The organism is Helicobacter bilis ATCC 51630 (genome assembly GCF_000686565.1).
GTDB classification, from domain to species: Bacteria; Campylobacterota; Campylobacteria; order Campylobacterales; family Helicobacteraceae; genus Helicobacter_A; species Helicobacter_A bilis.
The window spans coordinates 1-48,443 of record NZ_JMKW01000016.1 but is presented as its reverse complement, the minus strand read 5'-3'; the positions used below and the strand labels follow the sequence as shown (position 1 = coordinate 48,443).

At 34.7% G+C, this 48,443-nt stretch carries 41 protein-coding genes and 2 pseudogenes; 18 read left to right on the top strand and 25 right to left on the bottom strand.

The features are described from left to right. From T368_RS0104410 to T368_RS0104395, 4 genes are all read left to right on the top strand, one after another. The coding region (locus T368_RS0104410; RefSeq protein WP_051591320.1) for an ATP-binding cassette domain-containing protein at nucleotides 1–1,658 on the top strand (1,658 nt) is incomplete at its 5' end. A 20-nt stretch (nucleotides 1,659–1,678) separates the two neighbouring features. Further along, nucleotides 1,679–2,296: an NYN domain-containing protein gene (locus T368_RS0104405; RefSeq protein ID WP_004088553.1), complete on the top strand. Its 618-nt coding sequence runs from the start codon at nucleotides 1,679–1,681 to the stop codon at nucleotides 2,294–2,296. Nucleotides 2,297–2,419: 123 nt separating this feature from the next. Further along, nucleotides 2,420–2,980 (top strand): L,D-transpeptidase family protein, encoded by a 561-nt coding sequence (locus T368_RS0104400; RefSeq protein ID WP_004088554.1) that lies wholly within the window; start codon nucleotides 2,420–2,422, stop codon nucleotides 2,978–2,980. 144 nt (nucleotides 2,981–3,124) lie between these two features. Further along, nucleotides 3,125–4,882, top strand: a complete 1,758-nt coding sequence (locus tag T368_RS0104395) for a methyl-accepting chemotaxis protein (RefSeq protein WP_004088555.1) — start codon at nucleotides 3,125–3,127, stop codon at nucleotides 4,880–4,882. Between the two features lie 243 nt (nucleotides 4,883–5,125). Here T368_RS0104395 and T368_RS0104390 read toward each other — a convergent pair whose 3' ends face one another. The 5 genes from T368_RS0104390 to T368_RS0104370 all read right to left on the bottom strand — a co-directional run bounded on the left by T368_RS0104390 (nucleotide 5,126) and on the right by T368_RS0104370 (nucleotide 11,701). Continuing rightward, nucleotides 5,126–7,132, bottom strand: coding sequence for a hypothetical protein (locus T368_RS0104390; protein ID WP_004088557.1), 2,007 nt, complete (start codon nucleotides 7,130–7,132; stop codon nucleotides 5,126–5,128). Next, on the bottom strand, nucleotides 7,129–9,444 hold the full coding sequence (locus T368_RS0104385; RefSeq protein WP_004088559.1) for a hypothetical protein: 2,316 nt from the start codon (nucleotides 9,442–9,444) through the stop codon (nucleotides 7,129–7,131). The genes T368_RS0104390 and T368_RS0104385 overlap by 4 nt, the downstream gene beginning before the upstream one ends. A gap of 71 nt (nucleotides 9,445–9,515) precedes the next feature. Then, a complete protein-coding gene (locus tag T368_RS0104380) occupies nucleotides 9,516–9,863 on the bottom strand; it encodes a hypothetical protein (protein ID WP_004088561.1) in 348 nt (115 codons plus the stop codon). Nucleotides 9,864–9,877: 14 nt separating this feature from the next. After that, complete coding sequence (locus tag T368_RS0104375) at nucleotides 9,878–10,558, bottom strand: F0F1 ATP synthase subunit A (protein WP_004088563.1); 681 nt, start codon at nucleotides 10,556–10,558, stop codon at nucleotides 9,878–9,880. A 312-nt stretch (nucleotides 10,559–10,870) separates the two neighbouring features. After that, nucleotides 10,871–11,701, bottom strand: coding sequence for a DUF5718 family protein (locus T368_RS0104370; protein ID WP_005217245.1), 831 nt, complete (start codon nucleotides 11,699–11,701; stop codon nucleotides 10,871–10,873). Nucleotides 11,702–11,998: 297 nt separating this feature from the next. On the opposite strand from T368_RS0104370, the gene T368_RS0104365 reads away from it, so the two are divergent. The 4 genes from T368_RS0104365 (at nucleotide 11,999) to T368_RS0104350 (ending at nucleotide 17,624) form a co-directional block, all read left to right on the top strand. Continuing rightward, a complete protein-coding gene (locus T368_RS0104365; RefSeq protein ID WP_004088565.1) occupies nucleotides 11,999–13,246 on the top strand; it encodes a hypothetical protein in 1,248 nt (415 codons plus the stop codon). A 29-nt stretch (nucleotides 13,247–13,275) separates the two neighbouring features. After that, nucleotides 13,276–14,049 (top strand): lysophospholipid acyltransferase family protein, encoded by a 774-nt coding sequence (locus T368_RS0104360; protein WP_004088566.1) that lies wholly within the window; start codon nucleotides 13,276–13,278, stop codon nucleotides 14,047–14,049. Nucleotides 14,050–14,213: 164 nt separating this feature from the next. Continuing rightward, nucleotides 14,214–16,247 (top strand): ATP-dependent helicase, encoded by a 2,034-nt coding sequence (locus tag T368_RS0104355; RefSeq protein WP_004088567.1) that lies wholly within the window; start codon nucleotides 14,214–14,216, stop codon nucleotides 16,245–16,247. 357 nt (nucleotides 16,248–16,604) lie between these two features. Beyond that, on the top strand, nucleotides 16,605–17,624 hold the full coding sequence (locus T368_RS0104350; protein WP_004088568.1) for a YeiH family protein: 1,020 nt from the start codon (nucleotides 16,605–16,607) through the stop codon (nucleotides 17,622–17,624). Nucleotides 17,625–17,905: 281 nt separating this feature from the next. Here T368_RS0104350 and T368_RS0104345 read toward each other — a convergent pair whose 3' ends face one another. From T368_RS0104345 to fliW, 4 genes are all read right to left on the bottom strand, one after another. Continuing rightward, the gene (locus T368_RS0104345; RefSeq protein ID WP_004088569.1) at nucleotides 17,906–18,862 is read right to left on the bottom strand and encodes an NAD(P)-binding domain-containing protein; all 957 of its coding nucleotides are present in this window, start codon (nucleotides 18,860–18,862) and stop codon (nucleotides 17,906–17,908) included. Beyond that, nucleotides 18,849–19,052 (bottom strand): cbb3-type cytochrome oxidase assembly protein CcoS, encoded by a 204-nt coding sequence (gene ccoS, locus T368_RS0104340; RefSeq protein ID WP_004088570.1) that lies wholly within the window; start codon nucleotides 19,050–19,052, stop codon nucleotides 18,849–18,851. Before ccoS ends, T368_RS0104345 begins: the two co-directional genes overlap by 14 nt. Before the next feature lie 244 nt (nucleotides 19,053–19,296). Next, nucleotides 19,297–20,493, bottom strand: a complete 1,197-nt coding sequence (locus T368_RS0104335; protein ID WP_004088571.1) for an HD domain-containing protein — start codon at nucleotides 20,491–20,493, stop codon at nucleotides 19,297–19,299. A gap of 9 nt (nucleotides 20,494–20,502) precedes the next feature. After that, nucleotides 20,503–21,312, bottom strand: a complete 810-nt coding sequence (gene fliW / locus T368_RS14840; protein WP_004088574.1) for a flagellar assembly protein FliW — start codon at nucleotides 21,310–21,312, stop codon at nucleotides 20,503–20,505. A 136-nt stretch (nucleotides 21,313–21,448) separates the two neighbouring features. Here fliW and T368_RS15870 point away from each other — a divergent pair, with 136 nt between their 5' ends. Next, nucleotides 21,449–21,622, top strand: a complete 174-nt coding sequence (locus T368_RS15870; protein WP_004088576.1) for a hypothetical protein — start codon at nucleotides 21,449–21,451, stop codon at nucleotides 21,620–21,622. A 125-nt stretch (nucleotides 21,623–21,747) separates the two neighbouring features. Here T368_RS15870 and T368_RS0104315 read toward each other — a convergent pair whose 3' ends face one another. The 7 genes and pseudogenes from T368_RS0104315 to T368_RS0104290 all read right to left on the bottom strand — a co-directional run bounded on the left by T368_RS0104315 (nucleotide 21,748) and on the right by T368_RS0104290 (nucleotide 27,589). Further along, nucleotides 21,748–21,987: a cell division topological specificity factor MinE gene (locus tag T368_RS0104315; protein ID WP_004088578.1), complete on the bottom strand. Its 240-nt coding sequence runs from the start codon at nucleotides 21,985–21,987 to the stop codon at nucleotides 21,748–21,750. A gap of 9 nt (nucleotides 21,988–21,996) precedes the next feature. Next, the gene (gene minD, locus T368_RS0104310; protein ID WP_004088580.1) at nucleotides 21,997–22,818 is read right to left on the bottom strand and encodes a septum site-determining protein MinD; all 822 of its coding nucleotides are present in this window, start codon (nucleotides 22,816–22,818) and stop codon (nucleotides 21,997–21,999) included. 208 nt (nucleotides 22,819–23,026) lie between these two features. Continuing rightward, nucleotides 23,027–23,530: a hypothetical protein gene (locus tag T368_RS0104305; RefSeq protein WP_004088582.1), complete on the bottom strand. Its 504-nt coding sequence runs from the start codon at nucleotides 23,528–23,530 to the stop codon at nucleotides 23,027–23,029. Nucleotides 23,531–23,594: 64 nt separating this feature from the next. Then, a pseudogene (locus tag T368_RS17290) lies at nucleotides 23,595–24,395 on the bottom strand (sodium:solute symporter family transporter); the annotation flags it as partial. Nucleotides 24,396–24,716: 321 nt separating this feature from the next. Then, a pseudogene (locus T368_RS17285) lies at nucleotides 24,717–25,403 on the bottom strand (sodium:solute symporter family transporter); the annotation flags it as partial. Nucleotides 25,404–25,660: 257 nt separating this feature from the next. Further along, entirely contained in the window at nucleotides 25,661–26,347 is a 687-nt protein-coding gene (locus T368_RS13230) for a methionine ABC transporter permease (protein ID WP_051053870.1), read from the bottom strand. Between the two features lie 165 nt (nucleotides 26,348–26,512). Then, the gene (locus tag T368_RS0104290) at nucleotides 26,513–27,589 is read right to left on the bottom strand and encodes a methionine ABC transporter ATP-binding protein (protein ID WP_004088588.1); all 1,077 of its coding nucleotides are present in this window, start codon (nucleotides 27,587–27,589) and stop codon (nucleotides 26,513–26,515) included. A 301-nt stretch (nucleotides 27,590–27,890) separates the two neighbouring features. Here T368_RS0104290 and T368_RS0104285 point away from each other — a divergent pair, with 301 nt between their 5' ends. Beyond that, on the top strand, nucleotides 27,891–28,601 hold the full coding sequence (locus T368_RS0104285) for a porin family protein (protein ID WP_004088589.1): 711 nt from the start codon (nucleotides 27,891–27,893) through the stop codon (nucleotides 28,599–28,601). 150 nt (nucleotides 28,602–28,751) lie between these two features. Here the strand turns inward: T368_RS0104285 and T368_RS14500 are convergent, their stop codons facing one another. Together T368_RS14500 and murI are read right to left on the bottom strand one after the other, a co-directional pair. Then, nucleotides 28,752–29,888: a tRNA1(Val) (adenine(37)-N6)-methyltransferase gene (locus T368_RS14500; RefSeq protein WP_004088590.1), complete on the bottom strand. Its 1,137-nt coding sequence runs from the start codon at nucleotides 29,886–29,888 to the stop codon at nucleotides 28,752–28,754. Next, a complete protein-coding gene (gene murI / locus T368_RS0104275; protein WP_004088591.1) occupies nucleotides 29,878–30,654 on the bottom strand; it encodes a glutamate racemase in 777 nt (258 codons plus the stop codon). The genes T368_RS14500 and murI overlap by 11 nt, the downstream gene beginning before the upstream one ends. Nucleotides 30,655–30,707: 53 nt before the next feature. Here murI and T368_RS17070 point away from each other — a divergent pair, with 53 nt between their 5' ends. Together T368_RS17070 and T368_RS0104265 are read left to right on the top strand one after the other, a co-directional pair. Then, nucleotides 30,708–31,229 carry a methylated-DNA--[protein]-cysteine S-methyltransferase gene (locus T368_RS17070; RefSeq protein ID WP_004088592.1) on the top strand — a complete coding sequence of 174 codons (522 nt, stop codon included), beginning with the start codon at nucleotides 30,708–30,710 and terminating at the stop codon, nucleotides 31,227–31,229. Nucleotides 31,230–31,418: 189 nt separating this feature from the next. Next, nucleotides 31,419–33,146 (top strand): proline--tRNA ligase, encoded by a 1,728-nt coding sequence (locus T368_RS0104265; protein ID WP_004088594.1) that lies wholly within the window; start codon nucleotides 31,419–31,421, stop codon nucleotides 33,144–33,146. 243 nt (nucleotides 33,147–33,389) lie between these two features. On the opposite strand, the gene pstB is transcribed toward T368_RS0104265, so the two are convergent. After that, nucleotides 33,390–34,148 carry a phosphate ABC transporter ATP-binding protein PstB gene (gene pstB, locus T368_RS0104260; RefSeq protein WP_004088596.1) on the bottom strand — a complete coding sequence of 253 codons (759 nt, stop codon included), beginning with the start codon at nucleotides 34,146–34,148 and terminating at the stop codon, nucleotides 33,390–33,392. A gap of 1 nt (nucleotide 34,149) precedes the next feature. Further along, entirely contained in the window at nucleotides 34,150–34,968 is an 819-nt protein-coding gene (pstA, locus tag T368_RS0104255) for a phosphate ABC transporter permease PstA (RefSeq protein ID WP_004088598.1), read from the bottom strand. A 328-nt stretch (nucleotides 34,969–35,296) separates the two neighbouring features. On the opposite strand from pstA, the gene T368_RS0104250 reads away from it, so the two are divergent. Genes T368_RS0104250 through rplS form a run of 3 tightly spaced genes read left to right on the top strand, consistent with a single transcriptional unit; the run spans nucleotide 35,297 to nucleotide 37,678 of the window. Further along, nucleotides 35,297–36,622 carry an outer membrane family protein gene (locus T368_RS0104250; RefSeq protein WP_004088600.1) on the top strand — a complete coding sequence of 442 codons (1,326 nt, stop codon included), beginning with the start codon at nucleotides 35,297–35,299 and terminating at the stop codon, nucleotides 36,620–36,622. After that, a complete protein-coding gene (gene trmD / locus T368_RS0104245) occupies nucleotides 36,612–37,289 on the top strand; it encodes a tRNA (guanosine(37)-N1)-methyltransferase TrmD (RefSeq protein ID WP_004088602.1) in 678 nt (225 codons plus the stop codon). The genes T368_RS0104250 and trmD overlap by 11 nt, the downstream gene beginning before the upstream one ends. 11 nt (nucleotides 37,290–37,300) lie before the next feature. After that, on the top strand, nucleotides 37,301–37,678 hold the full coding sequence (gene rplS / locus T368_RS0104240; RefSeq protein WP_004088603.1) for a 50S ribosomal protein L19: 378 nt from the start codon (nucleotides 37,301–37,303) through the stop codon (nucleotides 37,676–37,678). Between the two features lie 107 nt (nucleotides 37,679–37,785). Here the strand turns inward: rplS and serB are convergent, their stop codons facing one another. Then, entirely contained in the window at nucleotides 37,786–38,409 is a 624-nt protein-coding gene (serB, locus tag T368_RS0104235; RefSeq protein ID WP_004088604.1) for a phosphoserine phosphatase SerB, read from the bottom strand. 18 nt (nucleotides 38,410–38,427) lie between these two features. Next, nucleotides 38,428–40,401, bottom strand: a complete 1,974-nt coding sequence (locus tag T368_RS0104230) for a M3 family oligoendopeptidase (RefSeq protein ID WP_004088605.1) — start codon at nucleotides 40,399–40,401, stop codon at nucleotides 38,428–38,430. Nucleotides 40,402–40,482: 81 nt separating this feature from the next. On the opposite strand from T368_RS0104230, the gene T368_RS0104225 reads away from it, so the two are divergent. Genes T368_RS0104225 through T368_RS0104215 form a run of 3 tightly spaced genes read left to right on the top strand, consistent with a single transcriptional unit; the run spans nucleotide 40,483 to nucleotide 43,518 of the window. Further along, the gene (locus T368_RS0104225) at nucleotides 40,483–42,063 is read left to right on the top strand and encodes a sensor histidine kinase (RefSeq protein ID WP_004088606.1); all 1,581 of its coding nucleotides are present in this window, start codon (nucleotides 40,483–40,485) and stop codon (nucleotides 42,061–42,063) included. After that, nucleotides 42,038–42,748 carry a response regulator gene (locus tag T368_RS0104220; RefSeq protein ID WP_004088607.1) on the top strand — a complete coding sequence of 237 codons (711 nt, stop codon included), beginning with the start codon at nucleotides 42,038–42,040 and terminating at the stop codon, nucleotides 42,746–42,748. The genes T368_RS0104225 and T368_RS0104220 overlap by 26 nt, the downstream gene beginning before the upstream one ends. Further along, nucleotides 42,745–43,518, top strand: a complete 774-nt coding sequence (locus T368_RS0104215) for a hypothetical protein (RefSeq protein WP_004088609.1) — start codon at nucleotides 42,745–42,747, stop codon at nucleotides 43,516–43,518. The genes T368_RS0104220 and T368_RS0104215 overlap by 4 nt, the downstream gene beginning before the upstream one ends. Nucleotides 43,519–43,676: 158 nt before the next feature. On the opposite strand, the gene T368_RS0104210 is transcribed toward T368_RS0104215, so the two are convergent. From T368_RS0104210 to T368_RS13220, 3 genes are all read right to left on the bottom strand, one after another. After that, nucleotides 43,677–44,561: a menaquinone biosynthesis family protein gene (locus T368_RS0104210; RefSeq protein WP_004088611.1), complete on the bottom strand. Its 885-nt coding sequence runs from the start codon at nucleotides 44,559–44,561 to the stop codon at nucleotides 43,677–43,679. 155 nt (nucleotides 44,562–44,716) lie between these two features. Continuing rightward, on the bottom strand, nucleotides 44,717–45,445 hold the full coding sequence (locus tag T368_RS0104205) for a carbonic anhydrase family protein (RefSeq protein WP_004088613.1): 729 nt from the start codon (nucleotides 45,443–45,445) through the stop codon (nucleotides 44,717–44,719). A gap of 124 nt (nucleotides 45,446–45,569) precedes the next feature. Next, a partial coding sequence (locus T368_RS13220; RefSeq protein ID WP_034567599.1) for an autotransporter outer membrane beta-barrel domain-containing protein occupies nucleotides 45,570–48,443 on the bottom strand: 2,874 nt, incomplete at its 5' end.

The window sequence follows — 48,443 nt, the reverse complement described above, 5'->3', positions numbered from 1 at the left end:
CCGCTTGTCATACTGAGGCGTTAGCCGAAGTATCTAATGTAAAAACTAAACAAGATTTTTCGCCTATGGCTCAAAATGACAAGATTCTAGAATCTACACGCAATCACTTTTGCTTACAAAATATCAATATAGAAATAAAGCAAGGGCAGATTCTAGGACTTGCGGGTGAGAGTGGAAGCGGTAAAAGCCTGCTTGCAAGAATTATAATGGGACTTGAACCAAATATCAACATACACAAAGGTGAGATAAGATTCTGCAATTATGATTTATTGCAATTACAAAAAGAGAGAAAATCTAAAACCATAACAACGCAAAATCTCTCAATGCAAAATATTTTGGGCAAAGAAATCTCATACATACCACAAGACCCGCTAAGCTCACTCAACCCACTCCATAAAATATATAAACAGATTGAAGAAACGCTTATCATACATAATCTTATGAGAGATTCTAAACAAAGAAAAGCACATATAGAATCTATTTGCAATGAAGTCGGGCTTGATTGCAGCTTACTTACTCGCTATCCACATGAGCTAAGTGGCGGTCAAAGGCAAAGGGTGGCAATCTCTCTAGCCCTTGTTGCAAATCCAAAGCTAATCATCTGTGATGAGCCTACCACAGCCCTTGATATGTCTTTAAGTATGCAGGTGATAAACTTGCTGAAACAAATTGCAAAAAAACACCGCGTTGCAATGCTTTTTATCACACATGATTTAGGTATTTTACGCGCTCTTTGTGATACCTATATCATTATGCAAAACGGACACATTATAGAAACCCTTACACTTCATTCCACGCCAAAACACAGCTACACGCAAAAGCTTTTTCAAGCAAACTTTCTTGAAACAAAACAATACAACACCACACAAACACCAACTATAATGCAGCTAAAAGATTTTAGTGTAGGCGTTAAAAAAAGTAAATACTTTCGCAAAAAACTATCTATAATCACAAAAAATGTTAATCTCACCTTGCAAGAAGGTAAAACTTTGGGTATTATAGGGGAAAGCGGTAGCGGTAAAAGTTCCTTAGCAAAAGGTATATTACATCTCATGGATACACAAGGCATAGATTCATATTTTAATCAGACTTTATCTTACAATGGAAAAGTTGATAAAAGGTATTTAAAAGAAATGCGAAAAAACATGCAAGTCGTTTTTCAAGATTCTATGAGTTCTCTTAATCCAAGATTTCGTGTAAAAGATTTAGTGAGCGAGGGGCTGAAATTGCAAAAAAAGAGTGATGAATCTATTATGCAGGAGATTGAAAAAATCTTTAATGTGCTAGATTTGGATAGAAGTTTGCTTACTCGTTATCCAAGTGAGCTAAGTGGCGGTCAAAGGCAAAGAGTAGCCATTGCGCGTTCTATGGTGCTAAATCCAAAGATTCTAATCCTTGATGAGCCTACAAGCGCACTTGACAAATTCGTGCAGAAAAATACGCTAAAACTCTTGCATGATGTGCAAAAAGCTTATAATGTGAGCTATATACTCATCACGCATGATTTAGGCGTTGTTGCAAATTTATGCGATAATGTAGCAGTCATATTTCAAGGTAAAATTGTCGAATATGGACATACACAAGCTATAATGTCAAATCCAAAACATGACTACACAAAAAAGATGGTATCTGTATACCAAGATTTTTATATCGCTTAAATCTATTTAAAGGAGATAGTATGGCAAAGAATTTAGCATTGTTTATTGATTGTGATAGACTCGAAGCGGCGTTTATGACACTTATTTTTGATTATTTGCAAAATGAGGGTTACAATATTTGTGTAAAACGCGCATATATCACAAAAGACAATCTTGACTTATGGTATAGTCAGCTTGATAGGCATTATTTTAGAATCTCAATAGGCAATAGTCAAGCAAACAATAATATGCGTTTAAGTGTAGATGTGTCAAAAGCACTTTATTCTGGCAACTACGATAGCATTGCAATCGCGTCAAACTATCGTGAGTTTGGCGTTTTGGCAAGTGAAGTGAGAACGAAGGGATTAGAAGCTTTATGCTTTTATCAGTTTTCAAAAGGTAATGAAGCATTTTTGAAACGAGCCTATAATATCATCTACAACCTAGAGCCAAAAAATGTGAGTGAGCAAAGTAGCGAAATGACCTCAACAGGTGATATGCTTGATATATTCGCATCAGCACTTGAGGGCTTAGACACTCAAACACTTGGAGAAAAAATAGGCGATCAAACCACTTCAGCAAAAACCACTACAAGAAAGCCCAGAATGATCAAAAGCACAAAGGCTACAAGCACAAAAGCAACCGCAAAGAAGAAGTAATTACAAAATAAAATAACCATAATGTGCTTAGTGTATATAAAGGAACGACTTTATATACAAAGTGTTTTTATGTAAGACAAGGCATGTATTAGGCAGATAGATTTAGATTTTTAGAGTAAAGCAATGAAACAAAGTCTTACCAAAACTGCTATTATAGTTTTTGCTACTTTTTGTATCCTAACCTTACTTTATCAAATAAGCATTGCGACAGAAAGGGGACAAGAATATCCCATAGACTTAAGCTTAAAAGGTAGGGTAGCAAAGATTGTCGTGCATAAACAAAAAAGAATATTAGAACTCTACGATGATAAAAATAAGCTATTAAAAAGTTATCCGCATATCGCATTGGGTAAAAATCCGCAAGGACACAAAGAGTTTGAAGGTGATAGTAAAACGCCTGAGGGCTTGTATTATATTGATTCTAAAAACCCAAAATCACGCTATTTTCTAAATCTTGGCATTAGTTATCCAAATAAGCTAGATATTGCCAATGCTAAAAAACACAATAAAAATGCGGGTGGCGATATCAAGATTCACGGATTACCAAATGGCATGAATATTGCAAAAGAACTTTTTAAACAATATGGCGATTGGACTGATGGCTGCATAGCCCTTGATAATGCAAGCATGAAAGAATTATATGAAGTGATTAGTATCAACACACCCATTTATATATTGCCTTGAAGATAAAAACAGCAAAATATACCCACCTAGTTTTTCTTAACTTTTCAAAGTCTTTTAAAAGTTGTAATAATCCTACTTTTTGAATCATTTTGTAATTTTTATGATAATATATTAGAATATTAGAAACTTACAAAAGGGATTATAATGAGGTTTTACAATAATCTCTCACTTAGATCAAAATTCCTAAGCCTTGTTATCGGCTTTTTTATAGCATTTGTCATATTTTTGGTGCTGACAATACTAGGAGAAGTAAAGTCCTCCAAAGCTACACAAGCCCAAATCATCGCAATGCTACAGCAAGAGATTGAAGCAAAAATCAAACTTAGCACAGATTCTATGGCGAGTGCGCTTGGTGAGGTTGTCAAGGGATTAGATGAAAAGGAGCAGATACAAATCATTTCTAAAGCCATTAGCAAGATGTATTTTGAAGATGATAAATCAAGCTATTATTTTGTGTATAAAGAAGGGGTTGCTTTAGCATATCCACATCAAACAGACATTATAGGCAAGTCTCTGTGGGATACAAAGGACATTAATGGCACTTATTTCATAAGGGATCTTTTTGAGAGCGCAAAAGATGAGAGCAAAAGGGGTAAATTTGTCTATTATGTTTTCCCTAAGCCCCTGCCAGATGGAAAGTTTGTTGATGCACAAAAAGTATCTTATGCACAGCTTATCCCCAACACAGCAAATATTTGGATTGGCACGGGTGTGTATATCGACACGCTAGACACCTATACACACGCCACTTCACAGGGGATTTTGAGTAATATCTCTCAAACGATATACAGCAATATCGCCATTTCAATGGTGGCGTTTTTGCTTATCTTTTTCCCATCAATGTGGCTCTTTTACAGCACCCATTTGCGTGGAATCTTAAACTTACAGCACAATGTCTTTGCCTTTTTTGCCTATCTCAACCACGAGAGTAAAACAATGGATTCTATCCCACTAGATTCTAAAGATGAGATCGGGCGTATGGCAAAGGCGATTGATGAGAATGTCAAACGCACACAAGAGGGGCTGCAAAAAGATTCTAACCTTGTGCGTGATGTGCTAGATGTCGTAGCAGAAGCAAAGGAGGGGCGATTTGGCTCTGTGATAGAAAATACAAGTCTTAATCCGCAAATCAATGAGCTAAAAGATGCGATAAATCAAATGTCGCACACGCTTTTAAACCTTGTCGGCGAGAATCTCAAAAATACCGCAAGAGTGTTTGAAGCTTATAAAAATAATGATTTTACTGACAGGATAGAAAATCCTAGAGGGCTTGAAAATGCCGTAAATAGCTTAGGAGATTCTATGGTGAGTATGCTTTCAGTCTCTAAAAACTATGCCAACGAGCTTGAAGTAAAATCTAAAGAGTTAGAATCTTCTGTGCTTGAGCTTACAGAGAGTGCTAACACTCAAAGTGCATCACTTGCACAAACTGCCACTCTCACAGAAGAGATTGCCCAATCTATGCAAAATGTGAGTGATCGCACAAATGAAGTCATCGCGCAAAGTGAAGATATCAAAAATGTCATCGGTATCATACGCGATATTGCAGATCAAACAAATCTTTTGGCTTTGAATGCCGCTATTGAAGCTGCAAGGGCAGGAGAGCACGGCAGAGGATTTGCGGTTGTCGCTGATGAGGTGAGAAAGCTTGCCGAACGCACACAAAAAAGTTTGGGTGAAATTGAAGCAAATACAAATCTTTTGGTGCAGAGTATCAACGATATGACAGAATCTATTAAAGAACAAGCTGAAGGTGTCAATCAAATCAATGATACCATTTCGCAACTTGAAGACATCACGCAGCAAAATGTAAAAATTGCCAATCATTCACGCGATATAAGCACCGCACTAGATAATGTGGCAGTAAAAATTTTAGATGATGTGAATAGTAAGAAGTTTTAGTAAGATTCTATGCGGTCTAGACTTGCTTTATAAGGTTTTTTGCGGCATTTATTTGCGTTTTTATAAAATTACCGAATCCTGCCATTTAGTGAAAAATCTTGGTGGCTTGTCGAGTTATTCAATAATTGATGTAAAAATTCAAGGTGTGGATTGCTACATCTTCCTTGATTGTCCATATCCATATTATAAACTTTAGATTCTAAGATAAAAGATTATCAACTAAATCTTCCACATAGTCCTTAATTATTCATTATTTATGTTTATCTCGCTTCCATTCTCAATGGCGTTTTCTAAAATCTTTGTGCCGTTTTTAAGTGTTTGACGCAAATCCATAATTTCTCTTATTTTGTTGCGGATAGTTTTTTCATTCTCTTTTGTGATTTGTGAAAGTTGTTTTGGGATAGAATCAAAAATTGTGTGTGAGATAGGCAGGGAACAAAAAATTTGCTCAATTTTTTCAGGTAAAAACTCTAAAATGCAATCTTGTAAAAATACTTTATCAAGTGGGGTTGCATGTATCTTATTATCCTGCTTTACTAAGGCTTTGTCTGCGTGAAACTTCTGGTCTATACGCAATATTAAGCATTCAAGCAATATAGTTTTTGTAGCTTCTACCCATACACTTATAGTTGTAATATCTGTGTGCATTCTTAACAGAGAATCATCTATCATGGCTTTATATTGCTGTGTAAAATCTTGGAAAATTTTTAGCTGGAATTCTTCAAGATTTATATAGCTATCCGTGCTAATATAGCTTGGCTTTTTTTGTAGGATAATATGATGAGATTCTTCTACCCATTCTTGCAATACTCGCTCAAAATTTTGCATAATATCTCGCATACTTTGCTTGATATAGGAATCAAGTCGCATAAGCTTTTGCAATAAATTTTTATGTTTTCTTGCTAAAAGGCTTTTAGAATCTTTTATTTCTCTTAGTAGTTCATCTTTGTTGAGTTGAAAGCTCTCATATACAATGCGGCGATTCGTCAATATGTCAAGGAATTTTGGTTGATTTGGTCTAGTCTTTATCTTAATTGTTTCTAAGTTATCTAACACACTTTCTACAATGCTGTCTAAATACCTTTTTAAGCCCTTTGCAATGCTAACAAAAATTTCATAATTATAATCATTAATAAGCTTATTTAGCCTAGTGATAAAGTGCTTACTTGCCTTATCATAGGCTAAATCCAGCTTTTTATAATGCTGAAAAATGATTTTGTAATGCTTATCTATATTTTTATTTTTTTCAAGTGCTATTTTAAGGATAGCATTTCCCCTTTTTAGCTTCGCCCTTTGCAAGACTGCTTGTATGTTCTCTAAAATATCTTGCATGATTGTATTTTGTGCTGAATCTTGCTTTAATGTATCTTTTTGGGCATAAAAAGATACTATTAGAATCTTTGTTTGGTCGAGTGCGGATAGGATATTTTCTGGTGTTTTTATCTTGCCTGATAGTTGCTGTTTGGCGAGATTATTAAGAATTTTACATAACGCAAACTTCTCATCAAGCCTGTAAAACTCAAGTAGATTCCATAAATGCAAGTCATGGATAGATTGCAAATTGTATTGAGAGATGAGTTGTTTTCTATGTGTGGATACTTGCTCTAATATTTCATGCTCTTCTTTCTCTTTTTTATCATAGGCGATTATAGCTATACTTGGCTTTTTCTTGATGATTTTTAATAACTCTTCTTTTTTGAGTTTTTCTGGCTTATTTAATACCCATAGAATGCAATCAGAATCTTTTATTGCATTAAGCGTTTTTTTACTGCTAAAATCACTCTCTTTTATAATCACGCATTCTTGCAATAAATCTACATTCACAAAGACTTCAAAATACTCAATAGATTCTAAGTTACTAGAAGAACAATCAAGCGTGTGTAGATTCACATTAACACTATTTTGTTTGTAATATGCCCTTGCAAATGAGACTTGAGAAAAACGAATGATAAATTTTTTCTGTGCTAAAGAGTTGTTTAGGGGTATAAGAGAATCTTTAAAAAGCACATTTAAAAAGGCAATCATACTAAGATGGCAATCGCCCACAAGCTGCATTGTCAAGGGGCTTTTATATTGTTCTTTTAGCTGTTTGTAGCACTGCTTTATCTCTTGTGTGGGGTGCAATTTTGGCATATTAATGATTTTTTCTGCTTGTTTTATTTCTTGCAGTATATCGCCTGTGGCCTCCTTGCTAAGATTCTTATCATATAAATCATCATATTCTTGTATAAATTGCTTTAATAAGCTCATTTATTCCCTCCATATACAAGCATTGAAATGAGTGTATCAAAGTCTTCTTTTTCTTGTTCTTTATATTCTTCAAAATAGTGGATAAAGCAAGATTCTAAGATATATTCAAGTCGCTCTAATTGGGTATTAAAAAGATTTATTTTATTATGAAAAAGTGTATTGATATTTTGTTCTAACAATAAGAAATAGTAATCAAAATTTTCTTTCAAAGGCTTTATGACAGAATCTTCTTGTATATCTGCCTTTTTAATCGTATTGGGCAATAAAATATCAAGGCGATAGGAAAGGTGTTCTACTACAATGGCGTTGCTATCATCAAAAAAGTCGGCTTTAATGCTGTTTGTATATCGCATGAAAATAAGCTCTAGAATCTTTTTATGCTCGTTTGTTTGTGCAAACTTTGCAATAGAATCTGTATTATTTGGATGCAATAGAGTTGTTATCTCATGTAATTCTTTAATAGCAAAAAAGTATTCCTGCAAGATTCTAGCAAGCTCTCTTAGTCCTACAATAAGGCTTTGTATCATAGAAGTTTTTAACTTTTGTATGTCGATATTTCCACGCTTTTTTGTTTCATAATTTAGGGCTTGTATGAATTGTGAATATAGATTATCACGCAAATTTGCAAACGCGTCATAAAAGGAATAATATTGTGCTGGAAGTCTTTTTAAAACTTCTTTGCATAGGGATTTTATGTGATTTATTTGTGTTTTTATCTCATCTTTGTTTATAGAATCTATTTGCCTAGATTCTTTAGGGAGTTTGCAAAGCTTTAATATATTTTCTAGCATTTGGATATTAAAATGTGTTGATGGGGTGTTAAATATATGTGTGAAAAGCATAGATTCTAGCTCTAAAATCCCGCTAGTTGCTATGTCAAATCCACTTTCAGAAGCACTTGCCCCACATCTCATTGAGTGGGCTACCCCTGCGGTAATGAAGTGAAAATGCAGCTTTGCAAGACTTTTTTGTCTTTCTTTTTGTGCGTGTTTCAACCGCTCTTCTAGTGCATTTTGTATTTTTTGGCAAAGGCTTTGTTTTTTTCGCAAGGTCATATTTGCCTTGTCAATATGCGTTACAATAAAATGAATGTGAGAGATATTTTGCTTTTTTACTAAACGCAGTAATATAGCAATGATTTTATCAAAAGATAATACCGCATTTAACTCATTAAGATTAGCTAAATACAGAATCATATCGCTTTTTGCGGTATAGTCATACACTTGCAAATGGCGAAAAGTCTGGGGTATGAGTGAGGGGGTATTAATAAATCTCATAAACTGCAACAACACATAATCCTGTGGGACAATAATGCGATCTACAATAGCGATTTTATTGTTCTTAAAATATGAATCATAGATTTTTTCATATTTTATTTTTTCACTCCCATTTTTTAAGCAATCATGAAAGGTTTCTTGCAAGTTTTTATAATGTTTTGCGGTATCTATTATGGGTGATTCCTGCAGGGTTTGTAGATCATTTAAGTGCATATAGACTACACTAGCTGGACCTTTACCATAATGGTATTCAATGGGTGCTTTTGCTTCCAATGGCATGTTAGATTCAGTAGATTTTTTACCATCATAAAGCATGGTTGCTAGAAGTGTTGATTTTCCTGTTTTTTGTCCGCCTAAAACTACGACTTTTTTAGTAAAATCTTCTTCACAAAAAAAGACTAGATTCTTAGTCCATGAGAGTTTTTTTAGAATCTTCTTTACTTTCGCTATGGCATTAAATTGATTAAAAAGTGGCGTTTTGTCTGGGGATAAATGTATAAAAGATTTTGCAAATGCTTTATTTGTGCTTGTCTTTTCTTGTGATTCTGTAATATCGCTCTGGGTTAATACCTCGATACATTTTTGCTCATGGAAGCTTATAATACCATGTTCTCGCAATAGCTTTATATGCTTTATGACTTGCTTTATACCTTTAGAATCAATATGATACAAAATGCTTACTTGTAAATATTTAATGTAGTTTAAATAATGTTTTGTAGGCATAGACACAAACTTTTTACAACAAACTTTGCAAAGTGTAAGAAAGCTTGGAATCATCATAAAAGTATTGAGATTATTCTCATTGCACGCAAGTAATAAACTAGCAGCTTCATATATATCATAGTCTTTTAATTCTTCAGCATTTTTTAGTATTTGCAAAGGATCTTCTAAAAGTATATAGTGTGGGGAATCTTGCACATAAAGTAGATTAAAAAAAGTTCGCATTCTTTTACTTGGGTCTTGTGGCATTAATGCTAGATAGTCATGCAAGATCGCAATATGCTGTGTATTTTTATCCTTCTTTTTTGTTTTCACAGCCCAACCCCTTGCTATATAACTAAAAAATGCTTACTTCACATAACCACACACAATGAGACTCTATATACCTATTTTTCCACATCTTGCGTATATGTTGCTTGTGTGGTTTGCAAAAGCCCATCTTGCGAAATACTATCTTGTGAGATTCTATTTTGCAAATATTGCTCTTGTAAATCTTGTGTTTCTAAAGCTATGCGTAACATTTCATCAGCAATCTTTATACGCATAATACAATAACGCACGATAGCGGCAAGGAAAATAAAAAAGGCAAAAACACATACAGCAAATAATATTGCCGGAAACAAATCAGGTGTAATAAGAAAGGTAAAAGTTGCCCCAAAAAGTGCTACACCAAAGAGAAAACCACAACAAAACTCCATCGCCGCTAAAAAGCGTCTCATTTCGGTTTTATACATTGTCTTTGTAGCTTTTAATGCTCATCATCCAATAAAACAGCACTTGCCAAATATACATAAGTGAGAATCATAAATACAAATGCCTGCAATACAGCCATAAACATAAGGATTCCAAATGGTAAAAGTGGCACGACCCAAGGGACGAGCTGCAACATTACAAGTAAAAACATATCATCACCGCGTATATTCCCAAATAAACGGAATGATAGCGAGATAATACGAGAACAATGTGAGATAATCTCAACAGGGAAAAGCAATGGTGAAAGTAGCTTTATAGGACCTGCAAAATGTCCAAAATATTTACCAAAACCATTTGCCCTAATGCCTTCAAAGTGGTAGTAAAAAAACACGATTAGCGCCAAAACCAAAGTAAAGCTAATACTTGCGGTAGGTGCTTCAAATCCCGGAATCATACCTATAACATTGCAATAAAATACCAAAATGCCTATCGTCCCAGCTAAAGGAAAATATTTGCGTGCCAACTTCTCACCTAAAGAATCCTTACCAATGTAAAGCATACCGCCGATAATCCACTCATAAAAGTTCTGCATACCTGTCGGCACAGCTTGTAGCTTTCGCACAGCAAACATGCTAATGCCAATAGTTACAGCCGCACATAAAATAGTGTAAAAGATTGTAATAAACGCATGGTCGGTGCTGATTAACCCCGCAAATGTAAAGAGTCTTTCTTCCATGTCTATCCTTTTTTATAAAAACAATAAGCTGGATTCTATCTAAAAAACACTTAAGAATAGCTAAAAACTGCATATACAAGTGATGGCAAAATATTTCGCGTTAAAGCGATTTACTACAATGCCAAATATTTACCCCCACAACACAATAAGTTCCAAAATTAAAAGTTGAGCTTAACCCACCGCTACCGAAAGAAACGACTCAAACACAACCGCAACGGAAAATATAAAGGGCTTTTAGGCAGTAGATTCCAAAAATCGGCAATATGTTCCATTATGTAACGCAACTCTTAAGTAACCCTAAACTGAGTTATATCAATCCACACTACGCACGACTTCTTGACGCACGATTGAAGCATCTTTAAGGCTTAATACGCCTTGCTCTATCAAGTCTTTAATTTTTTCATTACTATATTTATTATGATTGTAGGTAACTACACATACCTCATCGCCTTCTTGCAAAAATCTAGTCTCAGCAAACTCTGTATAGCTTGTCGCACCAATAGCTATAAGTATTTTTGATGGATAATCAGCCCTTTTAATAATCTCATCAAGATTCTCTAAAACAGCATGGTCTTCTTGCGTATTGAGTTTTTTTACTATCCAATCAATCAGCTTTTGATAAAAGTAACTATAATTTGTTAGTTTCGCATTATCGCCATATTGATGGGCTTTACCATCACAGATTAAAAACGAAGTTAAGGAATAATCATCACAAATCCCACCTTTTTCAAACTTATCAATAGGAAGCCTTAAACCACAACCCTTTGAAGCGGCTGAAAAATTCTTTTTTTGACTAATCTTTGTAGCATTGCTATCATTTCGTATTGAAGTATCATCAAATGCCATGAAAAACTTTGGGATAAGCGTCTTTACCTTTCCTTGCTCATATACAACTTCACATTCAAGCCCTATTTCTGGCTCTGCTTGTGCGCGTAATCCTGTATCTTTTGGTAACAAAATCTTTTTATTATCAATGCAGTAACGCCCTAAAAATGTATTATCCTTTGGAATGTAGAATGGAAATATGCCCTTTGGTGCGCCCTCTTCATCACTTACAACATGCACGAAATCACTCGCCTCGCCCGCTTGTTCTAAATGGTTTGCAAAATTACCTGCGATACCAAATCCTAAATACTCTTTCATTGCCCTGCTCCTTACTCTAAACAAAAATAAATACTAAATTGAAGTAAAATGCAATACATAAACACATATAAGGTAATAACACCTATGCCTTATACAAGCACAAAGTATAGTCTGTAATTTATGCAAAATTGTAAAAATTCTACATATAAATTTATCTTTTTAAAATAAGTGTATATTGTGGTAACATTTTACATCATACAAAAAGCAGATATAAAAACAAATGTTTTTAGATTTTAATGCTAACAATATGCTATAATGCGGGATTTTACAAATACACGACACAAAAGGATATAAGCAATGCTATCACGCTTTTATGCGATATTAGATTCTATATTTACAAAAACTACATTTTTCAACTATCTAAAGGGCATTATGCTATGCTTTGTGCTATTGTGTATAAATCCACTTTATGCGATAGATGAGATTCCAAGCGATATTGCAAATAGTGTTTTAAATAATGATGAAAATGATGAAGCCATAACTTCAACAGATAATACAGAACAAGCAAAGATTCTAAATATCACAACGCTAACAGATATAGATAACCTAAGGGAGCAAACCCTATATGTAGGACAATACATAAGCATTACTTATCGTCTTGTGCTACTAGATGAAGCACGCATTGTTTATACAGAATTTAACCCATCGCTTGAAGCACAAGATAAAAGTGCTAAATCCCAAAGTGTGCAACCCATAAAAGAAAGCGAATGGCAAAAAGAAGGCGACTACTACACCGCGACATATACCTTTAAGATTATAAAGCCAAAGGTAGTTATCCCCTCACTTGTAGTGCATGTGCAAAATAACTATTTGCAAGATTCTATGCAAACAGATTCTATAGATCTTCAAGCACAAGCCCTAAATAAGACGCAAGGATATAGTGGCGTTGTAGCAAATAGTCTAAAAATTATTGATTACACACTTGAGAGTTACGATGATAATAACAATATGATACTGATTGAGTTGGAAGGAAATGGGAGTAATTTAGAAGATTTTAGATTGCCAAATATTAAGGACCAAGAGTTTGGTCAAGGCACGAAGTTTAGCGATGAAATTGCGCGGGTTAATGTGCTTGCTAGGATTCCAAAAGAGCTAGATTCTATAGAGTTTAGCTACTTTGATATTAATAAGCATGAGTTTATACCCTTAAGCATTAAAAATACAATCAATATAGAATCTTTTGATGATGAGATAAAAGAAGATCTTAATCCAAAAAGCTCATTTCTAAAAATTACAAACATACTACTCTTTATCTTGCTTGGAATCTTTTTATTAATCACGCTTATAAAGCGTTCATACTTTGCCGCTATTATCTCATGTTTATTGCTTGGCTTTATTGTGTATAGAATCTTTTCAAATACCTATAGTATTAAGACCTTGCCAAATGCACGAGTGCTGATACAGCCAACGCATAATTCAACAGAGCTATTTGTCATCACAAATCCAACAAAGCTTGAAGCAATAGATAAAAAGAATGACTATTATAAAGTAAATATTGATTCTAAAGTGGGTTGGATTAGCCGTAATGACACAAATAAGCGTTAGATTCTAGAAATTAAATAGAAAGGATAAATATGGAAAAATTAAGAGGTTATTTTGCTACTTTCACTATAGCACTTGGGCTTGCATGTATTATTATTGGTATTTATTTTCTAAGAAAAAGGAAGAATGGGAGATTAGCACGAAGATATTGTCAATACTTTTTCCCTGCAAATGGGCTAAAAATGGAGAAAGTAGGGGACTATGACTTAGATGCACAACTCATTGTGGTCAATCATCAAAGCGCATCAGATATTGTATGCCTTGAGGGAGATCACCCTTTAAATATTTGCTGGGTAGCAAAGAAGCAATTGGGCGAACTTCCATTTTATGGCTATGCTTTGAAATTACCTGAAATGATACTTATTGATAGAGAAGATAAAAAGGGGATTATCCAGCTTTTAAAGGAAGCAAAAGATAGACTTAGTCAAAAACGCCCTATTGTTATTTTCCCTGAAGGCACAAGGGGACCGGGAAAAAGGGCGTTTCTACCCTTTAAACCGGGAGCTAAAATCCTAGCTGAAAAGCTTAATCTAAGGGTGCAACCAATCGTATTTGTGAATACTAGAAAGGTATATGATAGCAATCCAATTAGTGTAAAATCAAATGTCGCACGAGTGGTATGTATGCCAGCTTTCACACCAGATTTTAATACAAATTGGTATGAAAAGCTTGAAAAAGATATGTTTGAAACTTATTGCAAACACTATGATGAGCTAAATCCAAATGAAGCGATAAACGATTCCACAAGCCCATCTCATATAGAATCTTTAGCTACCGCTACAGATTCTACAGATATTAGAGCGTAAGATAACCACAATCTAGTTCCTAGGAATCATAATATCCTGCAACAAACTAATATCATCACTACCGCTTGATTTATCATTGCCTAGTTTATCATTTTATTCAAGTATTATTTTAATGCTAAAAAGTATTTGAGAAATAAAAATTATACACTCAACAAAGGCGTATTATGAAATTAAATGAAGAGCAATACAAAGCATGTAATGCCCCCTTAGGGCATAATCTTGTAATAGCAAGTGCTGGGACAGGCAAAACCTCAACGATTGTAGGACGCATTGCAACTTTAATTGAGCGGGGCATTAAACCTCATGAGATTTTACTGCTTACTTTTACAAATAAAGCTTCACATGAGATGATTGAGCGAGTGGGGAAAATCTTTGATAAAACATTAGCAAATAAGATTGAAGCAGGGACATTTCATAGTGTCGCTTACCGCTATTTAAAAGAGCATAAAAAAATCACGCTTAAACAGCCACGAGAGCTAAAGATTCTATTTAAAAGCATTTATGATAGACGGCAGTTTAAGTTTGATAAAGCACCCTATTCCTATCAATATCTCTATGATTCATACTCACTTTATAAAAATAGCACAATAAACCAAAGCTATGGGGAATGGCTAAGCAATAAAAACGCAGAACAAATGGATTTTATCGATATTTATGAAGATATTTTTGATGAGTTTCAGAATCTAAAGGCAGAGTATGCTTATGCGGATTATAACGACTTATTGCTTTTATATAGAGAAGAGTTGGTGCGATTAAAAGAGAATGGCGAGATACCCTATATTGAAGTGCTATGTGATGAATATCAGGATACTAATCCCTTGCAAGATTCTATCATTCGTGCGATTTCACCACAAAGCCTTTTTTGCGTGGGAGATTATGACCAAAGCATTTATGCGTTTAATGGTGCAGATATTAGCATTATTACAAACTTTGTGGAGAATTATCCAAATGCAAATGTGTTTTCTTTGAGTAAAAATTATCGCTCAGGTAAGCACATTTTAGACCTTGCAAATAAAGTCATCTCACATAATCCCAGAATCTATCCAAAAAGCCTTGAGGTGATAAAAAGTGGCATAGCACACCTGCCCTCTGTGCTTGTGTATGAAGATATGTTTTCACAATATAGTGGTATTGCAAAGCGGATAAAAGAGATACATGAAAGAGAGGGTTTGCCCCATAATGATTTTGCTATTATTTATCGTAATAATGTCAGTGCCGATGGTCTGCAAGCAGCATTAAGAGCGCTTCATATTGGCAGTAAGAGAAAGGGGAGTGGGAGCTTTTTTGATTCTAAAGAGATTGAGTTTTTACTATGTTTATGCAGTGTGCTTACAAATGAGCGAGATATGATGAGCTACATTCATATATTAAGCCATGCAAAAGGTATTGGAAATAGCATTGCAAAAGATATTTTTGAAGCCTTAATCATTCTAGGGCATGGCAACTGCAAAAAGGGTTTATTAACACCAGATAGGACAAAAGAGTGCTATCCAAAAAAGACTATAAATAGCGGTTTGGGGCTATTTGATGACTTTTTTCGCCATGAGGAATGCTCTAGATTCAATAACCTTTTACACAAAGATTTTCACTCACACCCGCTTTTCTCACATCCTAAAATTGAACGAGAAGCAGCCTTGTTTTTTAATGATTTTTTTACTGCTTATAAGGAAAATAATGCTGTTTTCACGCCAAGGTCTCTATTACAAAATCTAATAGAAACACCACTTTATAAAAATTATACAGAATCTCTACTCAAAGATCGCTCAAAAACCAAAGATGGAAAGCAAGATGAAACACTCTATGAAGATTCTAAAAAAAGGCTATTATCGCGTCTTAATATCCTGTGTAATATCAGTGAAAACTACTCAAATATTCAGTCCTTTTTAAATGCAATGGTGCTTGGTGGTAGTGATATAAATGAGGAAGATGGGGTAAATCTTTTAAGCGTGCATGCGAGTAAAGGATTGGAGTTTTCATGTGTATTTGTAGTGGATTTAATGGATGGTAGATTCCCAAATCATAAGCTTGCAGCAAGGGGTGGAAGCATTGAAGAAGAAAGACGACTTTTTTATGTAGCTTTAACTAGGGCAAAAGAGTATCTCTATCTCTCTTATGCAAAGCAAGATAGCAAAACCTCATATAAGCCATCAGCTTTTTTATTTGAAGGGGGATTATTGAACAAGCAAGATTTTGCATGAATGTAGTTACCATATTATTACTTCGTCTAAAATAATTCTCACAATATTTTCATTTCTAAATTGATAAACAAAAAAATGCTTTTTAGAATCTTATAATATAGATTCCATGTTGTAGGGCGTAAATGTGGATAATCTGAGTTAGATGGAATATGGAATGTAGATATATGTATTTTGTCTTACTTAGAATCTAAAACACATATTTCGTAACTCTTCGTAACTCTATGTAAAATTATCTTGTAAAAGTATTTTGCATTGTATCTTTGGTTATGCTAGTCTTATACAATAACGCTTACAAAGGCTATCACTATGACTTAGATTTGTTGTAAATAGCCCGTATTCTAGGTTGAAAGGAACTTTATGCAAGTAAATATTGCAAAAAACTATATTTTAGGCGTCGTGGCAGTAGCCTTGCTTGCTTTCTTAAGCATTGCTATTGTTAGAATCCCCTCCATTGCTGCCCTTTCTCTTTCACCACTTATTATTGGAATCTTGCTTGGGGTTTTACTCTCATTTGTTTATCACAAAAAACAAGATTCTATTGGGCTTGGCGTAACTTTTAGTGCAAAAAAGATACTTCGCTTTGGAATTATCCTGTATGGCTTTAATGTCTCAATAGCAGAGATTGGGGAAGTGGGCTTTATCGGCATTGCGGCGTGTGTGTTTGTCGTGGTTTGTATCATGGGGCTTGGTGTGTGGATTGGCATGAAGTGGCTGAAGCTTGATAGAGATATTGCGATTTTAGTTAGTGGTGGTAGTGCGATTTGTGGGGCAGCGGCAATCCTTGCTTTAGAATCTTCTTTGAAATCAGAAGCCTATAAGGGCGTTATTGCTGTTGGCACTGTGGTAATCTTTGGTTTAATCGCGATGTTTGCCTATCCCATTTTGTATGCAAGCGGCATTATCCCATTCACACACACGCAAGAGGGGCTATACATCGGCTTAACCCTACATGAAGTCGCAAATGTCGTTGGTGCCGGTGGGGCTATCAGTGATGAATGTGCGAATTTTGCCCTTATCACAAAAATGATACGCGTAATACTGCTTATACCCCTGCTTTTAATTGTCCCTATGCTATGCAGTAAAACTCAAGATGGTGGTGGTAAGAAGCTGCATATCCCATGGTTTGCGTTTGGATTTTTGGGTGTGGTTATCCTGCATTCTTATGTGGATTTTTCGGATAATATTGTTATGGCGTGTAAGTTTGTATCGGCATTTTGTCTCACTATGGCTATGAGTGCTTTGGGTTTGCAGATTGATTTTAAGAAGTTTAAATCCGCTGGTGGTGGGGCTTTCATGCTTGCTTTTATACTATTTATTCTGCTTTGTATTGGCGGCTTTTTTCTTGTGTATGGGCTAACAAAACTTGGGTATTTTTAGATTCCAAATTTTTATGTTTGCATTGTTGGACTCTATATTTTAAAATGTTTGTTGGGATAATAGACAAGTTTCCCAATCAATACACAAAAACCTATCGTATTACTTTGGTTGTAGGAATGATGGGGATATAAGAAAACTTTGAAAACTTTACATAAAAATGAAAAAATGTAAATTTTGTAAAGGCTATTGATGAGTTAAGAGATTAGCATAATCATCGGTAATTTAGCAGCAGAAAAATATCTACCCTTTATCCTCTCATCTAACAAATATTATTATTTCTACTATTTTTGTAATCTTTTCGAAATCTCTGTTGCAATGGTATAAGCATCATTCATAGCTAGGGCAATAGAGCCGCCATTTTTGAAAAGAATATCACCGACTACAAAGAGATTAGCGATATTGCTTTCTTTGACTTCATTGCATTGTGCTACGCCATTAGAATCTAGCTCTATACCGCATTTCTTTAGAAAATCCACAGGCACAACGCCACCAATAGCATACACAATCCTATCAAAAACACCCACGCTTTCATCACTAAAGGTTACTTCTAGCTTAGAATCTTTATCGCTAACTGCAATAATATCAATGCCAAACTTTGATATTAAGCCATTTTGCAAACTCTTTTCAAGTTCCCTTGCATTCTCATCATTAATGCGATTAAATTCCTTACGGCGATAGTTTAGCGTTGTTTTTGTCATCGCATTTAGGGCAATGGCGTATTCAACCGCAGAGTTACCACCACCAACGACTAAGATCTCTTCACCCGCCACACAATCATTGACATTGAAGTTAATCTTTTTACGCAAACTTGTAGGCAGTGGATAGCTCGGCTTATTTGGCTTACCCATTTTTCCGATACCAATAATCACATGCTTTGTGCGAAATTCCACATTATTTGTAGTCCTTACGATAAACATAGAATCTTTTTTGCTGACATTATCGACTTCATGTTGCAGTTTTATCCCAACGCTATTTTCATCTAAAAGTTTTGAGAAAAGCTCCAGTGTGCTTTCCTTATTACCATCGCTAAAGGGTATATGCCCAGCAAGTGTTACCACCTGCCCCTTATAATCCTTATCAACACGCTTTCCATCTTTGTAATACTCGCGTATCATCGCAGAAATATTATCTGTTTTCTCAAGCAGCACAATATTTTCAATACCCATCTTTTTACACTCAATCGCACTCGCGATACCACCGGGTCCAGCCCCAACTATTACAACATCATAGATTTTCATGTTTTTTATCCTTTTTATCTTGTTTTGCCATGTTATTTAGGTCGCTAACATTATCAAAAAGCACACCACGCATCATTTTTTCTTTATCATCAAACTGCCCACTTCTTAGCCCCCATAAAAAAGCAACTAAGCCTAAAAATCCCATACATAGTGATACGCCAAGCATCAGCATGACAACCCAACTACTCATAGAATCTCCCTTTTGTAAAACAATGTGAAGCACGATTATAACGAACATTTTTTAAGAAAATTACAATCATTATGTTTTTATATACACAAATAGTAACTATATGCAATAAAATGTGTTTCTTTTAAACTCACTTATAAAATCATGGAATCTAAATAACGCTAGATTCTATTCTAAAGATATGATTACACAAACACCTTTATATTTTCATTATCATAAATTTTTGATACACGCTTCTAAACCACTTTTACATAAAATCCTGCACAATAAGCCCAATATTTACACCCAGAATCTCTTTTTGCAGTAAATCTCCATATAATGCTTTTGCTCCATTGACTAAATCAGGGCTGCTTACACCATGTGCGATAGAAATGCGCGCTTCAAGAAAGGCGGTTAATTTATCGCAAAATTTTAGCAACTCCCCACATATAGGCTGAAATTTATCATGATTATATTGAGTTAAAAGCTGATTTATATCACTAGCAAATATCACTTTATCATGTTCTTTATAGCGATTTGCAAACTCATCTTCAGTCCAATAGATAAGGTCATTGCGGATAAAATGCGGAAGTTTGCTTAGAATCTTTGCCTCCATTTCTTCTTTTTCAATACCTTTTATAAAAGAGTCGAGCCCTTTTACAGACCGCTTTATCGGCGAGATAATATCCCTTGTCAAAACTTCAGGCAAATCATGGAAAAGCCCGCCAAAAAAGTGATTAATCTGCATTTTCTCACATACACCAAGATTCACACTCAAAAGATACGCACAAATTGCCACCATTAGCATGTGTCCTAAGACTGAAGTCTGCGGGATACGCGGCGTTTGACTCCATCTCTTTTGGAATCTAAGCTCTGCAAACATGCCAACAAGCTCTTTTATATCTTGATAGAGATAGAGATTTCTCATACCTACTAAATCATAAAAGCTCTCTGTTTGAGAATCTATAATTGCCTTAATATTCTCAATATCATAGAGTTTTGGATTAAAATGATAGATAATATCAAACTCCCATTTAGACGCATAAAAATGTGCTGCTTGTAAAATCTTTGTCTCTAAATCATCATTTTTTTCAGCAAGATAACTCTGCATTGAGTGAAAAAAGTCAAACCCCTGCAATTCATTTGCAAGGCTTTGTGCTACAAACGCTGCTAACTCTTTGCCATGCGCACTCTTTAGCTTATGAAATACAGGCGGTTTAATATCTGTTAGCACAATGCGTTCAAAAAACTCAAATAAAAATTGTCGTATTAGCTTTGTGTAATTAATGCTTCTGCCTTCATTTTCTTCATACTTTGCAAAGATATAGGCAAGGATTACCTTATGTGCTTGTTTATCTAGCTCTACAAAGTCAAGCGGCACGGCTTTATCATTCCACCTTCTAATAGATGCACTTGTAAAAATTCTCTCTAAAAGCTTTTTATTTAAATGTGAGGTTTGCTGCATAACAATCCTTTATAGAAAATCCCTTAATTTTTGCTTATTAAAATCCGGATAATCCATAATTGATAATGGAATCTGTGCGGCAAACTTTGTCTCTGTATTAAAAATAATAGGAAAAAGATAGTTAATCTCTGAAGATTCTAAAGGGCTATTTAAATCAAGCGGACAATATACAAGCAATTTGCTCTTTTTTGTAATATGTAAAATGAGTGTCAAATACTCTGGTATCATAAAGGAATAATCGCGTAATTTATAAGGATTCACAAGGGCTAATACCATAGGCTCACTCTCTTTTGCTTTCTCTTTTTCTTGCGTTATCTCTCTATCTTGTTTTATCTGCATAGGTGCGATGAGATTTTTTAGGCTATCTAAATTTGAGTTTAGGGCTAGTTTATCTTCAAGTGAGCAATTTCTTTGCTCTTGCAAGGCAGCTGCATTAAAGAAATCATCATTGTGCTGTGTTGTGTTATTATGCTTTGCTTTTAGATGCTTTGATAGTATTTGTGTGTTTTGCTTTTGTGTGTGTAAAATAGCGTCATTAATATCTTTTTGTGTGGTTTGCACATTTGCTTTTTGATTGTATTTTTTTATGGCTTCATCATCTGCATAGTTCATTGATAAGCTTTTTTTGCTTAAAAGATTCAATCCTTTCACATGGGAGGCAAATAGCCCTTGATTTTGCTCACCGCTTGTATTAGTCTGTGGATAAAGCATTTTTGCAAACACAGAATCTATTTTCTCTAAAATTACTTCATGATTATCTTGGCAAATCACTCTGTGTGCGTTATTGATATTTGATTTTAAAAGATATTTGTTCTTCATATAAGTTCCATATATGCGTTTTATCAACATGCAGTAAAGCAAAATGTGTGCCTTATGTGTAAAGTTTCCGTGTTTCTTGTGGTCTAAAAATATTGCTTTAACAAGTTGTATTAAATCTAAGTGATGAGCGTATTGAGTGAAAGATAGGGTAAAAAATACTAAAATCTCTAAAATAGATAAATTACCACAGGGCATTGCAATTGGACTTTTCCTGCGTTTTTTATTTCATCTTTATGTCAATGGGACAAAAATTGAAACTTATGATAAAGATAAAATTCCTAGAAATAATAATGAGTGGCAATACAAATAGAGTCATAATCACGCAAACAAACGACAAGATAGCACAATTTGATCAAACAAAATATGCACTTTGCATAAGCTATGGCTATTAAGATGCTACATCATCTCATGAAAATTTTACCATGAAGATTCTTATTATTCCGTTTTTCCAATGTAAATTTTAACATCAAGGGTATTATCCCTATGTGCTGTTGCATTGACTACGATATGTGGTGTTTTTGCATATTGTTTCATGAGATTTGCAATATCTTTTTTTAGGTTATCAAGATAGGTAATCTGCAAACCTCTTTCATTCATTAACACATTATTTAGTCTATTTTTTGCAAGTGTGGCGGTGCCACTACTTTCACTTTTGTTTCTAAAAAGAAATAACATAATAACCCCCTAAAAACCAAAAAATTTCTTTAAATTACTGATAAAACCATTTGATTGCTTAAAGGTTTCAAATGGCACTTCTTCCCCTAAGATTCTACGCGAGATTCTCTCATAAGCTAAACCACTCTCTGTTTTTGAAAAAATAGTTGGCTCACCGCTATTTGTAGCCCCAATCACCTTTTCATCTTCTGGCACGATACCAATCAAAGGCAAGGCTAAGATCTGCAAAACATCATCGCATGATAGCATGTCTTGTTTTGCGACTAATTCTGGTCGCAAACGATTTACAATAATATGTTTTTCTAGCTCACTGCCTTGCTTTGCCTTATCACTTTTAGAATCTATGATTCCAACAACACGATCGCTATCTCTTACTGAGCTAACTTCAGGTGTTACCACAATGATCGCCCTATCAGCCCAAAATATCGTATGCTCAAAACCACTCTCAATACCTGCAGGGCTATCAAGCAAAATATAATCAAACTCTAGTTTCAGCTTCTCAAGCAACTCTTTGACCTTATCCTTATCAAGTATTGTTTTATCTTTTGTTTGGCTTGCGGGTAGAAAGTAGAGATTTTTTGCCCTTTTGTGATTGACTATGGCTTGAGAAAGATTGCATTTATTCTCCATCACATCGATCACATCATAGACAATGCGGCGTTCAAGTCCAAGTATCATGTCAAGATTCCGCAAGCCAATATCAAAATCTACTGCAATGACTTTTTTACCACTCTCACTTAAACCAACACCGATATTTGCAGTAGCAGTAGATTTGCCAACACCACCTTTACCTGAAGTGATAGCGATAACAATGCCTTGCTTGTTTCCCATTTATGCCCTTTCGTCTTGCTGTGTATTATTGAAAAATGTATTCTAACCAAACTTTTAAGGCTTTATATAAATTAATATGAAACTTTGAAAAATATTGTAACTTGACAAACGCTTAAAATATGTTAGCTTATAGCTTGTGTTATAGAATCTTTTTGGAATGTATAATGACTAGATTCTACATAATTTGGGTTAATCTCTTTATATTGTTTTAGAATCTATTATTTGGGTTTGATAGGATAGCATTTTTAGAGCTTTCTAATAATGCTTCTTCTTCGTTTGATTTTATCTCTTGTGTTTTGGTTTCATCAAAATCTTGCATTGCATTTGATTGCCCAAAGATATTTAACTCTAACACATTCATCGCATTCATAAATACGCATATATCACGCACAGCACTATTATTTACCGGGATAGTAATCTGTATAATACTTGCAAAAGGGATAACAACAAGACTTGGAAAGTTATCCTTACCAAAGCCTGCTTCAAATGACATATCATCTTGCCATATTTCAATGCTTTCAAAGGTAAAACCTGCAAGTATAAAATCTATAATAGGGTGAAATTGGCTTGAAATCTCTTCGGGTAATTCCGGGTCAAACTGCACTCTATGCCGACTACACTGCACAGAAAAATGGATATTTTGACTGATAAGTAGTTGTATAATTTCTCTTGCATGTTTTGCAAGCATGGGTTTTAGATCTTTATTTTGCATTGACTTCCTTTATTTGCAATAGCCTAAGATTATACAAAAAATATGCTAAGAACGATACTTAAGCTTAAATATTCCCTGCTTTCATTTCTACCATCATTTTATCAAATGCTTCTTTAGTTCCCGGTCTCACAGGCTGCATTAAACTCACAAGAATGATAGCAATACTCGCACATACAAAGCCCGGCACAATCTCATAAATAGGAAAATATGTGTAAAAGAAGTTATTATGCAATACCACGACTACCGCACCAGTTATCATACCAGCAATAGCACCCATTCTAGTCATTCGCCGCCAAAATAAAGAAAATAGCATAACACTACCAAAACTCGCACCAAATCCAGCCCAAGCATACGCCACAATGCTAAGAATGCTAGAATCTTTATTTGTAGAGATGAAAAACGCAACAAATGACACGACTAAAACACTTGCTCTACTAAAAAACATAACCTGCTTTGGTGTCGCATCAGTCTTTAGAATCTTTTTGTAAAAATCTTCTGCCACAGTTGAAGCAGATACTAAAAGCTGACTACTCGCTGTGCTCATAATCGCAGCAAGCAAGGCAGAAAGTAAGATTCCAGTAACCCATGGATTAAAAAGCGTTTGGGACATAATGATAAATATCTTTTCAGGATCGCTAAAACTTATATCAAACTTTGTAGCATAAGCTAAGCCCAACATACCCACAAAACACGCACCAATAAGGCTTATAATCATCCATGACATACCTATGATAGTCGCTGTTGGAATGTCCTTTGTAGAGCGGATAGACATGAAACGCACAATAATATGTGGCTGTCCAAAATAGCCAAGCCCCCAAGCAATAGCAGATATTACACTAAGCAGCGTAACCCCTTGAAAGAAAGAAAAATGTGCTTTTTCTTCCATAGAGGCAGTAATAGCAGAATCTATGCTAGAAAGCAAGGATTGAATCTTTTTATCAACATCTTTTGGTGGATTTGAGAGAGTTGCATTTATGTCATTTGCTTCATTTGCAAGTGTGCTAAAGTCTTTAGTGTTATTGCTGATTTCACTTAGCGTATTTAAAGATTCTATAAGCATGGGTAGATTCTGCTTGATAGTATCAATATCTTTATTGTTTTGTGCTTGTTTGATTTCATCTAAAATTGTATTGACATCGGTATCAAGGTATTGTTGTGTTTTTAGCACTCTTTCATTATGGACTTCATCACTTTTTTGTATATAGCTTTTTGCCTCGCTTAAGCCACCGATTTGATTTAGCATAACAATAGGCACTACAATTAAGGCTAACATCATAAGCACACCTTGCAAAAGATCAGTCCAGCAAACCGCCAAATATCCACCAAAAAAAGTATAAATAACGATAATTCCAGCACCAATCATAAGTGATATTTGATAATCAATATGGAAAGTTTGCTCAAAAAGTTTTGCCCCAGCAATAAGCCCAGATGAGATATAAAACACAAAAAACACAAGGATAACAATCGCTGAAATAAGTCGCAAAATATGCTTATCATCAGAGAATCTTGTCTCAAAATAATCCGGGATAGTGATTGAATTATCAATGACTTCTGTATAGATTCTAAGTCTTTTTGCCACAAAAAGCCAGTTTAAAAACATGCCAATGCTAAGCCCAATGGCAATCCATGCGTTTAAAAGCCCTGCAACATACAATGCCCCGGGCAGACCCATAAGTAGCCAACTACTCATATCAGACGCCCCAGCAGATAAGGCACTCACCGCTGGACCCATACTTCTTCCACCAAGGAAAAATTCTTCAGGATTTTTTGTCTTTCGCCAAAAATATAATCCAATACCTATCATTACCACAGCATATAAGCCAAAAGTAGCAAAAATAGGGAAGCCTAGACTTTGCACTTCAAGTGTATTCATAATATCTCCTATATAAAGTTAATTTTCATGGCATTAAGACTTCATAATAGTATAAGTTGTTAAATCTGTTTCTATTTGTCTTCGAAAAAAGTGGATTAAATACAATAAGTAACATTTATACAGAATCTAAAGTGAATGTATAACGCAGAAACATGATTAAAAATATGAATAAAATCTTTCTTATGGAGTCCTTGAGTGGTTAGAAACTCTATATAACCAAATGAAGTTATATAAAATACATATTAAGACTAAACACATTATTTTTGCGTTCTACCACATATCCTATATACAAAATGCACGATAGGCGTTAAGATTCCATATTGATGAGTGCGTAAAATGCGTGAGAGATAATCGCCTATGCTTTGCACACATTGCACCATGATAATTAGCACAATCACGCAGGAATACAATACATCAAGTCTAGAATCATAAAAGCCATACTTAATAGCCAAGTCGCCTAAACCACCACCACCAACGCTACCAGCCATAGCAGAAAAGCCGATAATCGCAATAATTGCGATTGTAGCAGCATTAATGAGTGAAGGAAGAGATTCTGCTATCATCATAAAGATTACTTCTAGCTTACTCGCTCCCATGCTTAAAGTCGCCTCTATTATGCCATGATTGACTTCCTCTAATGCCCCCTCAAAAAGTCTCGCTACAAATGGTATAGCAGCAATAGATAAGGCAAAAGAAGCCGCATCAGGTCCTATACTAGTCCCAATTAGCATTTTTGAGATAGGCAGCAAGGCAACGATTAGCACAATAAAAGGAAACGATCGTATAGTATTTACTATCATGCCTAGAATCTTATTAAAAGTTGGCGCACTTAAAAGAGAGTTTTTTTTGGTAATAGTAAGAATCACACCTAAAGGAAGCCCAAATAAGATTGTAAAAAAGCTTGATAAAAACACCATATATAATGTCTCAAATGTGCCTTCCATAAGTAAATCTATCACATCAAATATTCTTGCCGCAGTATCTTCATCACTAAAAAGTAGATAGCAAAGCACTTGTAGTGATGAGCTGACTTCATCATCACTTAAGGCTTGTGGTAGTTGAAAAAAGTTTAGAATCCATGGTTGTGTCTCTTCCATATTTATCCCTTATTAGTCTTTTGTTTTAGAATCTTTTATTATAGAATCTTGTGGCAATACAGAATCTTGTATATCTTTAGCCTTACTCTTAACTAAATCTTGCAAAGATTCTATAATTAAGCCCTTACTTCTTAGATACTCAATCGCTCTCTCTCTTGCTTGTAGGTCATCACCAAAATCAACGATTAAATGCCCCACTTCAGCCGTTGCAAGCGCTTCAATATTACCCGCTAAAATATTTACATTTACATTAAATTCTCTAATAATTTCAGCGATTAAAGGCTCGTGGATATATTCGCCAACAAATGAGATTTTATACGCATTCTTATGTGATTTTTGCAAGATCTCTTCTTGTGATAATGCAGGGAGAAAAGAGATTAATTCTTTTGTTACTTCATGCTTTGGATTTGCAAAGATTTGTTCGACTTGCCCTTCTTCTACAATCACGCCATTACTCATCACACACATGCTATTACAAATTGATCGCACCACTTCTATTTGGTGCGTAATCATAACAATGGTTAATCCAAGCTTCCTTTGTATATCCTGCAAAAGTTGCAAGATAGATTGCGTAGTTTTAGTGTCAAGCGCACTCGTAGCTTCATCGCATAATAGAATCTTTGGGTGATTTGCCAATGCTCTTGCTATGGCTATCCTTTGTTTCTGTCCGCCACTTAGCTGATTTGGATAAAAGTCTGCTTTATCTTCTAAGCCCACTAACTCTAAAAGCTCACTCACACGCGATCTAATATCAGTCTTTTTCCACTTCGCTATCTCTAAGGCAAAGGCTACATTGCCAAATACATTTCTAGAATCTAAAAGATTAAAATGCTGAAAAATCATGCCTATTTTTTGCCTTGCTTTTTGCAGACTAGATTCCTTTAGTGTTAAGATATTTGTCCCATCGATTATTACTTCACCTGTGCTTGGTGTTTCTAACTTGTTTATAAGACGCACGAGTGTGGATTTCCCCGCACCAGAATAGCCGATAATCCCCATAATATCCCCCTTTTTTACTTGAAGATTTAAGGGCTTAATCGCTTGGAATCCATTCGCATAAGTCTTTGTAATATTTTTTAGTATAATCACTTTTTACCTTAATCGCTTTAATTCTGTTTTTATAGGGTCTTAAATACAATAAATAAAAGCTGGAATAATAGCATATTTTTATAAATACGATATGTAATTATTATTTTTTATCTCGTTTTAGCTAAAATTTATTTTACCATTAAAAATAATAATGAGTGAAATTTGTAGAATTTTGGAATCTTTACTAGAATATTTTGTGCAATAAAACTACATAAAAATTGTCATTAATATGTTATTTATTATGATATGGTAGAATCACCGCCGTATTTTCATTAACATTTTTAACATTTGGGAGAGTGATATGAAGGTTTGTGATATAAAACCACTTGTAAGTGTAAATACCTTGAAAAAGCTTCTTGCTTCATTGAGTATATGTGCGTGTTTATCAATGCTAACCTATGCAGATGAAAGCAATGATTCTACTGATACTAATGGAGAAAACCAAAATAAGTTTGTGCTAGGGATCTTTGGTGGTGGTAGTCTTATGCAAATGTCATCAGAATATTACAGCACAACTCACCCCTATGATGATTTACCCGGCGATCATGATAAAAGCTTGTTTGGGGCAAGCTATGGAGCAAAAGTTGGCTATGATATGTATTTTCTCACTCGTCATGGTGTAAGAATCTATGTTGATTATATGAACTCATACTTTAATAGTAATGAAAGGACACTTGGTTCATATAATATGCACACAATTGGACTTAATGCGGATTATCGCTTTGTTATCACAGGGGGACTAAGTGCGTTTGCTGGGGCGGGACTAGCTCATAATATTATTAATACTCAACACCTTGGCAATATGAATGCCTTTGGTGGTAGCATTAATGCTGGGGTGGCTTATGCTTTATCTTTTCTTGAGTTTGAGTTTAGAATCCGCTATTTAATCTATGATATACCAGAGAAAAGCTCAAACTATCTACCAAACATTATGGGACAACAAACGAAATATCATACGGTAGAATTAAACAGCCCCTTTAGCTTTCATTTAGGGGTGAATTTTAGATTCTAACCCACTTCAATCCATAGCACAAAAAGCAAACTAAGAATTGCTTAAAGCTTAAAGAGATTTTATGTTTATAGAATCTCTTTAAGCTTTAGTCTTTCGTGCTTTTTAAATTCTATAAACCATACATACTTGCAATGTAATAATTCTATTTATCTATATATAACGCAATAAATTTTCCCATACAATACCATCATAAGCAACCTTAATGCTTTGTGTATGTGCGGCTTTGTAAATAGACAACACTTCATCTGTATTATCTTGCTGGGCTAGTCCTTTATGTGTGATTAATGGGGGTAAAATGCGGGTTTGAGCCTTACTATTAAACTTCGCACAAATTAATACAAGGCTAGAATCCTTTTCTATGCGGGGATATACAAAGCGTAAAAACTCAACTCCAAAGCCATACGCCCTTAAAGATTCCAAAATCTCTGGAAGCATAGCAGGAGCATAACAAAAGATAAATTTAGCATGTGGTTTTAACACTCTTTTTGCTAGTTTTAACATTGTAGAAAGCGGTAAAAAGTGGCTTTGTGTAGCTTGTGCTTTAAAAGGATTGTTTGATTGCAAAGTTTGCGTGTGATAAAAGGGTGGATTACTTATAATAAGATCAAAATAAGGCAGTGAAGTGATATCTGCATATTGTGGTGCTAAATGTTTTGTGTCTTCATTATGGTGGCTTACTTGACTTTGAGTGGGATTTAGATTATTCTTATTTTGAGTTATTGTTGAAAAATCTCTTTTAGATTCCATATTTGATGTTTTATTTCGTTCAACATGACAAGCTTTAGAATCCTTAATTTTAGAACATAAAAGCGGTGTTTCTAAAGATAAAGAATCTAGCGATAAAACTTCTTTAAACTGAGTTTCTACTAGCATAGATTCTAACTTTTTATTATTGCAAAGCATATTGTCTTGCAGTTCTTTTAATAGTTCTTTAGAATGGATAAGCATATTGTCTTGCAGTTCTTTTAATAGTTCTTTAGAATGGATAAGCATATTGCAATCAGCATGGATAACGATAGAATCTATATGATTTATCTGTGCGTTTTTAGCATTCATAAACGCGTATTCTCTTTGCTTTTCAATTTGATAAAGCGTTATGACTTTTGATCTCGCACAAAGCAGCCCAATTATACCGCTACCACTCCCAAGCTCAAGCACTTTTGCCCTAGATTTTATGTGTGGCAGTATAAAATCCCATAAAAACAAACTATCGCTATTATAGCAATAGCCCTCTGCTATTTGATAGATTTTTAATCGCCTTTTCATTGCTACTTGATTATCTCTCATTCATTATATATGTGCCTTCTTTAAGCCATAGTTTTGCAGTGCTTTTTAGCCTTGCTACATTATCACTTGCAAAAAAGTCAATGAGATTTTTTGAGTTTTTCTCTATTTTGAAATGCTCTCTTACATAGCATGCGATCGCCTCACCAGAGTGGATAAACTTCACATCACTGCCAAAATATCTTTGCATAGGTAGCAATAAAAGTGGAAAATGTGTGCAACCTAGTATCACCACATCAGGCTTTAAAGTCGGCGGGAAATAATGCCTTAATACAGAATCTACAACCTCACCGCTAAATACATGCTCTTCAACTAAGCTTACAAAAAGATTTGTAGCAAGACTTGTGATATTTGTGTAGCCTAGATTCCGCAAACTTTTCGCGTAATTATCTGATTTTATCGTGGCTTCTGTGGCTATTACGAGTATGTGCTTATCCTTTGCTATGTGCTGCTGTGTGAGTGCGGCAATACCAGATTCTATAACGCCTATAATGGGGATTTTAGAGCATTCCTGCATCGCATGCAGGGCATGGGCTGAAGCGGTATTACACGCTACCACAAGTAAATCAAGCCCAAAATTTGAAAAAAACTCCAAAGCCTCTAGCGAAAAGCGGCGGATAGTCTCTGTATCCTTATTACCATAAGGCACTCGTGCTGTATCGCCATAATACACAATGTGATTAAAGCCAACTTCTTCAATGAGACTTTTTAGCACGGTTAGCCCCCCCGCACCACTATCAAAAATACCGATATTATTAATTGTTTGCATATATTACCTATATTTAGAATCTAAAATGTAATTGTAGCGTAAAAGGACAGAGTATGCTAAATCACTATGGCGGACTATATAAAAGCTTAATTGGCGATATAGGCATTATGATATATAAAGATAGGATTATGAATATAGAGCTTTTTGCTAAAGACGCAAAACCGCTACACAGCATTGAAACATATAAGAATTTAAAAGAAAATTCTATAAGCAAACAAACAATCAAGGCTTTAACACTTTATCTATCAGGCAAGATTCCACTTGATATGCAGCACAAAAGTAATATTTCATTACAATTGTTTCTACATGGAAGCACATTTCAACAAGATGTGTGGAATGCACTCTTACGCATTCCCTATGGTGAAACAAGGAGTTACAAAGATATTGCTAAAGAGATTGGAAAGCCAAATGCTATGCGTTCTGTCGGTAGTGCATGTAAAAAGAATCCAATATTGTTTTTTATCCCTTGTCATCGCGTTATAAATAGTAATGGAAATATGGGCGGTTATCGTGCAGGACTTGATATTAAGAAACATTTGCTTATGCTTGAAACAGGGGTAAAAATTACAATTTAAGCAGGGAGGATATTTAATGCCTATTGTTTGCATATATACCAAACATTTAGAATCTAATCTTCAACAACTTAGGCTATAATAAGCACTTTTAGGCTCAAAGAGACTTGCGCTCTTTGATTGTGTAATATGCAAGATTCTGTAAGATATTTATACAGAATTTATAGCCATCACTCATAAAAAAGGAAAATCATGCGTTTTTCAACTTTCTTTGCACCAACACTTAAAGAAGCACCAAAGGATGCAGTGCTAAAAAGTCATATCTATTTGCTTAGGGCAGGCTACATTCACCAAATAGGTAGTGGTATTTACAACTTTTTGCCATTAGCACAAATTGTAATGGATAAAATCAAAACCATAGTAAGAGAAGAGATGAATAGAGCCGGGGCAAATGAAATCACTATGGGATTTCTAACGCCAACAAGCCTTTGGGAGCAAAGCGGAAGATATGAAAAATATAGCGAATTAGCCCTTTTTACCGATAAAAAAGGGGCGTCTTTTGTGCTTGGTCCAACACATGAAGAATGCGTAACAGAGATAGCAAAAACCTATATCAAAAGCTATAAGCAACTGCCGCTTAATCTCTATCAAATCCACTTGAAATTTCGAGATGAATTGCGACCTAGATTTGGGCTTTTACGCGCTAGAGAGTTTGTTATGAAGGATGCGTATAGTTTTCATGATTCTTTAGAATCTCTGAATAAAGAGTTTGTGAATATGCGTGATACTTATGTGAGAATCTTTAGGCGTTTGGGACTTGATTTTCGCATTGTTGAGGCAGATTCTGGTGCGATTGGCGGGAGTGGTAGTCGTGAGTTTATGGTGCTTGCTGAATGCGGTGAAGACACGATTGTAACTTGTGCCAAATGTGATTATGCTTCAAATATTGAAGCAGCGGTGCGTAAGCCAAAAACATGCGATGAGATTGCCCCACAAGCTACAAGCAATTATCATAAATTTGAAACGCCAAATGTAAAAACTATCGATGATTTAAGCAAGTTTTTTAAAGTCAATCCATTCTACCTTATAAAAGCGGTTGTAAAAAAAGTGATTTTTAAAGATAGCGTTGATATTGCTATATTTTTTATGCGTGGTAAGGATATGCTAGAGGATACTAAAGCATTAAATGCACTTCAGGCAATCGATACCTCTGTGCTTGATATAGCCGATGCGGATACGGCATTTTTAGAATCTTATAAGTTGCCACAAGGCTCTATTGGTCCTATACATTTGCGTACTTTGACAAATTCTCGTTTTATTGTGTTTGATAAGGAATTAGAGAATGGAGAGGATTTGATATGTGGGGCAAATGAGCATGGTTATCATTATGTTGGTGTGCAATTGGAGGAATTTGATGATTTATATTATCGCGATTTAGTCGCTGTGCAAGAGGGTGATTCTTGTGCTAAATGCGGTGGGACTTTGCGTTATAGTAAGGGCATTGAAGTAGGACATATTTTTAAACTAGAGGATAAGTATTCAAAGCCTATGCAGGCTAATTTTCTTCTTTCAAATGGCTCTAGTATGCCTTTTACTATGGGTTGCTATGGGCTTGGTGTAAGCAGACTAATATCAGCGATTTTAGAGCAAAAGGCAGATGAAAAAGGCTGTGTGTGGGGAGATGTATCGCCTTTTAAGATTGATATTATCATCTCAAATATGAAAAATGAAAATGAAGTGCTTTTTGCTACAAATCTTTACACACAACTACAAGAGAAGGGCATTGAAGTCATACTTGATGATAGGAATGAGAGATTTGGAAGTAAAATCGCTGATTTTGAGTTAATCGGCTTTGAATATGCCTTAATTGTAGGCAAGAGACTTGCTAAAAATAAGTTAGAATTAATAAAGCGAGATGGACTCATAAAGACAGAATATAGCAGCGCAAATATCTTAGAATCTTTGCTTGGGATTTTGTAAATAAAGATTCTATAAATCGGTTATGCTATAAAAGATTTGCAAACAAAAGATTCACTAAAGACAGGTGTAACAAAAATATAAATTAAGTAAATGGCAAAATCTACAGCAACCCCACAAACACCACATAATTACAAATTGCTTGTGGGAATCTAAGATTGAAAAAGATTGTCTAAATCTTGCTATACAATGAGAAAACGCCTACACTCATTTCAAAAACAGAATCTAAATGCAATGGAATAAAAATCACCCAAATCTTCCTGCGATATAATCTTGTGTCTTTTTATCCTTTGGTTTTGAAAAGATCTTTTCAGTGTCATCAAATTCTATCACTTCACCAAGTAAAAAGAAAGCAGTTTTATCAGATATACGCATAGCTTGCTGCATATTGTGTGTAACGATAATAATCGTATATTCTTTTTTGAGTTTATTAATGAGTTCTTCTATCTTTAGTGTTGAGATAGGATCAAGCGCACTTGTGGGTTCGTCCATTAGGATTACTTCAGGATTTACAGCTAATGTCCTTGCGATACATAGCCTTTGTTGCTGTCCGCCACTAAGGCTTAGGGCAGATTGCTTTAACCTGTCTTTAAGATCTCCCCATAAGCCAACATCTTTTAAGCATTCTTCTACGATAGAATCAAGCTTATCCTTATGCTTTATCCCATGTGTTTTTGGACCAAATACCATGTTATCATAAATACTCATAGGGAATGGATTAGGCTTTTGAAAGACCATGCCAACCTTTTTACGCAATATATTTACATCATATTTTTTATAGATATTAACTTCATCTAATAGAATCTTACCTTTAATTTTACAGCCTTCTACTAAGTCATTCATACGATTAAGGCTTTTTAGAAAAGTGGATTTACCACAACCACTAGGACCGATAAAGGCAGTTACTTTGCCTTTTAGAATCTGCATATTAATATTTTTTAACGCATGAAAATCATTATAGTAAAGATTCATATCCTTAATACTAAAACATACTTTTTTATCCATTTTATGCCTTTGTGAGAGTTTTTGCTATGTAGTTTGATAAAAGATTGATGATTAGCACAATCACAATGAGAATCATTGCCGTGCTATATGCTTCATTGATATGATGCCCCTCATTTGATATAAGATACATGTGCATACTAAGAGTCCTGCCAGAATCAAATAGTCCAGAAACTTGAGCAAATCCACCAAAGGTATAAAGCAATGCGGCACTCTCCCCTACAATCTTACCAATGCTAAGGATTATTCCTGCTAAGATTCCGGGTGTAGCAGCAGGTAAAATAATCGCAAAAATAGTTCTAAGCTTTCCTGCCCCAAGTGCAAAACTTGCCTCTCTATACATTAAAGGCACAGACTTTAATGCCTCTTGTGCGCTACGCAAAATCACGGGTAAAATCATAATAGTAATGGTAAGGCTACCTGCTAAAAAGCTAAACTTTAATTGAAAAAATACAACAAATGCAAGGAAGCCAAAAAGCCCATATACGATTGATGGGATACCTACAAGGGTTTCAGCTGCGGTTGTAATGACTGCAATGAGTTTATTTTTACTACTACTATATTCTGTGAGAAAAATCGCCCCAAAGATTCCAAAAGGCATGGCAATAGCAAGGGAGAAAAGTATCATATTAATGGTATTTATAATAGCTGGCATCATAGAGACATTTTCACTATTATATTCCCATTCAAAAAGGCTTGGTGTGAGATAGACAACACCTTTTATAAAAATAAAACCAATTAAAATACAAAATATAGCAAGTGTGCTAAAAATAGATAGTCGCATACACCAAAATAATAGACTAGATAGCCCATCTCTTCTCATCTTTATCCCTTATTAATCATTTAGAAAATTTGCTTGAAAGTGTAAAAAACGTATGTAAAATCGCACAACTAGATTGTAAAATATTTGTAAATTATTGCTACAACTAACTCTTAGGGCGTTAATTTTCTTGCTTTGATTCCGGGATACTTAATTTATCCTTTGTTATATGTGGCATTGAAATGTATTTTTACACCAAAATACATGCTAAAAACATAAAATATTTATAGAATCACATACAAAAATATCTACAAAAACAAACATAAATATCATATAATTTTCATTATTTTTCACAATGTCTTATTGGGACAAAATAGCACAAGGAGTTATCATGCGATTACATAAGATTCTCATATTTTCTGCATTCAGCCTTTCTATGCTGTATGCAAGGCAGAATGAGATTGCAATCATGGAGCAAGAGCATAAAGACACAGAATCTACAATAGAGCAAGAAAATGGCGTATTTTTACATGGTGGTTTAGAAGTGTTTAATAAGACTGCATTTAGCACGAAACAAGCACTGCCAAATAATAGCTATGGCTATGCGTTAGGGCAATTAGGCGTGGGGTATAAATATAATGATTTTCAAATTATGATTGGAGCGGTTGCCGCTGGGCTTACTTATGATTCTACAAAAGGATTAGGATATAACTATGTGGGGGCATATCCGGGCTATCTCAATGACAAAGATGCAACAGCAGACAATACCCATAATGCGTTCGTACATAATGCTTATATACACTATCAAACAGATTCTCTAAATATTAAAGTAGGGAGATTTGAGCAAGAAGATGATGATTGGTTTGATAGCTATGCTGAGGGTATAAACGCAGTATATAAATTTGCGGATAACTTTCATGTCAAGCTTTTTGGCTCAAGCACAGTGGCACTTGTAGGTAATGGTTGGCTTACAGATTTTAGCACGACCTATTCTACTTATGGAATCTTAAATGCTGAAGTCGGCTATAATAACGACTTTTTAGACGCAAAGGCTTATGTGTATTATGGTGCAAAAGAGTATGTCGCACCGGGGCTTAGTGTGAGTGCTAGTTTTGGCGATAAAGAGAGTATTAGCTATACTACAAAGCTAGTCGCACTTTTCCCTATACATAGTAAAAGCATTCTTGATATAGGTAATCACTTTTTTGCTGACTTTAAAGATCCCACCGGCTTTACTTCAAGCATTCTTATGAGACAAGATATTGATATTTATGATACTTATAAAATCGCACTTGGAGTCTATAAAAATATAGGCAATGCAAATGCTAGAATGGGTATGTTTGGTAATCCTATCGGCATAGATATTTGGGATAATAGTGTGTATGGCACAGGCAGATCGCTTAATGCTTCTGTTGCCCCTGATGCCCTTAGTGTATTGCTTTTCACAGAGGCTAGATATGAAAAATTAGCAAAATTTGTAGAATCTCTGTCTTTTGGACTTGATGGGCGATATACCACTGCCCCGAGTGCGACAGAGTATTCATTGAAATTTATTGTCGATTGGCAGATTATAGATTCTGTAAGTTTAGGCTTAATTGCTAACTATTACACACATATCATGCAAAATGATGCGTGGAATGATTCTGATATTACAATTAGCGGTCGTCATGTCCTTGATAGAAGTTATCTTATGTCATCTGTAACCTATGCGTTTTAGTTTTTTTACTCTTTTTCCAGATTTAATTATGCCTTATTTTGGGCATAGCATTATGCGAAATGCTATACATAATAAAAAGATTGAAGTAGAATGTATAAATATCCGCGATTATGCTTCCAATAAGCATAAAAAAGTGGATAATGCCCTTATTGGCGGTGGAGCGGGCATGCTGCTTGATCCATTTGTGCTTGATTGTGCTTTGCAACAGGCAAGAGATTCACGCATTATATTTCTTAGCCCTTGTGGTGCGAAATTTAGCCATAAAGATTCTGTCCGCCTTAGCAAATATAGCCATATTAGCTTTGTGTGTGGGCGATATGAAGGCTTTGATGAGCGAAGTATTGAATTGTATGCGACAGAGATTTTTAGCATAGGTGATTTTATCTTAAGTGGTGGCGAGTTAGGGGCATTGTGTATGGCAGATTCTATTGCTAGGCACATACATGGTGTGCTTGGCAATGAGCTGTCTTTACAAGGTGAAAGTTTTGAATCTGGCTTACTTGAAGCACCAAATTTCACAAAATCAAAGCAGTTTTCTGAAAAAAATAAAGAAAATTTACCAACTTCAGCATATTTAAATGGAAATCACGCTATAATCAGCGATTTAAAACTTACCATGTCTAAGATGAAAACGCAATATTTTAGACCGGATTTATTAACATCATAAGTGAGGAAATCATGAAAAATCGATATATCGAGCAATTTGAAAAAGCACAACTTGAGAATAAGTCTGTGCCACAATTTAAAGCAGGTGATACTCTGCGTGTTGGGATTAAGATAAAAGAGGGTGATAAAACAAGAGTGCAAAACTTTGAGGGTGTCTGTATAGCTATACGCGGTAATGGCGTGGATAGGACTTTTACTGTGCGTAAAATGGGTGCTAACAATATAGGTGTTGAAAAGATTTTTCCACTTTATAGCGATAGCTTAGAGAAAATAGAAGTGTTGCGTATTGGGCGAGTCCGCCGTGCAAAACTTTATTATTTGCGTAACAGAAGAGGTAAAGCTGCAAGAATTAAGGAATTAAGAAAAGAGTTGAATAAAAAAGAAGCATAAGTAACACGCATTATCATTCTGCGTTTAAGCAGAATAGATGGCTTACTCCAGATTCTACAAGCATAACCATTTAAGCATCACAAGTTACTAGAAATGCAGGATAGAATCTAGTCTATAATCTCTAGCACTTCTCTTAAATCTTTTGTGTCAATGCAATGTGTAGCACTCTTTTTTAATATATCTTTTGCACAGAATGCAATCTTTGTATCAGCATAGGCAAACATAGATAAGTCATTTGCACCATCACCAATGACCGCACAATCTTTAGAAGTTAAGCCTAAAACACCTTGCAAGTTCTGCAACATATTGCCCTTAGAATCTGCAAACATCATATCCCCGCCAACTCTTCCTGTAAGCTTAGAATCTTTATGGTGCAAGATATTGCTAAAAGTAGCATTTAGTCCTAAAATCGGTTTGAAATATTCTGTAACAATGCGAAATCCACCGCTAAAGCAAACAACAATATGCCCCCTTTTTCTTAGCTCTTTTACACATTCAACAGCCCCGCACATGAGATGAAAATCCTTTTCTACACTCTCTTGCACCAAACTTAAAGGCATATTCTCTAAAAGTGCCACTCGTTTTAACAGACTTTCAAAAAAGTCAAGTCTACCCTCCATAGCTTCTCTAGTGATATAAGCAACAGCAGATTCTACCTTGTATCGCTTTGCAAAAATGTCAATACTCTCGCCATCCATAAGCGTTGAATCAAAATCAAAAACAACAAGCATAATACTCTCCCTTATATGTTATAGTCTCGTGCTATTGAGTAAATCTTCAAATTCACTTAAAAGATTTTTTACTTCATTCATACCGATTTCCCAAAATGCACTTTCATTGACATCAAATCCAAAGGTAAGGATCAAATCTCTTGGGCTTTTACTGCCACCAGCACTTAAGAAATCTATGTAGGTTTGTATAAACTTTTCTTTGTCTTCACTTCTTTTATAAAGTCCAAAAAGGGCTAAAACCAAAAGCTGTCCATAGGAATAGGCATAACAATAAAATGGCGAATGGATAAAATGCGGGATATAGCTCCACCATTTTGCGTATTTTTTTGTCAAATGCACGCTATCCCCAAACATTTTTTTATTTTCATCAAGCCAGATTCTATCAAAGTCTTCACTTTTTAGCTCTCCCTCTCTTTCATGGATTGCCCTTTCAAAATTTGTCATTACAATTTGTCTAAAAAGAGTTGAAAAAATATCTTCAATTTTACCTGCATATATATCAAGCAATTCCCTGCCTTTTAAGGTCTTTTTCATGCTATCAAATAAAAGCATTTCAGCAAATACTGAAGCAGTCTCTGCGGTTGTAAGCGGTGTGTCGTGATTGAGTGTGCCTTGAATCTTGCTTAGTTCCTGATGGATTGCATGTCCTAATTCATGTGCGATTGTGAAAGCATCGCGTCTATTGCCTGTGAAGTTTAGCATAACATAGGGGTGGGCGCTTGGCACACTTCCATGACTAAATGCACCGCCTCTTTTTGCGGGTTTTGGGTGAGAATCTATCCAGCCATTAAAGATAGCTTCTTTTGCAATCTCATAGAATCTTGGGCTAAATTTATAAAAAGATTCTAATGTATCATACAAGGCGTCTTGAAACTCGACTTCCGCTTTTTTAGAGTTTTCCTTAGTAAGTCCTAATGGTGCATAGCGATCATAATCTTTAAGCTTATGTCCTAAGAGTTGGGATTTTACGCGATAGTATCCATGCACGAGATTCATATTCGCATTGACACAATCAATCATGCTATCAACGCTTTCTTGTGTCGTTTGATTGCTAATATGGCGGAAAGATTCTGGCTTTTCATAGCCCCTTAGATTCTGCGTTATAGCTACATCTTTACGCACCATATTTAAAATGTAAGTTAATAAATGCGAGTTTTTACGCAAACCTTTTGTAAAGTTTTTTTGCGCGAGTTTTCTTAGCTTTCTATTCCTTACATGTAAGAATCCTAGTATCTCTTCTTCGCCAATTTTTTCATCATTTAATACGCCTTTAAAACGCATATTTGCAAAACTTTCATCAAATAATCTTGAGAAAGCATCAACGCCAACAGGCGATACATTCAGCAATATCTGCTCTTCTTTTAAGCTTAGCTTATACTTTTTATTTGCTTCAATGGTTTGTAAGAAAAAGGCGTATTTTTCATTTGCTTTTATAAAATCATTCATTTTAGTAGAATCTAAATCAGCAAACTCAATCTCAAAGAACATAACCTTTGCATACATAGCATTGCATTTCATTTCATAATCAGCATATAATGCCCCGTATTTCTTACTATCTATGGCAAATTTTAAAAAGACATAGGTCATAATAGAGCCTAAGCCTTCACTAAGTGAATCATAAGTTTGCAATGCTTTAGAAAACTCTTCAGTCTTTAGTGTAGATAGCTTACCTGCATAGTTATCATTAAAATTTTGCAGTTTTTTATCAAGCTCTTTTGCGAAAGATTCTAAAGATTCTTCATCTTTAAAAAGTGCGTTTAAATCAAAATCAAGTGTTTTTGGTAAAGCCTTTTTTTCAACAATTTTTGCCTTTTTATCACTGATTTTAGAATCTTTAGGCTTAAAATCTTGCTTTTTATCTTTTGGGGATTTTAAGTCTTTTTTATCCTTACCTAACTCATCTAGTGCTACTTTTTCTTTTTTTAGAATCTCTTTTGTGCCTTTGTCCTTAGTTTCTGTGCTTTCCTTATTATTCATGGAATCTTTTGCCATAGCCATACCCTTTTAGTAAAATCTCATAATCTACATTATAATATGTTATAGTTTTGTTTTAGCTTAAAATAGGGTTGCAATATGCAAAGTCATAATCAATTTGGTATAGCAAATAATATGGGTAATAGCCGCTTGGGTTTTACCTTTTATGCGAAGTTTCTGCCCTTTGTTTTTTCTATCGGGCTTTTTACATTATTTCTTGTCGCATATTTGTCGATTAAGGGGTTAAAAGATGATTTTGATGGGAGTGTGCCAGAACCATTGAGCGAATTAAGCCTATTAAATGACTTTCAAAGTCAATATATGCTTGAAACAATTGATATACTACAAGATAATCCAAAAGGGATTAAAACCTATGCTACAAGCTTTTATCAATGGAGTCTTTATAAAAATCTCTCACAATCTTTAAATGAGCAAAGAGGTGTGTTTAGCTTTTTAAGACATATCTATAAAATTACTTTTCTAACAAAGCAAAACGACATGATTCTATCACTCGAAAGAAAAAAACAACAATTAGTGGAAGAAGTAGAAAAAACCATTACTCTTGAAGCAGCAAATATTCTAAAAGCAGATAGAGATCTCTTATACGAACATGCAAAAAAGGTAAATAGCATTAGTGCAAATATCATCAATACACAAGTTGCCTTGCATACACTTGAAAAAGAAATAACAGATCATTTTCATAATGCAACAATAGGGCTATTATGTATGATAACACTGCTTGTATTTATTATTGTTGTATGTATTGATATTGTTGTGATTGGTTTTATCCGCCGATTAAATCAGTATTTAGAAGAGCAGTTTAATAATGCAACGGCAGATTTACGCAGTCTAAACGCACATTTGCAAAATGAAATCGCAAAAAAAGTAGAAGATATACGCAAAAAAGATATAGCCATATACGCACAATCAAAACTTGCAGCAATGGGAGAAATGGTGCAAAATATCGCACATCAATGGAGAAATCCGCTAAACTCGCTAGGCTTAGTCATGCAGGATATACAACAAAAATTTAATAGAAACTCTCTTACAAAAGAGATATTAAATAAGCATATAACAACCTCTCTAGCACTCGCAGATAATATGAGTAATACCATTGATATTTTTCACAATTTCTTCCGCTTAGATAATAGTTTTGAGCACTTTGATATAAAAGATGCAATTCATGAAGTAGTCATTATTTATGAGCCATTATTACAAGCCTTAAACATACAGATACATATCGAATATGATACACAAGAAGAATATAGAATCTTTGGCAATAAACATGCGTTTATGCAGATTGTGCTTGTGCTACTTGGCAATATAAAAGATGTATTTGCTGAAAGAAAGATAAAAAATCCATATTGCTTTATCACACTTGGAAAAAAAGATTCTATCCTGCGTTTAGATATATATGATAATGCGGGTGGGATTAATCCACATATTATTGATAGAATCTTTGATATTTATGTTACAACAAAAAAGATGGGAACAGGCATAGGACTCTATATGGCAAAAGAAATGCTAACAAAATATTTACAAGGCAATATATACGCAAAAAACATTACCTTTAATTGCGATGGGGATTATTGTAAAGGGGCATTATTTGTGCTAGAATTGCAGCTTAGTGACACGATGGAGGGAGAAGTCGGCAATGAACGAGAGATTAAAAGAGATTGAGATTCTAAAACAGCTCACAATCCTTTATGCAGAAGATGACTATACAGCAAGGCAGACACTTGCTTCAATATTGGAGGATTATTTTGGCAATGTTATGGTTGCAAAAGATGGGTTAGAAGCATGGGAGATATTTCAGGCAAATCATATTGATATTGTTTTGACAGATATTGTCATGCCACGCTTTGATGGTATAAAACTTATGCGACAGATTCGCTACAATGCAAAGAAAGATATACCTATTGTGCTTATTAGTGCTTTGACAGAGACGCATTACTTTCTTGAGGCGATTAAGCTTGGTTGCAATGGCTATTTATTAAAACCTATAAAAATAGATGAGCTGACAGATACGCTACATAATGCGGTATTGCCCTTTGCACAAAATAAGATTATTGAAATGCAAAATCAATTACTTCTAGCCTTAAATACACTTTTTGGTGGTAAAAAGGTAGAAATCGTGCAGTATCTCTTCACACATTGTGATAATGAACAAATCTTTTATGGCACACATGATGAGATTGCTGAACATTTAAATACGACACGACAAACTGTGGCGCAATGCTTTAAAGATTTAACTCAAAAAGGTTTGCTACAAAAGATTCGAAACAAAGCCTATAAACTAGGACATATAGAAGATTTTACACATACAACCATATTAGAATCTAATTACGATGAGGAGCAAATATGAAGCTATCATATTTCTTTACACAACCTTTTAATCATCTAAGATTCTATAAAAGCTATTGTTTTCAGTTAAATGCTTTTTCAAATGCTTTTTATAGAGTCTTGAATAAAATCTCTCAAATACTTGCCCTACTATTCATATTACTCTTAAGCACTTTTTCATCTATATATGCAAAGGATACTGAAAAAGGGCTTAAAAATTCACAAGAAAAAATTACAGAGGCAAATGGCTTAATAGGCATACCAGAAGATGATAGGAAAATAGAAGTATTTAATCATGATCTTTATATATTGCCCTATTTTCATGCACAAGTTGGCATGGGTGCGGCTAATACAGAAAAAATAGCACAAAAAAATAGCACAATTACAGAATCTACTATCCCGACATTTATGATTGGCGTAGGCTTTCAACAGCAATATTATATGTTAGGTGTAAATATAGGCTATAAAATACAGCTATCCTATGAAGTCGGCGTGAAATCTCTTGGTGAAAATACGATGGCATTTCGCAGTGGTGGGGCATTTTTCCAAATCCATGCGGGATACAAATATGTCTTACCACATATAAATATTGGCTATGAAATGCTCTCTGTTGGCAATGATTTTCTCCCAAGCTCAAAGGAAGAAGTCATCTATGCAGATAAAGGCATGGCATTTGGCTATGGAGTAACATTCCTACTAAACCGCTATAATGCACTCGAACTTAGCATAAGGCACTCAAAAATCTATGGCAACAAACCCCGCCTTCTCTTTAACTATGAGTTTAGATTTTAAGGTTGTTTATTGTGGATTAACTTCATTTGAAGTCGTTGAAATCTAGAACATGCGTGTTTGTTTCACTAAGATTTAAAATTTACCTAAAGTTAAGCGTAAAAACTAGTTTCTGTTCTATCCCATAAACCCTACAACCACCTAATATTTGAAATGATACTCTAACCATACCGCACTTGTGTGTATTCTTTTGGGATAAGGTATTTTTCAAGTTTGATTAGATTTTTATAGATTCCGTGATTATAGCCTATTTCATAGAGTCTCTCTAGTGCCTTGGTTTGCTCTGTGCTTAGTGTGTGGGAATTTTCATTTGCATAGAGTTGCAAATATATATCAAGTTCTTTAGCATTAATTCTTACAAGGTTATTTTCAAGCAGCATTTTTGTTAAAATATCTTTGTGTTTCAATCCTATTTGTATCGCACGAGTTAAAACTTCTTCTAGCATAATCGCACGATTTAGCGGTATAGATCTACGCAGAGCCATGCCACCAAGTGGCAATGGCAAATCATCTTTGCATAAATCCTGCCATATATCCCAAATGTAGCTTTCTACTTCAAGTTCATTAGAGAAATTAAGGATTGATTCATGGATTAACACCCCGGCATCTACCTCGCCAGATAGCACACTTTGCTCAATTTCTAAAAAGTTTTTATATACAACGCGTGCATTTGGATAATAGATTCTAAAAAGCATGGCGTTTGTAGTATGCTCTCCGCTTAGGGCTACTTTAAAATTGCGTTTTAGTTTCGCATTTTTGCGTTTTACCATCTTTGGTCCATAGCCCTCACCAAAGCTCATGCCTGTGCGTAATAGGGCATATTCATTGCAAATATGCGGATAAAGTGAAAATGATATAGCACTAATATCATATAAACCTTGCAAGCATGCAACATTAAGAGTTTCAATATCAAGCGCACTATTAATGAGTTTATAGGGCGTATCTATCCAGCCAAAAGCAATCGCATAATACATAAAAATATCATCAGCATCGGGGCTATGTGCGATTGTATAGGCATGGTTTGCTGTATGTGGTAAGGTCTGCATAGTATTCCTTCTAGTTTCATGCGTGTAATTATAGTCTATTTTATGCTGGTTTTAATGGTGTTATAAAACTGGCTTCTCAAACAATGACAAATCTTGGCATATAAAACAGAATCTAAAGTTTCCATAACCACCTTGCAAGGCGACTAAAAATAGCATTAATTCACAATCAAACGATTAAAAATCTCTTGAGATGGACGCGCATTTGAGCCTGTAATATCACGCATGGAATCAACTTGACTTTGCGTTATAGTCATCGTTTGCTTTAACACAATCCATCTCACACCTTGTGAGCATGGTGGCGTTGTCAATGAGCCATCAAACTGATATGAAGTAAGATTGCTTGGTAATAGCTTGTGAATATCAATATTTGCGATAAAGTTTGCTTTGTCTGGTTGTGTCGGCAAATTTTTCACCAAAGATTCAATGATAGGATTAGCATGACCCTCTACAAAAAAGACCGCAAGGATTACCTTATGTCCCTTAGAATCTTCATGTAGCAATTGTGCTTCAAGTATGCCACGAAGTGAGTCGATAGCATTTTCACCGGGTGTTTTAAAATATATTTCTTTTAGCTGATAGCGATTGCCATTCATCTCTAAAAAGTTTCCTTGTGGATAAATCATCTTAAAAGTATGGTTAGAAAGCATGAGATTTACTCCCTTTGCCACGCTGTATTTAAGCTCAAATTGTGCTGCACCCTTGCTTACATTTTTTGTAACGATATTTATGGGTGATTGCTGATTGCCCTCCGCACAGCCCAAATAAAGTGGATTAAGATTTGCCCAATACTGCGGTGCAGTATTATCTTTATAACTCCAGTTTTGCTTGTTTTGTGCGTATATAAACTGCGTAAGCGATAAAAGCACAAGGATATAAAGTCTCATATTTACTCCTTATATAGAATCTCATACAGAATTATAAACTCTAAAAAAGAAGTTTTAGTCTTACCACACTTAGTTTCTACCCCTATCCTCCCTTATATTCAAACTTCAGATTCTAAGATATCCCCTAAAACACAACCCTACCACCAATATTAAATCCTAAGCCAAAGTTTTTATCAAATACACTGCTTTGTAAGCTAAGACTGCCATTTAAATACCATCTACCAAAGCTATATTCTCCACCACCTGTAAGGAATACATAAGACTTATAGCCTTGAGCTTTATATCTCATATTAAAGTTATTTACAGAATCACCTATATTGCCTATACTTGTAGTTGTAGTCCCACTAGAATCTACATTATTTTGTAAAATGATTGCATCTTGCTTTAATTGAGCGACTATAAAAATATAGCTTTGATTTGCAAAGTATTTACGACCATCTATACCTATATTTACGCTTATAGTTTGTCTTATGTTATCATCTGTATTCATAGCAAATATAGGTGTATTATCACTCTTTCTTTTAAAGCCACTTGAGCCTAATACATAATACGATAATCCTGCAAAAGGTTTTACAATATAACCCTTTTTCATTAAAAAAGCATAACCATAAGTTGCATTTAAATCTACATTAGAGAGTGTGTAGCTATACTCATCTTTAAAGAGAGCAAGTAAGTCAAAGTTATTAATTTGAGAGTTTTGTTTCTCATTTGTAAAGCTAAAGGCAGTATTGAGTGTTACATCTATTTCATGGTTTTCAATGAAAGTCCTTGTATAGATTCCAGCAAACATATTGTTTGAATTATTTGAAGTAAAGCCATTATTATTGCCATTAAATGTGCCATAGCCATAACCACCATACGCACCAAATGCAGTTTGGAGTTTATCTACAAAATAATCATATCCTGCATTAAAGCCATAAAGTTGAGCCGAGCCAGTCTTTGAGAAGTTAAGATTACCTAGCATATTAACCCAAGCATGATTTGGATATTCTTCTCTATTATTAAATCTCATGATTAAATCTGCTAAGGTATCAAACCATACTTCATTTGAGTTGTTATCAGTTGTAACATCACTTTGTATATCTGTTACTCCATTGTTTGCATTTTGTGTGTTTGTGTTAGAGCTACTTGCTAGAGTAGCTACACTACTTCTATAAACTGCATTACTATTTGTATTACCACTTACTATATTATTAATAGCTGCTATTCTTGTGTTTGTATTAGAATCTAGACTTGCTAGTTTTAGCTTCTCTGCTTCCCTTAATGCTGCTTCTAAATTCTTTTGATAGTTTTGCATAGCTATATAGCTACTAGCACTACCATGAATGCTAGCTACTCTTGCTAGACGATTTAGCTTTGCACTCTCCATTGATAGTGTGAGTGTATGAAGTGTTGATGCTTTATTCTCTAGGTTTGAGACATGATCTATTGCTGTATCTAGAGTCCTACCTACTTCTAGGAAATACTCTAGGTTTCTTGAGGCAGCTAGAGTTTGGTCTAGGTTTATTAAAAACACAAGTGAAGATTTATCATCATAGAATAGATTTTTTAGAATCTCATAGCTATTTGCACTCTCTTTTTTAATCGCATTTATCCATGAGTTATTTCCACCTGCTTCCATGTATAAAGCACAATCAAATGTGCTAGATTCTGCATTACATAAAGGCTTTTCTGTATTGCCCTCTATGAAGTTATTAATATCTACTTTATTGATTTTAAAGCCTATTGTTGTATCATTTACGACTTTTTCTATATCGATATATTTACCATCTATGCTACCGCCTTTATAAGTGAGTGAAAAGCTATTTTTCATCTTTTGTTGTGCGTAATCATAGCCTCTGTTTGCTTCAGTAGCGTTAGCATTGCTACCAAAGCCACAATACTTGCCATCTTGTTTGCATTCTTCTTGTTTATCTTGCTGACTTGGCTTTTGTATGAGATTGCCTTCATTATCAGTTGAGCCTATGCCATTTTCTACTACATTGCCATTAGAATCTGTTTGGGCTTTATCCATATCCCATGGATTGTCTTTGCCATTTGTTGTGAAGTCGGTTTCTTGTTTTGTATTGCCATTGCTTCCTGTTTGGCAGTCTTTATTTGTGCATTGTCCGCCATTGGTGTGTTCTGTTTTTATGGTTGTATTGCCGTTGCTTTTATCAAAAGTCGTAGTATAATCCCCTTGTGTGTAAGTGTAGCTTATAGATTCTGCTTTTATGAGATTGTATTCTACGCCCTTGCTACCATTAGTATTAAGCTGACTGCTTATACTCGATAAAGTCTTAGAATCTGCTATATCTGCCTGTAATGCCCCTGTGCTTCCGGGTGATATGTCTAGTGTTGCTTTGCCTTTGATATTCATACTTGCATTTTTTATTTCATTGTTGCTAGAGTCATTTGGATTTGCTTGAATGCTAAAAAGGATTTTACCTTTGTTATTAAAGTTTCCTGTTACTTCTATATGTCCGTTAGCTCCCAAATCTATTGTATTGTAGTTATTGAGATTACCTGTGAGATAGAGTGTCGGTTTATCTCCACTTACAAAGCCATCATCGATTAGAATCTTTCCATAGTTATTTAATGCACCTTTTGTGAGTTCGGTTTGCTCTATTAAGATATTACCACCATTTGCAACTTGTCCTGTGCTATTTGTAATATTATCATTTGTCATAATATCTGGCAAGACTAGATAATGTTTGCCATCACTTGTTGTGATATATGTGCCACTTGCGTTTTTGTAATCTGATTCTGTTTTTTCATTATTTCCATTTGTGTTTTTATTAGATTCTATAAGCTTTGCTATCTCATCACCACTCATATTTTTTAGGTCTTTAGAATCTACGCTTACATTTAGGTATTTGTCAAACTTTTGGTCTATGTTTTCGCCATTAGCATTTAACTCAATTTTCATAACACCGCTATGCTTGCTCGAGTCTTTTAGGTGTAAAAGCTCATTGACATTTAGGGCGTTAGCTGTGATTTTTGAAGCGCCGTTTGTGAT

Coding starts and splice junctions, on each gene's coding strand:
- T368_RS0104405 (WP_004088553.1), top strand. CDS start 1,679: ATGGCAAAGAATTTAGCATTGTTTATTGATTGTGATAGACTCGAAGCG.
- T368_RS0104400 (WP_004088554.1), top strand. CDS start 2,420: ATGAAACAAAGTCTTACCAAAACTGCTATTATAGTTTTTGCTACTTTT.
- T368_RS0104395 (WP_004088555.1), top strand. CDS start 3,125: ATGAGGTTTTACAATAATCTCTCACTTAGATCAAAATTCCTAAGCCTT.
- T368_RS0104390 (WP_004088557.1), bottom strand. CDS start 7,132: ATGAGCTTATTAAAGCAATTTATACAAGAATATGATGATTTATATGAT.
- T368_RS0104380 (WP_004088561.1), bottom strand. CDS start 9,863: ATGTATAAAACCGAAATGAGACGCTTTTTAGCGGCGATGGAGTTTTGT.
- T368_RS0104375 (WP_004088563.1), bottom strand. CDS start 10,558: ATGGAAGAAAGACTCTTTACATTTGCGGGGTTAATCAGCACCGACCAT.
- T368_RS0104370 (WP_005217245.1), bottom strand. CDS start 11,701: ATGAAAGAGTATTTAGGATTTGGTATCGCAGGTAATTTTGCAAACCAT.
- T368_RS0104365 (WP_004088565.1), top strand. CDS start 11,999: ATGCTATCACGCTTTTATGCGATATTAGATTCTATATTTACAAAAACT.
- T368_RS0104360 (WP_004088566.1), top strand. CDS start 13,276: ATGGAAAAATTAAGAGGTTATTTTGCTACTTTCACTATAGCACTTGGG.
- T368_RS0104355 (WP_004088567.1), top strand. CDS start 14,214: ATGAAATTAAATGAAGAGCAATACAAAGCATGTAATGCCCCCTTAGGG.
- T368_RS0104350 (WP_004088568.1), top strand. CDS start 16,605: ATGCAAGTAAATATTGCAAAAAACTATATTTTAGGCGTCGTGGCAGTA.
- T368_RS0104345 (WP_004088569.1), bottom strand. CDS start 18,862: ATGAAAATCTATGATGTTGTAATAGTTGGGGCTGGACCCGGTGGTATC.
- ccoS (WP_004088570.1), bottom strand. CDS start 19,052: ATGAGTAGTTGGGTTGTCATGCTGATGCTTGGCGTATCACTATGTATG.
- T368_RS0104335 (WP_004088571.1), bottom strand. CDS start 20,493: ATGCAGCAAACCTCACATTTAAATAAAAAGCTTTTAGAGAGAATTTTT.
- fliW (WP_004088574.1), bottom strand. CDS start 21,312: ATGAAGAACAAATATCTTTTAAAATCAAATATCAATAACGCACACAGA.
- T368_RS0104315 (WP_004088578.1), bottom strand. CDS start 21,987: ATGTTATTTCTTTTTAGAAACAAAAGTGAAAGTAGTGGCACCGCCACA.
- minD (WP_004088580.1), bottom strand. CDS start 22,818: ATGGGAAACAAGCAAGGCATTGTTATCGCTATCACTTCAGGTAAAGGT.
- T368_RS0104305 (WP_004088582.1), bottom strand. CDS start 23,530: ATGCAAAATAAAGATCTAAAACCCATGCTTGCAAAACATGCAAGAGAA.
- T368_RS13230 (WP_051053870.1), bottom strand. CDS start 26,347: ATGGAAGGCACATTTGAGACATTATATATGGTGTTTTTATCAAGCTTT.
- T368_RS0104285 (WP_004088589.1), top strand. CDS start 27,891: ATGAAGGTTTGTGATATAAAACCACTTGTAAGTGTAAATACCTTGAAA.
- T368_RS14500 (WP_004088590.1), bottom strand. CDS start 29,888: ATGAGAGATAATCAAGTAGCAATGAAAAGGCGATTAAAAATCTATCAA.
- murI (WP_004088591.1), bottom strand. CDS start 30,654: ATGCAAACAATTAATAATATCGGTATTTTTGATAGTGGTGCGGGGGGG.
- T368_RS17070 (WP_004088592.1), top strand. CDS start 30,708: ATGCTAAATCACTATGGCGGACTATATAAAAGCTTAATTGGCGATATA.
- T368_RS0104265 (WP_004088594.1), top strand. CDS start 31,419: ATGCGTTTTTCAACTTTCTTTGCACCAACACTTAAAGAAGCACCAAAG.
- pstB (WP_004088596.1), bottom strand. CDS start 34,148: ATGGATAAAAAAGTATGTTTTAGTATTAAGGATATGAATCTTTACTAT.
- pstA (WP_004088598.1), bottom strand. CDS start 34,968: ATGAGAAGAGATGGGCTATCTAGTCTATTATTTTGGTGTATGCGACTA.
- T368_RS0104250 (WP_004088600.1), top strand. CDS start 35,297: ATGCGATTACATAAGATTCTCATATTTTCTGCATTCAGCCTTTCTATG.
- trmD (WP_004088602.1), top strand. CDS start 36,612: ATGCGTTTTAGTTTTTTTACTCTTTTTCCAGATTTAATTATGCCTTAT.
- rplS (WP_004088603.1), top strand. CDS start 37,301: ATGAAAAATCGATATATCGAGCAATTTGAAAAAGCACAACTTGAGAAT.
- serB (WP_004088604.1), bottom strand. CDS start 38,409: ATGCTTGTTGTTTTTGATTTTGATTCAACGCTTATGGATGGCGAGAGT.
- T368_RS0104230 (WP_004088605.1), bottom strand. CDS start 40,401: ATGGCAAAAGATTCCATGAATAATAAGGAAAGCACAGAAACTAAGGAC.
- T368_RS0104225 (WP_004088606.1), top strand. CDS start 40,483: ATGCAAAGTCATAATCAATTTGGTATAGCAAATAATATGGGTAATAGC.
- T368_RS0104220 (WP_004088607.1), top strand. CDS start 42,038: ATGAACGAGAGATTAAAAGAGATTGAGATTCTAAAACAGCTCACAATC.
- T368_RS0104215 (WP_004088609.1), top strand. CDS start 42,745: ATGAAGCTATCATATTTCTTTACACAACCTTTTAATCATCTAAGATTC.
- T368_RS0104210 (WP_004088611.1), bottom strand. CDS start 44,561: ATGCAGACCTTACCACATACAGCAAACCATGCCTATACAATCGCACAT.
- T368_RS0104205 (WP_004088613.1), bottom strand. CDS start 45,445: ATGAGACTTTATATCCTTGTGCTTTTATCGCTTACGCAGTTTATATAC.